This is a genomic window from Streptomyces sp. NPDC087215 (assembly GCF_044744885.1).
Taxonomy (GTDB): domain Bacteria; phylum Actinomycetota; class Actinomycetes; order Streptomycetales; family Streptomycetaceae; genus Streptomyces.
This window is the reverse complement of sequence record NZ_JBIUZD010000006.1, coordinates 402,059-458,612: the sequence shown is the minus strand read 5'-3', so window position 1 is coordinate 458,612 and position 56,554 is coordinate 402,059. Positions and strand designations below refer to the sequence as shown.

Sequence of the window (56,554 nt, the reverse complement as noted above, 5' to 3'; positions counted from 1 at the left end):
GTCAGCGGCAGACTGATCGGGCTCCTCATGACACAGATCTCCCAGAACCCGCGGCTGGCCCCGGTCTTCCGGGAACTGCTCGGCGAGGGCGGAAACGGGCTCCACGTCCGTCCGGCGGACGCCTATGTCGTCACCGGCCGGGAGTTCTCCTTCGCGGCCGTCGCCGAGGCGGCCGCCCGCCGGGGGGAGTGCGCCCTCGGCTACCGCACCCGGGGCCTCGCCCACGGCGTGTGCGTCAATCCGCCGAAGTCCCTGGTCCGCCACTGGTACCCGGACGACCAGATCGTGGTCCTCGGACCGGAGGAGTGAGCGTCACCGGCCGGGAACGGACCCGGCCGACGACACCCACCCCACCGCCGTACGCCTCCGGGGGCGGCGCCCCGGGACCGTCAGCCCAGCAGGACCGGCAGGTCGAACAGGTCGTTCTGGGTGACGACCGGCTTGTTCCGCAGCTCCTCGCGCGGCACGGCGAGCCGCAGACCGGGGAAACGCGCGTAGAGCGCGGGCAGCGCCACCGACGCCTCCAGACGGGACAGCGCCGCACCGGGGCAGACGTGCGGGCCGTGCCCGAAGGAGATGTGCCGGTTGGGCGTCCGGGTGACGTCGAAGTCGCCCGCCGTCGGGCCGTGCTGCAGCTCGTCCCGGCCGATCGCGCCGTGCGACACGATGATCGCCTCGCCCTTCGGCAGCACCCGGTCGCCCACCTCGATGTCCTCGGCGGCGAACCGGATCAGCACGTGCGAGGTCGGCGTCGCCCAGCGCAGCGTCTCCTCGATGACGTTCTCCCACGGCACCTCGCCGGCGAGCACCCGCTCCCGCTGCTCGGGATGCGTCTCCAGGGCGACCACCGCGTTCACGATCAGACTGATGGTCGTCTCGTGACCGGCCGCCACCATCAGCTGGAGGGTGTTGGTGATCTCCTCCGTGGTGAGCCGGTCGCCGTCCTCCGACGCCTCGATCAGCGCGCTCGTCAGATCGTCGCCCGGCCGCTCCTTCTTGCCCGCCACGATCCCGGCGAAGAGCGTGCCGAGGTCCGCCATCATCCCCGGCACCTCCTCCGGCGGCGTCTGCGTCGAGAAGAACTTCTCGAACAGCGCCTTCATCCGGGGGTGGTCGGCCGCGTCCACGCCCATCAGCTCGCCGACCACGTTCATCGGCAGCGGGTACGCGAACTCCGCCTTCAGGTCCACGACCTCGCCCGCCGGACGCTCCGCGAGCCGGTCCAGCATCCCGGTCGTCAGCGCCTCGATCCCGGCGCGCAGCCGCTCCACCCGGCGCGCGGTCAGAGCCTGCGCCACCAGGCTCCGCAGCCGCCGGTGCTCCTCGCCGTCCACCGTCAGCATGGACCGGCCCGGGTTGGCCAGGCCGATCAGCGGCCAGTCCAGCGGGATCTCACCGCGCTGCCAGGCACCCCAGACCTCGATGTCCTTGACCAGCCGGGAGTCCGTGAGCAGCTTGCGCGCCTCGGCGTGGTGGGTGACGGCCCAGCAGGGCACCCCGCCCGGCAGCACCACCCGGGCCAGCGGACCGGCCGCGCGCAGCCGGGCGCTCTCGCCGTCCAGGTCGGTGACGAACGGGTCCAGGGCGATGGCCTCGGTGCCGGGCACGGCGGTGGGATCGTACGGGCAGCTCATCCGATGGCTCCAAGCGCGGGGGTCGGGGTGTACGTCACGGGGAGCGCGGTCAGACCGCGCAGCCAGGGGGAGGGGCGACGGGACAGGGCGCCCGCCGGGACGGCGAGGTCCACGTCCGGCAGCCGGTCGAGCAGCACCTCGATCCCCGTCCGGGCGATGGTCTCGGCCACCTCCTGGGCGGGGAACGGGCAGCGGTGCTCGCCGTGCCCGAAGGAGAGGTAGGCGTTGTTGCCGCCGGTGAGCGCCCCGGCGTCGGCGCGCACGTGCGGGTCGGAGTTGGCGGCTGCCAGGCCCAGGAGCAGCAGGTCGCCGCGGCCGATCCTGCGCCCGCCGAGGTGGGTGTCGCGGGAGGCCCAGCGGCCCGCCACGTTCTGGGTGGGGGTGTCCTCCCACAGGACCTCGTTCATCGCCTCGCCGACGCTGTGCCGGCCGCCGGAGAGCGAGGCGGCGAACCGGTCGTCGGTGAGCATCAGGCGCAGCGAGTTGCCGATCCAGTCGGCGGTCGGCTGGTGCCCGGCGGCCATCATCACCATGAGGTCCTGGGCGACCTCCTCGGTGTCGAACCCGGCGGTGTTGCCGATCATCCGGGAGGCCACGTCGTCGCTCGGCTCCGCCGCCTTGGCGGCGAGCAGCGCGAACATCGACTCGCCCAGGTGGCGCTGGCCCTCCAGGGCCCCCTCCTGGCCGTTGATCATGTCGTTGAGGGCGGTGACGAGTCCGGGGCCCTGCTCGTCGGCGAAGCCGTAGACGCTGGCGAGGACACGGACCGGGAGGAGCATCGCGTACTCGGCGACGATGTCGCACGAGCCCTTCCCGCAGAACCCGTCGATCAGTTCGTCGGCGAACCGCTCGGCGCGCTCGCGCAGCACGAACGGGTCGATCGCCTCCAGCGCGCCGGAGATGACGGCGGCCCGCTCGCGGTGCCGCTCGCCCACGGTGTAGAGGATGGACCGCTGCTTGCGGCCGATCATCGGGAGCAGCGGCCAGTCCGCCGGGATGGCGTCCCACTGGTTCCACAGGTCGGAGTCGCGGGAGAAGAGCACCGGGTCGCTGGTGACCTGGTGCAGCTCGCGGTAGCCGAGGACCAGCCAGGCGGGCACGTCGCCGTCCAGGACGACCGGGGCGACCGCTCCGTGGTCACGCCGGATCTGCCGGTACAGCTCGGCGGGGTCGGTCTGGAACCGGGGTCCGCCCAGCGGGACGGGCGGGGGTTCGGGGTGGGTCACGGGGTGGGCTCCGGTATCGGCGGGGACGTCGGCCGGGGGGTCGAGGCGACGACGGTGCGCAGGTGCTCGACGAGCGCGATGAGGACCTGCTTGCTGGACTCGCGGGAGCGGGCGTCGCAGAAGACCAGGGGGACCTCGTCGGCGAGGTCGAGGGCCTCGCGGATCTGGTCGGGCGAGTGGGCGCTCCCGCCGAAGTCGTTGCAGGCGACGACGAACGGTGTCCCGTGGTGTTCCAGGCGGTCGATCGCGTACCAGGAGTCCGCGAGGCGCCGGGTGTCGACGAGGACGACCGCGCCGAGGGTGCCGGAGAACAGCCGGTCCCACAGGAACCAGAACCGTTCCTGTCCCGGCGCGCCGAACAGGTAGAGGATGTTGCGGACGTCCAGCGAGATCCGGCCGAAGTCGAAGGCGACGGTGGTGGCCGTCTTCGCGGCGACGCCGACGGTGTCGTCGACTGCCTCGCCCGCCTGGGTCATGGTCTCCTCGGTGTTCAGCGGACGGATCTCGCTGACCGAGCGGACCAGGGTGGTCTTGCCGACGCCGAATCCACCGACGACGACGATCTTCAGTCCGTTGTCGGCGGTGCTGTGCAGGGTCTGGCGCTGTTCAGAGGTTACGGAGTCCAACGAGCACCTGCTCCAGGATGTCGTGATCGGGAAGGCGGTACGACGAGCGGGGATGCCGCACGTGGATACGGCCGGTGTCGTGCAGGTCGGCCAGGAGGATCCGGGTGATCGACACGGGCAGTCCGAGTTCGGCGGCGACTTCCACCACGGCGGTGGGGAAGCGGCACATACGGAGGATCGCGGCGTGCTCGGACTGCATACCGGGCACCGGATCGCTCTCGGAGACCACCAGGGTCACCAGGTCGAAGGAGTCCGAACCGGTCCGGCTCCGGCCGCCGGTGAGGGTGTAGAGCCGGTCGGGGGAGTCGTCCCTTCCCGGCCTGCCGCGGCTCATCCCCGGGGCCTTGCCACCAGGTGCTCGCCGAGCTGTTCGACGAGTTCCGACATGTTGTGGCCGACGAGTCCGGCGTCGGCGTCCTCGTCGGCGACCAGTGCGAGATGGGCGCCCTCGCCCGCCTCGACGATGAACAGGATGCCGCCGTAGAACTCGGCCATCGCGGAGCGGACCCCGCCGGTGCCGTCGCCGAACTCCACGGAGGCACCGTGCGACAGGCTCTGGATGCCCGCCGCGATGGCGGCGAGCTGGTCCGCCTGGTCGACGGAGAGCTCGGCGGTACGGCAGAGCTTCAGGCCGTCGCGGGAGAGCACCAGGGCGTGACGGGTGCCCGGGGTGCGTTCCAGCAGGCCCTCCAGGAGCCAGCTGAGCTTCTCGTCGGTGGTGGTGCCGGTCATCGGGAAGTGCCTTCCGGGTGCGGGGAGTTCGGGGTGTCGTGCGCGGCCGGGGCTTCGTCGCCTTCGGCCGGTTGGGCGGCTCCGGCCGGGGAGGCGCCGTCGCTCCCGGGGCCCTCACCGGGGGCGTGGGCGCCTGGGGTCTCCGGACGGTCGCCGGTCTCCGTCGCGCCGTCCCGCTCGCCCCCGGTGGGGGCGTCCGGCTGGGCGGCGGCGCGGACCGCCTGACGGAAGCTGCCGAAACGGGTGGCCGCCCCGGCCGCCGCGCCGGTGCGGGGCGCCGCTGCCTTGCGCGGCTTCGGGGCGGCGTCCGGCCCCTCGGGGTGGGCGGCGGCGAGGGCCCGGCCGCGGCGGCGCTGCGGCAGTCCGCTCTCGCCGAAGCTCGGGTGCTCGCCGGTGCTCTCGGCGGGGGCGTCGGGCGTGCTTCCGGGCTCGGTGCGCGGCGCGGGGATCCGGACGGCGGGCGCGGCCGGGGCCGGGGCGGTGCCGCCCGGGGCCGGGCTTTCCTGGGGCTCCGCGGCGACGGCCGGGTTCCCCGCGGCCTCCGGCGCGGTCCGCGTCTCGGCGGAGGCGCGGCTGATCAGTTCCTGGGGGAGCATCAGCAGGGCGCCGGTGCCGCCGCGCGCGGAGGGACGGAACGACACGGTCAGGCCGTGCTTGCGGGCCAGCCGACCGACGACGGCGAGGCCGAGCCGGGTACCGGAGAGACCGGCCAGGTCCTGGGTGACCGCTCCGACGGCCGACTCGGCGCGGCGGAGCTGGACGTCGCTCATGACGAGGCCGCTGTCCTCGACGGCGATCATGACACCGGCCGGGACCTCCTCCACGTACACGTGGACCTCGGCGTTCGGCGGCGAGAAGTTCGCCGCGTTGTCCATGAGTTCGGCCAGGGCGTGCATGACGCCCTCGGCGGCGTGTCCGGCGACGGCCGCGTCGCTGCTGGAGTGGAGACGGACGCGCTGGTAGCCGCCGATCCGGCCCATGGCACCGCGCAGGATCGACTCCATGACGATGGGACGGGCCCAGCGGCGGCCGGACCGGGCGCCGGTGAGGACGGCGACGGAGTCGGCGAGACGACCGGCCTGGGCGGTGCGGTGGTCGAGGTGGAGCAGGTCGGTGAGGACGTCCTCGTCCGCGTGACGGTGCTCCATCTCGCGCAGGTCGGCGAGCATACTGGTGGCGAGGGCCTGCATACGCCCGGCCGCGTTGGCGGACGCGGCCATGGCGGCGGAGCGGCCGGACTCGGCGCGGCGCAGCCGGAGCCGGGCGCCTTCGGCGTCGGCGGCCCGTGCGCGGGCGAGCGCGGTGGTCTCGGCGGTGTGGGTCCGGACGAGTTCCTCGACGTGGGCCGCCTGGGCGGCCGACGCCGAGGCGGTCTCGGACCGGTGGCGCTGTTCGAGCCGCGCGGTCTCCGCCTCGAACCGCTGCTTGAGGGCGGCGGTCTCGCGTTCGGCGGAGGCCTTGGACTGGGCCGCGTACGTCTCCCAGGAGGAGAGTTCGGCGGCGAGCCCGTCGGCGCGGCGGCCGAGCGCGCGTGCGGTCCGCGCGTACCAGGTGACGGCGAACGCCGCCGCCGACAGCAGCAGGACGCCACAGACGGCGGCCCAGGCGAGGGCGGTGCGGACATTCGGTGGCGCGGCGGTGACCGCGGCGGCTGCGATGGCACCGCCCGCGGCGGCCGTCAGCGACGAGGTGATCAGGGCGGGGCGAAGGGGGGTGGGTGACGCCGACATCAACCAGACTCTCGGGAGCGGGCACACGGGGAAGGGAGTCGCAATGTCGGCACTATAGATGCGTTGTTGATCAATACGGAACTCGATCGACCGGATCGACATCCTTTGCTTGGCCTATGTTCCCCCTATGCGTCCAAGAAGGTCCGTACTTGTTCATTCCATGGCGAAGTTCCTGCTCAGGAAGGGTTCCTGAGCTCTCGTCCGGTCCATTGGTACGGACCATGGGAAGGCTCGGCCGGTGCTGGGCGCGGTCCCGCCCGCGTACGAGACGGCCCCGACCCATGTGCGGCACGGCCCTGCCGGGCGTACGGCGCGGTCCCGCGACCCAAGGGCACGGTTCCGGCCCGCGCGCGACATGGTTCCGCCCGGCGCACGGCGTTCGTCCCGCCCGCGCACGCGGGGGTGCGCGGGCGGGACCCGGGGAACGGCCGGGACCGGGTACGCGAGGGAACGGCCGGTACCAGGCGCGGAGAACGGCCGGGATCAGGCCCCGGGGGCCTCGGCCTCCTCGTCCAGTGTGATCGCCTGCACCGGACAGGCGCGGACCGCCTCGTCGAGCAGGGCGTCGTCGCCGTCCGGCCCGCCGCCCTCCCGCTCCGGCAGGACCGTGCCGAACCCGTCGTCGTCCTGGGTGAAGAACTGGGGCGACGTCAGGGCGCACTGCCCGGCGCCGATGCAGAGGTCGCCGTCGATCGAGACGCGCATCGGAGAACTCCTCTCACCAGGTGACGGGGAGCGCGAGCATCCCCTGGATCGTGTCCCCCGGTTTGAAGGGGATCTCCTCGGCGGGCGCGTCGAGCCGCAGCCCCGGCAGCCGCCGCAGCAGCGTCCCCAGCGCGATCTCCAGCTCCGCCCGCGCCAGGTTCTGCCCCAGGCACTGATGGATGCCGAAGCCGAACGCCACGTGATGGCGGGCCGAGCGCTCCCAGTCGAGGGCGTCGGGATCGGCGTAGGCCGCGGCGTCCCGGTTGATGACCGAGGTCGAGAACACCACGCCCTCGCCCGCGCGGACGACCGTTCCCTCCACCTCCACGTCCTCGCGGGCCACCCTCAGCAGACCGTCGGCGATCGACAGGAAGCGCAGCAACTCCTCCACGGCGGTGGGCAGCAGCGAGGGATCGGCCCGGAGCTCGGCCATCCGCCCGGGATGCCGCAGCAGGGTGTACGTGCCCAGCGAGATCATGTTCGCCGTGGTCTCGTGCCCGGCCACCAGCAGGATCGAGGCGAGCTGCACCAGCTCGTCGCGGTCGGGCCCGCCGTCCGCGCCGCCCAGCGAGACGAGGTCGTCGAGGACGCCGTCGCCGGGCTTCGCCCGCTTCTGGTCGATCAGATCGCCCAGATACCCCTCCAGCCGGGCGAGGGCGTCGGTGGTGTCCTCGCCCGTGGGCCCGCGCAGCAGCCGCCGGGACTGCTCCTCGAAGAACTCGTGGTCCTCGTACGGGACGCCGAGCAGCTCGCAGATGACGATCGACGGCACCGGCAGCGCGAAGGCGCTCACCAGCTCGGCGGGCGGGCCCTGCGCCTCGACGGCGTCGAGCAGCCGGTCCACGGTCTGCTGGATGCGGGGCCGCATGTTCTCGGCGCGACGCAGCGAGAAGCTCGGGATCAGCATCCGGCGCTGGGCGTTGTGCTCGGGGTCGTCCCAGCCGAGCAGGGCCGCGCGACGGCGGCGGCGCACCGTCTCGGCGCGCTCGGTCGGCAGCGGGAAGCCGGGCCGGGTGGAGTCGCTGGAGAGCCGGGGGTCCGCCAGGAGGGCGCGGGCGGCGCTGTGACCGGTGACCAGCCACACGGACCGGCCGTCCCAGAGCGTCACTCGGGACAGCGGGCGCTCCTCGTCGGCACGGGGGTAGGCGGTCGGGGGGTGGTAGGGGCAGGTGCGGTTCTGCGGGAACGCGACGGCTTTCGTCATGGGAGGCCTCGCTCGGTGCGCATCGGTGACTCTGACGTGGTGCCACCTCCAATTACATGCCTCAGGCATCTAATGGGCTACGGCAAGTTCGGCCAATCCGCCGGACGTCCGGCAGTGAGCGAAGGCGCGAGGAGGGCGGCGATTCTCCGCCATTGATTGGCCGGATGGTGGTTTTCGCGGCCTGGGTGCCACCCCGCGCATCTGGAAGCCCGCGCTCCGGAGTGCGGATCCGTGCGCCCCCGCAGAAGTGGTCGTGCGTTCGGGCGGTCGGGTTTGAGATCCCTCTCCGTCGCTATGTGATCGGTTCATTGCATTTTCAGAGCGGCAGTTGGTCGCTTTCGGGACCTCAAATGACCGGTGCGGGGAGCCATTCCCGCTCGGTCACATGGTGAACCCGAACTGACTATGCTCCCCAATGTGTTGCGAAGCGATCACAGCGAGTCATGACCGCTGTGGTGCTCGCGGACGGAACGCGCCCGCGCAAGGACGCCCGCACGGCGTGATACCGACGGGCCCGCCCTCGCACCACGTCACCCCAGTCCGCTCATTCCAGTCTGCTGAGGGACCCCTCGATGGTTCGTGCAGGATCGACCTCCAGAGCCCGGCCGCCCGCGCCCGGCAGGGCTTGGCTCCTCCCCCCGGGAGTCCTGGCCGGCGCCCTGGCCGTGGCGCTGCTCCTCGCCCCGCCGGACATACGGGCACCACTGGCCTGGTACGGCTCCGGTGCCCTCGCGCTGGTGCTCCTCACCTCCCTGGAGACCGCCCGCAGACTCCGCGCGGCCGACGTCGTGCGCACCGCGCGGGCCGAGGCGGAGGCCCGGGAGCGCTTCGCCCAGCGCGAGGCGGCGCTGCTCGACCGGCTGGCCGACCAGCGGACCAGTACCGTCTGGCTCGCCGAGAAACTGCTCCCGGCGGCCGTCGCCCGGCTCCGCAGGGGCGACCAGGCCTCCGACATCCTGCACTCCGTCTCCTTCGGGACCCACCTGGACCCGGAGTTCGCCGACGCGCTCAAGCGCGCGCTGGGGACCATCCTGGAAGCGGTGGAGACCGAGGAGAACACCCGGGACGCCTCCCAGCGGGCCCTCGTCGCCATCGCCCGAAGGGTGCAGGCGATCGTCCACCAGCTCGCCAAGGACCTGCACACCATGCAGATCGTCCACGGCACCGACCTGGTGGTCTCCCGGGGCCTCCAGGACATCGACCACCGCAACGCCCTGATCGGACGCCTCGCGGCCAGCATCGCCGTCCTCGGCGACGCCCGCCCCGGACGCCAGTGGTCCAAGGCGATCCCGCTCTACGACGTCCTGCGCGGCGCCATGTCCCGGATCGTCGACTACCCGCGCGTGAAGCTGACCTCGGTGACCGAGGTGGCCGTGGTCGGCCCCGGCGCCGAGCCGCTGATCCACCTCCTCGCCGAACTCCTCGACAACGCCACGACGTTCTCGCCGCCGCACACCCCCGTCGAGGTGACCGCGAGCGAGGTGCCCTCCGGCATCGCGATCGAGATCGAGGACCGGGGCGTCGGACTCACCGAGGAGGTCCGGGAGCGCGTCGAGCGCGTCATGCGCCAGTCCATGTCCGGAATCCAGCTCGCCAGCCTCGGCGAGGTCACCCAGCTCGGCCTGCCCGTGGTCAGCCGACTGGCCCGCGAACACGGCTGCGACGTCGATCTGCGCACCTCCGCCTACGGCGGCGTACGGGCCGTGGTGCTCGTACCCCGGCGCCTGATCACGACGGTCCCGCAGTCCGTCCTCAGGTTCCCCGAACCGCCCCGCAAGCGCCCCGTCGGGGGAGGTCCGGTGCTGCCCAGGGCCGTACCGCCGGTCACGGCGTCGAACGACACCGGAGAGATCAGGAAGACCCCCAACGGGCTCCCGCAGCGCCGGCGCGAGTCGCCCGTCCCCATCCCGGTCGTCGTGGCGACCACGACACCGCCCACCCCGCTCCCGTCCAGGGGTTCCTCCGGCCCCGCGCGCCAGCCGGGTCTCATGTGGGAGGCGTTCAACGGGGACAAGCACAACACCCCCCAGCCCACCACTCCCCACCACGAGCCGTCAGATGAGGTCGAGTAACATGCAGCCACTGCCCAACATGGACTGGATGCTCAAGGAGCTCGTGGGCGGCGTCCCGTACGTGCGCCACGTGGTCGTCCTGTCGTCCGACGGGCTGTGCATCGGTCAGGCCAACACCGAGCCCGACGCGGCCGACGCGATCGCCGCCGCCTGCTCCGGTATCCAGAGCCTGGCACGGGCCATCGCGCAGATGTTCCCGCACGGGGACGGCTCGACGCACATGGTCGGCATCGAGGCCGACGGCGGTTACTTCTCCCTGATGGCCGCCGGTCCCGGTGCCTATCTCGCGGTGCTCGCCGACGAGGAGGTGGACGCCGGGCTCCTGGGCGCCCGGATGCGGACGCTCGTGGTGCGGATCGGTCAGCACATGACCAGTCCGCCCCGCGATGACGTCGGGCAGGCGATGTGACATCAGAGCACCCGAACCCCTGGGACGAGGGCACCCCCGTCCCCCTCTATGTCATCACCGGTGATCCGGGCTCCACGGCCGGGACCTTCAACCTGGTCACGCTCATCGTCACCCGGGCCACGCCCGACCCGGCGATGCAGCCCGAGCAGGCGGCCATCCTCTCGCTGTGCACGTACCCGCTGTCGGTGGCCGAGCTCTCGGCGTACCTCAGTCTCCCTTTCAGCGTCGTCACCGTGCTCCTGTCCCAGTTCGTCGACGACGGGAAGATCGAGGCCATCGCGCCCGTCCCCGTCGCGGCGTATCCCGAACGCGGCCTACTCGAGGCGGTGATCCATGGACTACGTAAGCTCTGACGCCCCCGGCGTCGGACCCCGCGGCACCGACATGCTGCTGCCCCACGGTGCCAGAGGAGTCAAGGTCGTCGTCGTCGGAGGCTTCGGCGTCGGCAAGACCACGATGGTCGGCACGGTGAGCGAGATCCCGCCGCTCACCACCGAGGAGACCATGACGCAGGCGGGCGTCGGGATCGACCACAATCCCGGCGCCCAGGGCAAGAGCACCACCACCGTCGCCATGGACTTCGGACGGATCAGCATCGACGAGGAGCTGATCCTCTATCTGTTCGGCACCCCCGGACAGGAGCGCTTCTGGTTCCTGTGGAACGGCATCTTCGAGGGCGCGCTCGGCGCCGTGGTGCTCGTGGACACCCGACGGGTCGAGGTCTGCTTCGAGGTCGTCACCCGGCTGGAGGACCGCCGGGTCCCGTTCGTCGTGGCCGTCAACACCTTCCCGGAAGCCCCGCAGTACCCCCTAGAAGAACTGCGCACTGCCCTGGCCCTCAGCGATTCCGTGCCCATCGTCACCTGTGACGCACGGGACCGGGCGTCCTGCCGGGACGCCCTGCTCTCGCTGATGGTCTACCTGTGCACCCTCGCCGCCGCCCAGGAGACCGCATGACCCTCCCACCCGCCGACCGCGCCACCGGGCTGCCCGGACAGGCCACCGCCCCGCCAGGACCGACCCCGCCGCCCGGCTGCCCGGCGCACGCCGTCGGCGCCGGACCCGGCGGAGCGACCCGGCTCTACGGCCCCGCCGCCGCGACCGACCCGATGGGCCTGTACGAGGAACTCCGGGCCACCCACGGCCCGGTGGCGCCCGTCCTGCTCGACGGCGACGTCCGCGCCTGGCTCGTCCTCGGCTACCTGGAGAACCGGGACGTGGCCAGCCGCCCCACCCAGTTCTCCCGCGACCCGCGCGTCTGGCACGGCTGGACCAGCGGGGAGATCGACCCCGCCACCTCACCGCTCATGCCGATGATCGGCTGGCGGCCCGACTGCGTCTGCGCGGACGGGGAGGAGCACCAGCGGCTGCGCGGAGCGGTCACCACCAGTCTCAACCAGTTCGACCACCGGGGACTGCGCCGTCACATCACCCGCTTCGCCCACGAGCTGATCGACACCTTCTGCGAGGACGGCGACGCCGAACTCGTCGAGCGGTTCGCCGAGCACCTGCCCATGCTCACCCTCACCCACCTCCTCGGCATGTCGGAGGAGTCCGCCCCGGAGCTCGTGCACGCGGCCCGTGACCTCTTCAAGGCCACCGAGACCTCGCTCGCCAGCAACGACTACGTCCTGGAGAGCCTCGCCAGGCTCGTCACCGAGAAGCGCTCCCGGCCGGGACACGACATCGCCTCCGCGCTGATGGCCCACCCCGCCGGACTCACCGACGAGGAGGTCCAGCACCACCTGCGGCTCATCCTGCTCGCCGGGTACGAGACCACCGCCAACCTGATGTCCAACGTGCTGCGCATGGTGGTCACCGACCTCCGGTTCAGGGGCTCGCTCGCGGGCGGTCAGATGACCCTGCCGGAAGCGGTGGAGCAGGTCCTGTGGGACGAGCCGCCGCTGATGGTCTGCCCGGGGCGCTGGGCCAACGGCGACACCTCGGTCGGCGGGCAGCAGATCAAGGCGGGGGACATGCTCCTGCTCGGTCTGGCAGCGGGCAACGTCGACAAGACGATCCGCCCCGACCCCTCCACCCCGGTGCACCACAACCGCGCACACCTGTCCTTCAGCGCGGGCACCCACGAGTGCCCGGGGCAGGACGTCGGCCGCATCATCGCCGACACCGGCATCGACATCCTGCTCACCCGGCTCCCGGACATCGCGCTGTCCGTTCCCGAGCACACGCTCAGCTGGCGCTCCTCCACCTGGGCCCGGCACCTCACGGCGCTGCCCGTGCACTTCGTCCCCCGCCCCCCGCAGTCGTTCGACCAGCCCGCGCCGCTTCCGCCCCCGCCGCCGAGGGCCAGCACGGAGCCGTCGCCGCGACCGTGGCCGGAGACGGTGACCGAGCCGTCCCGGGCGTCCGCGTCCCGCGCCCCCTGGCGGGCGCGCCTGCGGAGGCTGCTGGGGAAGCGGTAGTCGGCCGCCCCCCCCGGTGACGAAGGACCGGCCCCTCCCGGGGCCGGTCCTTCGTCGTCACTCGGGGAACGGGATGTCGGAGGGGGCGTACCGGGGGGCGCCGGTGTACCAGGCGTGGATCCCGGAGAGGAATCCGCAGGCCCCCCGGAGCCAGGTGTCGAGCTCGGCGCGCTCGGCGGGGTCGAGCCCCGCGGCCTCCACGATGAGGGGGAGGTCGGCGAGACGGAGGTGCTCGAAGTCCCGCAGTCGGCTGTTGACCAGGTTCAGCGCGGCGATCACGGCGTCGTGCAGCGAGATGCCCAGGGAACTGCCGAGCACCACCACGAGGTTGTTGACATCGTTCTCCTCGTGGACCTCGCGCTCGTAGGAGGCGATGTCGTTGGCCAGCCCCATGAAGTCCATGAAGGCGTCGAGGAGGGCGCGCACGGTCCGGGTGCGGAGGATCTGTTCGGGTATTCGCGCGCCGGTGGCCAGCTCCACGGAGTACGGGGCGGTGTGCGCGGCGAAGCTGTCCCGCCGGAACGGCGCGTACTCGATCAGATGGGGGACCCGTCCGTCGAGGCTGTTGGACAGTTCCTCGACGCCCGCGTCGACGTACCGCACCAGGGCCCGGTTGAACTCGACGCGCCAGTGGGCGAGCCGGGGCGGGAAGAGATGCCGCTGGAGGTCGGCGATGCCCCGCTCGACGGGGTTCGCCGGTTCCGGGAGCCGGTCGGGCTCCGGCCCCAGGAAGCGGTGCAGCCGGGTGGTGAACGCCCGTGCGCCGGGCAGGTCGCCGGTCTGCTTGAAGGCGGTGGCGAAGTAGTCGTCCCAGGCCAACGCCCATATGTTGAAACGGTGGTTGAGCCGGAGGGCGGCCGGTGAGGCGTCGGGCAGGGTCCACGCGGTCAGCTGGTCGACGGTCATGGCGTGGAACTGGGACCGGGTCCAGACCGGGCCGTCCGCTGTGGGTCCTCTCTCGCCGCCCAACATGCCCATGTCGCGCGCCCAGGTCTCGCTCTCCTGGCGGAGGGCGGACAGGGAGGGGTTCACCCGCAGGGGGTGGGGCATCCACAGTTCGGGGAGCTCGACGGCGTGTACGGTCATGGGGACCGACCCCCTCCTCTTCGGCCCGCCCGGACACGTCCTGCCACCCGGGCGGTGCACGATCGCTAAACCACCGACGCCGAGGACGGCCGATTCCCGCCCCACGGCTCTGCAAACCTGCCCGCGTTGGCCGACCGGCAACCCCTCAAAACAAGCCGATCGATGATCAGAAACCGGTTTCCGCGGAAGGGAAGGCGAAAGAAACGGTCCTTCTCCCTTCAGGGGCCAGCCGTCGCTCCTGAAACAGGGGTATCGGGGTCTCGCGTGTTACTCGCTGGTACGTCATGCTGGCCGTCCACCATCCACGAGGCCGGGGGACTGAGACAGCCGTGTCGACATCCGAGGAACCGACCAGGGTGCACGCCTTCCGGGACGACGCCCTGGGCGAGCACGACGCCGTGGGGCTCGCCCGGTCGATACGGAAGGGCGAGGTGAGCGCCGCCGAAGCCGCCAGGGACGCCGCCGCGCGCGTACGGGCCGTGGAAGGACGCCTGCACGCCGTCCAGGCACACATCGACGTCCCCGAACCCGCCCCCGGCGGCGGTGCGCTCGCCGGGGTGCCGACCTTCGTCAAGGACAACACCGAACTGCGCGGACTGCCCACGGGCCACGGCAGCGCCGCCTTCGTCCCGCGCGCCGCCCGCCACCACGCGCCCTTCACCCGGCAGTTCCTGAGCAGTGGCGTCACCGTGCTCGGCAAGACGCGCCTCCCCGAGTTCGGGTTCAGCCCCTCCACGGAGTACGAGGACGCCGAACCCGTCCGCAACCCGTGGGACACCGGCCGCTCGGCGGGCGGTTCGTCCGGCGGCAGCGCCGCCCTGGTCGCCGCCGGGGCCGTGCCGATCGCCCACGCCAACGACGGCGGCGGCTCCATCCGCATCCCCGCCGCCTGCTGCGGACTCGTCGGACTCAAACCGACCCGGGGCAGGGTCGTCGGCAACGCCCAGAGCCGCCGACTGCCCCTGGACCTCGTCTCCGACGGCGTCGTGAGCCGCTCGGTCCGGGACACCGCCGCGTTCCTTGCCGCCGCGGAGACGCACTGGCGCAACCCGAAGCTGCCGCCCGTCGGCCTCGTCGAGGGCCCCTCCGGACGACGGCTGCGCGTCGGCTTCCTCCTGGACTCGCCGAACGGGGTCCCCACCGACCCCGCCACCCGCGCGGCCGTCACGGAGACCGTGGCCACCCTCGAACGCCTCGGCCACACCGTCAGCCCCGTGGAACTCGCCCTCGACCCCCGGTTCACCGACGACTTCCTCACCTACTGGGGCATGTTGTCCTATCTGCTCGGCGCCACCGGCCGCACTCTCGGCACCGGCTTCGACCGGCACCGCATGGACGGCCTCAGCAGAGGACTGCGCGAGCAGTACCTGCGGAACTGGCGCGGCACCCCCGGCGTCGTGCGGCGCCTCAAGGGCACCGGCACGGCGTACGCGGCGGCCTTCCGGGGGCTCGACCTCGTCCTCTCGCCGGTCCTCGCCCACACCACACCCCCGCTGGGACACCTCAGCCCGGCCGTCCCCTACGGGACCCTCATCGACCGCATCCTCGCGTACGTCGCCTTCACTCCCGTCAACAACGTCGTCGGCACCCCCTCGCTCTCCCTGCCCGCGGCCCGCCCGACCGCCGGGGGACTGCCCGTCGGCATCATGTTCTCCGGCCGTCCCGGCGCCGAACGGACCCTCCTGGAACTCGCCTACGAACTGGAGGCCGACCAGCCGTTCCGGCGCGTGCAGGACCTCTGACCAGGAGGCCTGAGCAGGACGCCTGAGCAGGAGAAGACCTGGGCAGGAGAAGACCTGGGCAGGAGAAGACCTGGGCAGGACCTCCGGTCAGGACGCGGTACGGCCCCGGGACCACAGCCCGGTGGCCGTACCCGGCTCCCGGCTCGTTGCTTCCGTCACTCCTCCGGCTTCACCGTGTGCCTGGTACGGGCCCACAGCGGCAGCGCGAACCAGCACAGCACGTACCAGGCCGGCACCCCGGCCACCAGCCACGGGACGAGCGGGCCCGCCGTGGCCACCCGCAGGATCAGGACGAGCGCGCTGGTCAGCGTGGCGAGCAGCAGCAGGATTCCGGTGAAGACCAGCCGGGAGGCCCAGGCGACCGCCTGCGGTTTGATCCGGCGCCCGTGGACCAGCCGGTGGAAGGAGACCGGGCCGACGAGTGCTCCGGTGGCCAGCGAACCCAGGACCACCGTGAGGACGTAGATCCCCCGGTCGGTCGCGCCCAGGGACGCGTACCGGGGGGTGAAGACGACGGTCAGCAGGAAGCCCAGCAGGATCTGCACCCCCGTCTGGACCACCCGGGTCTCCTGGAGGAGCTCCTGCCACTGCCGGTCGGCGCGCTGCTCGGCGGTCTCCGCCCGGCCCCGGTCCACCGCACCCGCTTCGCCGTCCCCGCGCTCGCCCATCCTCCGCACCTCCAGGCCCGCACCGTCCCCGGTGCCCTCGCAGCATCACACGGAAACGCCCCGGTCCGCCCGATTCGGTCCGGTCCGTGCCGTGTACGCCGGGCAGGGCGGGGAACCGGCCCAGGGAGGGGTCGTGAAACGGAGGTCCGGAGCCGGTGACCAGTGAACACACGGAGTACGGGGAACGAGCCGGGCGGCTCGTCCTCGGCGACCGGTGCGCGGTGGCCGCGCGCTGCCGGGACTTCTGCCGCACCGTCCTCGCCGAGTGGGACTGGCCGGGCCCGCCCCGGCCCGGAGGACCCACCCGGGAGGAGCGTGACCTCGTCGTCGAAGACGTCCTGCTCGTGGTCTCCGAGGCGGTCACCAACGCCTGTCTGCACGCCGGAGGGCCGACGGACCTCGTCGTCCGCCCGGCCCCGGCGGGCGGGGTGCGGATCGAGGTGGGCGACCGGAGCGACCGGGTCCCGCGCGCCCGGCCGCGCGGCGCCCCCGGCAGGCCCGGCGGCAACGGCCTCGTCGTCATCGACCGGCTCACGCGCGCGTGGGGCGCGATTCCCCGGGAGGGCGGCAAATACGTCTGGATGGAGATCGCGGCCCCATGACCGCGGGAGCCCCGGTGCCGGGCTGCCCACCTCTCCGGCACCCCGGTGCCGGGCTCCCTGACTCGGCGCCGCGCCCGGAGCCCCGGGACCCCACCGTTCGGGCCGATCTCACCGGTATGGACCTGGCTGGTATGGACCGGTGGAAACCGGACACCGGTGAGACGGGTCCGGACGGAGAACAGCCCGGACCGGGCCCTGCGGGGCTTCGGACCGATCCCATCACGAGGGCTGCCGGGAAGCCCCGCGCGTACGGGGGGTGAGGGGAGGAATGCGAGTGGTGCGCCGGGGGAAGGCGCACCGGGAGCGAGGAGAAAGGACGCGGTGGGGACGGTGACCACAGGGAACGGCATACGGCGGGAGTTCCGGCCGAGGGTGCCGCGCGACGCGGCCGAGGCACGGGCGCGGGTGGCGGCGGTGCTGACGGGGCGCACCACGGGCGCGGGTGGCGCGGGGGATGGGGGCGTGCCGTCGTCCAGCGCCGTGGGCGACGCGCTGCTGGTGACGTCCGAGCTGGTGACGAACGCGTTCCGGCACGGTGGCGGGCTCACCGGCTTCGACGTGGCGCTCGGTCGGGCGGCGGTGACGATCTCGGTCGCCGACGCCAGTGACGAACTGCCGCGCCGCGCGGAGCACTGGAGTCCGGAAAGAGCCGTCGAACTGGCCGAGGGCGGCTTCGGCTGGCCCCTGGTCAGACTTCTCGCCCTGGAGGTCCGGCTGCGCCTGCCACCGGAGGGCGGCAAGACCATAGAGGTCCGGCTCCCCCTGCGCTGACCGGCGAACACCGGGGTCGGGCCGGGCCGGGGGCCGGGTGCTCGTACGGATGCGGGCGGGGCGTCTCCCGTGCTCGGGTGCGGTGCCGGGTAGGTACGTCCCCGGGGACGGGGTCTCCGGAGGTCTCCGGGCGGTCCCCGGTCTCCGGGTCGCCGTCACCGAGACAGGGCGGGTACGGACAGGGCGCTGTCACCGTGAGCGGCGGATCCCCTCGGACCCGTACGGCTGTCGCTGGACCCGTGTGGGGCGCCTCTGGCCCAGGGCGGGTCGTGGACAGTCCCCGAGGGGCTTCCTCCGGGCTAGGCCGTTTTCGAAGTCCCGCCTGCCTGGCGACGCCTGGCACGCACGCTCGCCGCGTTGTCGGGTCGCCCCGATACAACCGGTATCGGGGCGACCCTCCGCCTTGCGATCGCACGCACCGGACGCCGCCGGGCCTGCCCTCCGGGCAGACGGCGCTCCTTTCGAAACACGCCCCAGGGCGAGATCGTCTCCGGGGCGGGCGCGGGCCCCGGAGACGGCCGATGAGGGGGTCTCCGGACTTCGGCCGGGCTCTCGGACCGGTGCGGGCCCTTCCGGCCGGGCGGACCCCTCCGGTCCTGGGCCGTTCCTTCCCGTAGGGGCGCGGGCTCCCGGGCCGGGCCCTTCTCTCCGCACGGGCACGGGCCTCTCCGGCCCCCGGTCGTACCTGCCGACAGGCGCGGGTCCCCGGCCCCGTCACCGGTGTCCCCGGGCGCCGTCTGTCCCTCCCGCCCGCGTGGGCGCCCCGGCTCAGCCGTTCAGGAATTCCGCGCACCGGTAGGGGCCGAACGACGGGCCCTCGTCGGGGCGGAGGGTGACCTCGACGTCCTCCGCCCTGACCCGGGCGTCGAGGACGGACTGGGCGCGGGCGAGCGTGCACACCAGCTGGCCGGTGCCCTGGTCGCGTCCCGTCGCCCGGTAGGGATCGCTCAGCCACAGGGTGACCTCGGTGCCCCGGCCGCTCACCGTGTAGCCGCCGATCTCCACGAGGTTGGTGAGTCCGTCGCGCTGCTCGGCGGGCGGCAGACCGGCCGCGAGCATCTTCAGGACCGAGGCGAGGTCCTTGATCTTCCGGTCGACTGCGGGCACGGCCCGCAGCCCGCTGCCGGACGCGTAGTACAGCCGGATGCCCCGGGTCAGTCCGGTGGCCGGTTCGCCCGCGTCTATCACTCCGGTCGGCTGGACACCGCACCCCACCAGGGCGATGCCGAGGGCCGCGACGGCTCCCCGTCTCCGTAGGCTCACTCCGTCTCCCCTTCCGCGCGCCGCAGGGGCAGCCGCAGGGTGAACACGGCGCCGCCCCCGGGGCCCTCGGTGACCTCGATCGTGCCGCCGTGCAGCCGTGCGTTCTCCAGTGCGATGGCCGTGCCCAGTCCGCTGCCCTGGCCGCCGCCGTCGGCCGCGCCTCTGGTGCGTGCCGCGTCGGCCTTGTAGAACCGGTCGAAGACCCGTTCCCGTACCTCGGGCGGCAGTCCGGGGCCGTGGTCGGCGACCTCCACCGTCACCCACGGGCCGTCCGGCCCGGGGCCGGTGCCGAGCGTCACGACGACCGGTGGGGCACCGTGCCGCAGCGCGTTGCCCACCAGGTTCGCCACGATCACGTCGATCCGGCGCCGGTCGACGACCGCCCGCAGTCCTTCGTCGAGCCGGGTCTCCACCCGGTCGGTCCAGCCGCGCAGCGCGAGGGAGGCCCGTACCGTCTCGGCGAGGTCGGTCTCGGCGGCGTTCAGCCGGACCGCGTGGGCGTCGAAGCGGGAGATCTCCATCAGGTCCTCGACGAGCCGGGAGAGCCGGGCGGTCTCCGCGCCCACGGTGCGGGCCGCCCGCGCCGCGTCCGGCGGCAACTGGTCGGCGTCCTCGTCGAGGACGGTCGCGACCATCGTCATCGCCGCGAGGGGCGTGCGCAGTTCGTGCGACACGTCCGCGACGAAGCGCCTGGCCTTCGCCTCCTGCTCGCGCAGCCGCGCGTCCGAGGACTGCAGGGCGTCCGCCGTCTCGTTGAACGTCCGTGCGAGCTCGGCGAGTTCGTCGTGCCCCTTCACCGCGACCCGGCTGCCGAGGTCCCCGGCGGCGAGCCCCCGGGTGGCCCGCCCCAGGTTCCGCACCGGACGCAGGACCGTCCCGGCCGCCAGGAGCGCCAGCAGGGCGGCGAGGACCACCACGGGCAGGAGGCCGGTCCGGACGGACGCGAGGAGCGAGGCGGTGTCGTCGCGTTCGGCCCGCAGATCGGTGATCACGAAGACCTCCAGGCCGGATTCGCGCCGGTCGCCGTCCGCGTAGGTCACCGGCGTCCCGACGACCAGGTACGGCTCGCCCCGCCACTCGACGCGCTGGAACCGGGCCCCGTCCCCGGACCGTACGGCGGCGCGCAGCTCCGTCGTGACACGGCCCTCGACATCGGCGTACGCGTCGGAGACCGCCGTCAGGTCCCGGTGGCGGGCGACCACGATCCGGGCGCCGAGCCCGTCCGAGACACGGGCCGCGAAGCGGGCGAGCGTCCGCTGGTCGGGCGGCAGGTCGAAGTCGGCGGCGACCGACGCGACCCGGTCCCGTACGTCGCTCACGGCGGCGTCCTGGGTGCGCTGGAGGACGGCGGTGCGGGCCTCCCGGTAGGCGAGCGCGGTCGCCGTGACCGCGCTGACCAGCGCGACCAGCACGAAAGTGACGACGAGCCGGGTCCTGAGGCCGACGACGAGCCGCCACGGGCGCCGCTTCGGCTGCCGCCGCTCGCGCTCGCGCTCGCGCTCGGGACCGGCACCGGGATGGGGACCGGGACCGGTGTCGGCGCCGGAGCGGCCCGCCCGGCGGCTCACAGCGGTCCGAAGCGGTAGCCGAAGCCCCGCACGGTCTGCACGTACAGGGGTTTCGCCGGTACGTCCTCCAGTTTGGCCCGCAGCCGTCCCACGGCCGCGTCCACCAGCCGTGAGTCCCCGAGGAAGGTGTGGTCCCAGACCGAGGCCAGGAGCTGTTCGCGGCTGAAGACCCGCCCGGGGGAGGCCGAGAGCTCCAGGAGCAGCCGCAGTTCGGTGGGGGGCAGCGGGACCGGGGCGCCGTTCTTGGTCACGGTGAGCCCGGCGCGGTCGATGACCAGGCCCGACAGGTCGGTGTCCTCGGGCCTGTTCCTGGCCGCCGGTTCCGCGCGGCGCAGGGCGGCCCGGATACGGGCTTCCAGGACCGGCGCCGTGACCGGTTTGACCACGTAGTCGTCGGCGCCCGCCTCCAGACCGGTCACGATGTCGTGGTCGTCGCCGCGCGCGGTCAGCATGATGACCGGCAGGGTGGCCGTCCGGGCGCGGATGCGGCGGCACACCTCGAAGCCGTCCATGCCGGGCAGCATCAGGTCGAGGACGGCCAGCTCGATCCTCGCGCCCTCGGGACCGGCGAGCAGCGCGAGCGCCTCCTCGCCGGTGGCGGCCGTGTCGACGCCGTACCCGTGCCTGCGCAGCACGAGCTCCATCCCGTCCCGTACGGACGCGTCGTCCTCGATCAGCAGTACATGCGGCATGGGCTCGATTATGGGTGCCGCGCGCACCCGCCCGAAGCCCTGCCGGCGGGTCGATGCGCAGGTCGGGGGCATTGTTACGTTCTCATCATGTCGTCATGGACCCGCCATCACCTGCTCTGGCGAGGGTGGCGGCATGACCACGAAGACGCCCTCCCGCGTTCCCGCCCGGCTCCGGCTCGCCGCCCTCGCCGTACTGCCCGTCCTCGCCCTCACCGTCGCGTGCGGCGGAGGTGACGGCGTCCGCGCCGAGAGTGCCGACGCCATCGCCACCGCCCCCGGGACGACCGCGCCGTCCAAGGCCCCGAGCACTCCGGACGGTGCCTCCGCGAAGCCCGAGGGGAAGAGCGCCTTCTACGACGCCCAGCTCGCGTACGTCCGCTGTATGCGGGTCAAGGGCGGCTACAAGGACTTCCCCGACCCCAAGCTGAGCGGCCACCTCGACTGGGGGAAGGTCGAGGAGATCTCTTCCAAGCCCGGCCAGATGGAGGCCGCCAAGGGCGGGAAGAACGGCGTCTGCGTCCCCGAACTGCGCACCGTCATGGACGCCGAGCCCCAGCGGGACCAGCAGAAGTCCTACGAATCGATGCTCGCGCACGCCAAGTGCATGAGGGACAACGGCGTCTCCCGCTTCGCCAACCCGACGATGAGCGGCGGAAACGCGCAGCCGGGCGGCGATCCGAGCCCGGCCTCCCCGGTCATCGACCAGAACTCCCCCACGTACAAGCAGGCCCGCGAGGCGTGCAGGACGAAGCTGCTCGACGGTCTGGACGGAATGCAGTGAGGCGCCGCACAGCCCGCGCGGTCGGCGCGGCCGTGGTCGTCGCCGCCGTCACCGGCGGAGCCGCCCTCCTCGGCGGCTTCGGCCCGATCGGCGGCCGGGACGGCGACGGTTCGGGCGGCTCGGGGAAGGACGGCCTGCCGCCCGCCACCGCCACCGTCGTCCGCACCGACCTCGTCCGGTCCAAGACCGTCGACGGCAAGATCGACTACGCGCAGCGCCGTGTCGTGAAGTCCGCCGTCGACGGGACCGTCACCGTCGCCGCCCCCGAGGGGAAGACCCTGACCCGGGGCGATGCCCTCTACGAGCTGGACGACAAGCCCGTCACCCTCCTCTACGGACCGGTCCCGATGTTCCGCGAGATGAAGAAGGGCGACCGGGGCAGCGACGTCCTCCAGCTGGAACGCAATCTGCGCGATCTGGGATACGGCGCGGGGGTCCACGTGGACCCCCGGTACGACGAGGACACCGAGCGCGCCGTCGAACGGTGGCAGAAGTCCCTGAACCGGGAAGCCACCGGCCGGGTCGGCAAGGGCGATGTCGTCTTCCAGCCCGGCCGGCTGAAGGTGGTCACCGCCGACGCGTCCCTCGCCGACCGGGTCGGCTCCGACACGGCCGTCCTGACCGTCGCCTCCACCCACCCCGTGGTCCGTGCCGCCCTCGACCAGTCCGACGGCGCTCTCACCTCGCGGAACACCCGGGTCGAGGTCACCCTGCCCAGCGGGAGGACCGTGCCGGGCCGGGTCGCCGGGACCGTACGCCCCGAGGACGACGGCGCTTCCGGCGGGGCCCCCGTCTCCCAGGAGGGCATCGTCGTCGAGGTCGTCCTCGACGGCGGCGCGGGGGCCGCGTCCGGCGAGGACGCCAGGGCGACGGCCAGCGTGAGGTTCGTCAGCGAGGCCCGCAAGGGCGTCCTCGCCGTCCCCGTCGAAGCGGTCATCGCGCTGCGCGGCGAGAACGGGGGATACGGCCTCCAGGTCGTCCGGGGCACGACCACCTCCGTGATCCGTGTGGAGACCGGGATGACCGCCGACGGACAGATCGAGATCAGCGGTCCGGACGTCCGCGAGGGCCTCAAGGTCGGAGTGGCCGCCTCATGACCGCCACCGCGACCGGGAATCCCGGCACCCTCACCGGGACGCCCGCCACCGTGATCGAACTGCGGGACGCCACCAAGACGTACCCCGGCGGCGTCCACGCCCTGCGCGGGGTGAACCTCACCGTCCACGCGGGCGAACTGCTGGCCGTCGTCGGCCCGTCCGGCTCCGGCAAGTCCACGATGCTCCATGTCATGGGCACCCTGGACAAGCCCACCGGCGGCACCGTCCGCATCGCGGGCCACGACGTGTCCGCGCTCTCCGACGCGCGCCTGTCCGCACTGCGCGCCCGTCACATCGGCTTCGTCTTCCAGCACTTCCACCTCGCGGCCGGCCGCGACGCCGTCGACAACGTCGCCGACGGACTCCTCTACGCGGGCGTCCCGGCCCGGCAGCGCCGGGCACGGGCCCGCGAGGCACTGGCCAGGGTCCGGCTCGACCACCGGGCGACCCACACTCCCGACGAGCTGTCCGGCGGCGAGAAACAGCGGGTCGCCATCGCCCGCGCGCTCGTCGGGGAACCGAGCCTGCTGCTCGCCGACGAGCCCACCGGGGCCCTCGACACCGCCTCGGGCGGGATCGTGATGGAACTGCTCCACGAACTGCACGCGTCCGGCACCACGATCTGTGTCATCACCCACGACCAGGCGATCGCCGACTCGCTGCCGCGCCGCGTCCGCTTCAGGGACGGCGAGATCGTCTCCGACGAGCGGGGCGTCCGGACGGCGGAAGGGGCCGCCGGGTGAAGGGCGTCCACGCGGCGGGCGGCGGCCTCCGCCCGGCCCGGCTCGCCGCCCTCGACGTGCTCCGGGTCGGCGCGGTGGGACTGCGCGCGCGCCGCGCACGGGTGGTGCTCTCCGCGCTCGGCATCGCCATCGGCATCGCGACCATGGTCGCGGTCGTCGGTCTCTCCGAGTCGAGCCGCGCGGACCTGATGGCCCGGCTCGACCGGCTCGGCACCAACCTCCTCACGGCGGAGGCGGGCAAGGACCCCCTGGGCCAGGAGATCAGACTCCCCAAGAACGTGGTCGCGATGGTCGAACGCATCGGACCCGTGCAGCACGCCACCGCCACCGGGGACGTCGACACCCGCATCCGGCGCAGTGACCTCGTCCCCGAGGAACGTACGGCGGGGGTCACCACCCAGGCCGTCCGCATCGATCTGCTGGGCGCGCTCGGCGGCGAGGTCGCCCGGGGGAAGTGGCTGGACCGGGCGGGCGAGCGCCTGCCGGTCACCGTGCTCGGCGCGGTGGCCGCCGACCGTCTCGGCATCACCCGCCCCGGCGAGACGATCATGATGAGCGACACCCGGGTGGTCGTCGTCGGTATCCTCCGGCCGATCGAACTGGTGCCCAACCTGGACCGGGTCGCCATGGTCGGATTCCCCGCCGCCGAACGCCACTTCGGCTTCGACGGACACCCGACCATGGTGTTCGAGCGCTCCACGGACGCCTCCGTGGAGGAGGTGCGGGCCGTCCTCGCCCGCACGATCAGCCCGGGGAACGAGGGACACGTCAAGGTCTCCCGTCCCTCGGACGCGCTGGCAGCCAAGGCGGCGACCGACGAGGGTTTGACCGCACTGATGCTGGGCCTCGGCGCGGTGGCCCTGCTGGTCGGCGGCGTCGGCGTCGCCAACACCATGGTCATCTCCGTCCTGGAACGCCGCCAGGAGATCGGGCTCCGCCGCTCCCTGGGCGCGACCCGGGGCGCGATCCGGCTCCAGTTCCTCACCGAGTCGCTGCTCCTGTCGGCGCTGGGGGGTGCGGCGGGCGCGGTCCTCGGCACGGCGGCGACGTACGGCTTCGCACGGGTGCAGCAGTGGACACCGGTGGTCCCGCCGTGGGCCCTGGCGGGAGGTCTGGGCGCGACCCTGGTGATCGGGGTGATCGCGGGTCTCTACCCGGCGGTCCGCGCCTCACGCCTGCACCCGACGGTGGCTCTGAACACCGCCTGAGCCACCGGCGGCCCTCGTGGCCCTCGCCTCAGGGGCGTTCGGCGTACGGGAGGAACTTCGCGGACTTGTCGGCGAGCACGGAGGCGAAGTACTCCGGGGCGTCCTCCGGCCGCATCCGGGCCAGGGTGACCATGCCGGTGATCACCACGTCGGCGACCTCCTCGGCCACCTGGTCCCAGCTGTGGCTGCGGCCCTTGCGCGGATTGGTCCCCCGGACGCCGACGACCGCCTGAGCGGCCTCCCCGACCTCCTCGGCGAGCTTGAGCACCTGAAGCGTCCACTGTTCCTCGGCCGAGATCCCCCGCCCGCTGTCGAACCCGGAGAACAGCGCGGCGAGCGCGCCGACGGTCTCCCAGGAGGCGCCCCCGCTCACCGGCCGGTGAGCGGGGGCGCCCGGGGCGATGGCCGCGGGGCCGGGACCGGTGCCGGTCGTGTTGATGGGCTCGCTCATGGGTCCTCCGAAAACGTCTGGATGCGTCGCGCTGCTCAACGACGGACGGACGCGTGAGGACCCACGGCTTTTCGGACGGGAAGGGCAACTTCTTTACGGGAGAGGGGAATTCCTTGCGGGGGAGCCGAATTCCTCATGGGACTCCCGTCCCGTGAGGGATGGGGTGGGCGCCCTCACGGGAAGGGGCTTGCGGGGTCGCCGGAATTCGCCCGGGACAGGGGCCGTTACGGGGGCCGAAACCCCTCCGGGTGAAGCGTCCCCTACGGGCCCGGAACTCCCTTGAGGGATGTCCGGGCCTTTGAGGACTCCCAGACCCCTACGGGGCTCGGTAACCCGTGAGGGTTCCGGGGCCCCTACGGGTCCGAGGAGGTCCCGGCGCTTCTCCTCCGGGCCCGGGGGACTCCCCGAGGGGCACCAGAGCCCCACGGCCCAGGACTCGCCGGGGCGAGACGTAGCCGCCCGGCGGACCACCGGATGCCCGCCTGGGCACCCGGTGGTCCGCGCAGGGCCCCGGCGGCGACCCGGTGGCTCAGTTGCCCCGGCGGACCCTCGCGGCCCTGCGGGCCTCGGCTGCCTGGCGGGCTTCGGTCGCCTTGCGGGACTCGTTCTTCGCGCGGCCGGGGCGGCCCGGGACGGTGCCCACGCCACGGAAGGCCGCGCCGCCGCGCCGCGCGCCCTCCGTGCTCGGCGCGGCGCCGTCGACGGGGACGCCCGACGGGGCGCGGGCACCGGTGATCCGGCTGAGTTCGGCCTCGCCGGAACGGACCCGGGTCTCCTGGGGGCGGATGCCCGCGTCGGCCATCAGACGGGCCACCTCGCGCCGCTCCTCGGGGGTGACCAGGGTGACGACGAGCCCGGACTCCCCGGCGCGGGCGGTGCGCCCGCCCCGGTGGAGGTAGTCCTTGTGGTCGGCGGGCGGATCGACGTTGACGACGAGGTCGAGCTCCTCGATGTGCAGGCCGCGCGCGGCCACGTTCGTCGCCACCAGGACCGGCACCTCGCCGTTCCGGAAGCGCTCCAGGGTGCGGGTCCGCAGCGGCTGGGACTTGCCGCCGTGCAGCGCGGCGGCGCGGACACCGCTGCCGAGGAGGTGCTTGGTGAAGCGGTCGACGGTCGCCTTCGTGGCCAGGAACATGAGGACGCGCCCGTCGCGGGCGGCGATCTCCGTGGCCGTGGCGAACTTGTCGGGGCCGTGCACGAGGAGCACATGGTGGTCCATCGTGGAGACGGCGGCGGCCGAGGGGTCCACCGAGTGGTCCGCCGGGTCGTTCAGGTACCGCTCGACCAGCAGATCGACATCGCGGTCCAGGGTGGCGGAGAACAGCAGCCGCTGGCCGCCGGGCGGCGTCAGGTCGAGCAGTTCGGTGACCTGGGGCAGGAAGCCGAGGTCGGCCATCTGGTCGGCCTCGTCCAGGACGGTCACGGCCACCCGGTCGAGACGGCAGTCCTTGCGCTCGACGAGGTCCATGAGACGGCCGGGGGTGGCGATCAGGACCTCGGCGCCCTCGCGGAGCGCGGCGGCCTGGCGGCCGATCGACATCCCGCCGACGACGCTGGCCGTGCGCAGCTTCAGGGCCCGTGCGATCGGCTCGAGCGCCTCGGTGACCTGCTGGGCGAGTTCACGCGTGGGTACGAGGACCAGCGCGAGGGGCCGTCGGGAGTCGGCGCGGCGGCCGGCGGTGCGGACGAGCAGGGGGAGACCGAAGGCGAGGGTCTTGCCGGAGCCGGTCCGGCCGCGTCCCAGGACGTCACGGCCCGCGAGGGCGTCGGGAAGGGTCGCGGACTGGATGGGGAACGGCTCGTCGACCCCGAGCCGGGCGAGGACCGCGAGGACCTCCGGCGGCAGGCCGAAGGCGGCGAACCCGGTCGCGCCGCCCTTGTCGTCCGTGCTGCTCGTGCTGTTCATGGGGACCTTCCTGGAAAACGCGACGAGCCGGAGCTCTCACCACATGGGTGAGGGCTCCGGCTGCGTCGGACGTGTGAACGTCAGGCGGGGAGGATGTTCTCCGCCTGCGGGCCCTTCTGGCCCTGCGTGACGTCGAAGGTCACCTTCTGGCCTTCCTGGAGCTCACGGAAGCCAGAGGTGGCGATGTTGGAGTAGTGGGCGAACACGTCCGGGCCGCCACCCTCCTGCTCGATGAAGCCGAAGCCCTTTTCCGCGTTGAACCACTTCACGGTGCCGTTGGCCATGTCTAAATCTCCTTCGGGGCGTAGCCCAGGGGGACGCACTGTGCGCCACCCGGAGTCGCCGTGATGATTGCCCCGTCCGGAAAACTGCACCGAAAACACAGAAAGCGCCCGACGATGTCGAATCGTCAAAGGCACTGTAAGTTTCTTTGGGAACCACGACTGCAACTTCTGATGACTATAGCAGGTTCCGTTTCGATGTGCCGGAGGGGCCGGAACGACGGCGCGCCGCACCCCCGGGGAGGTGCGGCGCGCCGTCGTCGGGCCGGGCCGGTCAGACCGCCGGGGACGGGAAGGTCGGGTACTCCACGCCGGAGACGTGCTGGACGACCCGGATGACCTGGCACGAGTAGCCGAACTCGTTGTCGTACCAGAGGTAGAGGATCGCGTTGTCGCCGTCGACCTTGGTCGCGCCCGCGTCGACGGTGGACGCGTGGCGCGAGCCGACGAAGTCCATCGAGACGGCGTCGGGGGCGGTGGTGAAGTCGATCTGGCGCTTCAGCGGCGAGTGCAGCGAGACGTCGCGGAGGTACTCCAGGACCTCCGCGCGGGTGGTCTCGCGGCCCAGCCGCAGACTCAGGATCGCGATCGAGACGTCCGGGACGGGGACGCGGATCGAGCTGCCGGTGATCGGCGCCTTCAGCTCCGGCAGCGCCTTGGCGACGGCCGAGGCCGCACCGGTCTCGGTGATCACCATGTTGAGCGGCGCGGAACGGCCTCGGCGGTCGGCCTTGTGGTAGTTGTCCAGGAGGTTCTGGTCGTTCGTGAACGAGTGGACCGTCTCCACGTGGCCGCGCAGCACGCCGTACTCGTCGGCCATCGCCTTCAGCGGCGGCACGATCGCGTTCGTGGTGCAGGAGGCGCAGGACAGGATCCGCTCGTCCGGCTTGATCGTGTCGTGGTTGACGCCGTGCACGATGTTCGGCACGTCGCCCTTGCCGGGCGCGGTCAGGACGACCTTGTCGATGCCGGGGCGCAGGTGCTTCGACAGGCCCGCGCGGTCACGCCACTTGCCGGTGTTGTCGATCAGGATGGCGTTCTCGATGCCGTACGCCGTGTAGTCGACCTCGGAGGGGTCGCTCGCGTAGATCACCTTGATCGTGTTGCCGTTGGCGACGATGGTGCTGTTCGCCTCGTCGACGGTGATCGTGCCCTGGAACTGGCCGTGGATCGAGTCCCGGCGCAGCAGCGAGGCGCGCTTGACCAGGTCCTGGTCGCCACCGCCCCGGACGACGATCGCGCGCAGGCGCAGGCCGTTGCCCGAACCGGCCTTCTCGATGAGGAGGCGGGCGACGAGGCGGCCGATGCGGCCGAAGCCGTACAGCACCACGTCACGCCCGTCGCGGCGCTCGGTCTTGTTCTCGCCCGTGGCCCCGGCGACGGCCTCGGCGGTGAACTCCTCCACGGTGAGGCCGCGTCCGTCGTTCTTGTACTCGGCGGCCAACATGCCTATGTCGATCTGGGACGGGCCCAGGTCGAGCGTGGTGAGCGTGCGCAGGAAAGGGAGCGTCTCGGTGACCGAGAGCTCCTCGCCGTCGATCTGCCGGGCGAAGCGGTGGGTCTTGAGGATGCTGACCACCGACTTGTTCACCAGGGAGCGGCTGTGGACCAGGACGGTGACGTCCCGCTCCCGGTGCAGCTTCCCGATGATCGGGATCATCGACTCCGCGATCTCCTCGCGGTTCTTCCAACTGGTGAACGAGTCGTCATTGACAGTCACAAGAGTATCTTTCGAGCTAGGCGGCGCTCATATGGTAACCCCCAGGTGGTTTGATCAATCAAGGGGTGCCGAACCGTACGATGGGGCCCGTCGGGAACCGCCGCGGGCCGGCGGGCCCGCCTACCTTGGCGCAGGGGGCATCGTGGTGAAGTTCGGGCTGCTCGGGTCGCTCGTCGTCCACGACGGGACGGAGCTGCGTCCGGTGACCGGCCCCAAGGTCCGGGTCCTCCTTGCCGCACTCCTCCTCCAGGCCAACCGCGCGGTCTCCCGCGACGCCCTCAAGGAAGCCCTCTGGGGCGCCTCCGTGCCCGCCAGCGCCGACGCCTCCCTCGCCAACCACCTCACCCGGCTGCGCCGCACCCTCACCACCGTCGACGACGGCCCCGAGGAACGCCTGCGGACCGTCGCCCCCGGCTACCAGCTCGTCGTCCACGAGGGCGAACTCGACTCCGACGCCTTCGAGACCCGCGTCCGGGCCGTCCAGCAGGCACACCGCCTGGAGGACTGGGAAGGCGTCCGCCGGGAGGCGGCGCTCGCCGTACGCCTGTGGCGCGGCACGCCGTTGGCCGACCTCGCCCCCTTCTCCGAGACCGAGGGGCCCGCGCTCCGCGTCCACCAGCTCGCCGAGGCCCGTCTCCAGGCCCTGGAGTGGAGCTTCGACGCGGAACTCTGCCTGGGACAACACCACGAGGCCGTCGCCCCGCTCAGCACCCTCGCCGCCGAACACCCCCTCAGGGAGGGCTTCCACCGGCGGCTGATGCTCGCCCTCCACCGGTCCGGCCGCCAGGCCGAGGCCTTCGCCGTCTACCACCGGCTGCGCCGCAGCCTCGTCGACGAACTCGGCACCGAACCGAGCGCCGCCGTCCAGCGCGCCCACCAGGACGTGCTCACCGGCGAACCGGGCCCCCGGACACGGGACCGGGCCCGTACCGCGGTCTCACGCCCGCCCTTCCAGCTCCCCTGGGAGGCCGGCTCCTTCACCGGCCGCGCGGCCGAGGTGGCCGCGGTCCGCGCCCTGCTCGGCGCCCCCGGGCCGCCCGAAGGGCACCCGCGCGCGGGCACGCCGGACGTCTTCCCGCCCCCCGTCGTCCCGGGCCCGCCCGCGCACATACGTCCCGTCGTCATCTCCGGCATGGGCGGCATCGGCAAGACCGCGCTCGCCGTCCACGTCGCCCACCGGGTCCGCGAGGCGTTCCCCGACGGCGCCCTCTACGCCGACCTGCGCGGCTACTGCGTCGGCGGCGCCCGGTCGGCCCACGAACTGCTCGCCCGCTTCCTCTCCGACCTCGGCGTCCAGCGGGACTCCCTGCCCGAGGACACCGACGACCGCGCCCTGCTCTTCCGCACCGCCCTCGCCGACCGCCGCGTCCTGCTGCTCCTCGACAACGCGCGCAACGCCGCCCACGTGGCACCCCTGCTGCCCGCCGGAGGCCGCAGCGCCGCCCTGATCACCAGCCGGCAACTGCTCGCCGACCTGCCCGACGCCGTCAAGGTGCCGCTGTCCCCGCTGCCCGCGCCCGACCAGCACGCGCTGCTCGCCAGGCTCGCGGGCGCCGAACGCGTCCGCGACGAGCCGGAGGCGCTCGCCGACATCATGGACGCCTGCGGCGGCCTGCCGCTCGCCCTCCACATCGTCGGCGGCCGTCTCGCCTCCCGCCCGTCCTGGCCGCTCGCCCTGCTCGCCAAACGCCTCACCCCGCACCAGGGACGCCTGGAGACCCTCGCCATGGGCGACTTCGACGTCCAGCGGACCTTCGCCATGAGTTACGTGGCCATGCGTGACAGCGACCAGCCGCTGGAGCGCGAAGGCGCCCGCGCCTTCCGGCTCCTCGGCCGGATCTGGTCCGGTCACCAGGTCACCCCGCAGTCCGCCGCCGCCCTGCTCGACGTCACCGAGGCCCGCGCGGCCGCCGTCCTCGACGTCCTCGCCGACGCCCACCTCGTCCTCACCCCGGAACCCGACAGGTACGTGCTCCACGACCTCCTCGGCGAGTACGCCTGGCAGCGCGGCGAGGAGGAGGACACCGAGGCCGAACGCACCGCGGCCGTCCTCCGGTTGCTCTCCTGGTACGTCACGGCCCTGCTCCGCGCCTCCCGGGCCGCCACCCACGAGACACAGTCCCCGCCACCCCTCGATCCGCCCACCGGAACGCCCCCGGCGCTGCCCGAGTTCGCCGATGACGACCAGGCCATCCGCTGGACGGCCAAGGAACTCCCCGCCATCCGGGAGGCGCTGACCCGCGCCGGGGAACTGGGCCGCTCCGACATGGCGTGGCGGCTCGCCGTGGGACTCTTCGGATACGCCGGTACGCACTGGTGGACCGCCGAGTGGGACGCCTGCCTCGGGCAGGCCATGGAGATCGCCCGCGCCCACCACGACACCCTCGGACAGGCCTGGCTGCACCGGCGCATGGCCGTCGCCCACGGCATGGCCTTCCGCAACGAGGCCTGCCTCGCCCACCTCAGGATCGCCTTGGAACTCTTCACCGGCCGCGGTGACGTCCTGGCCCAGGCATCGATCCTCGGCAACATGTCGTCCCTCTACTCCCAGATCGAGGACGCCGAACGGGCGCTCACGCACGCCGAACTCTCCCGCGACCTGTACCGCGAGGCGGGCAACACCCGGGGCGAGACGCTCGTCCTCAGCCGGATCGCCGACGCCCGGCAGCTGCTCGGCGACCTCGACCAGGCGGCGGCGGACGCCCGTCGCGTGATCGAGCTGCTGCGCACCGACGGACAACGCCTGTTCCTCGCCACTTCTCTCACCAAGTACGGCGACATCCTCCGTGCTCTCGGGCGCCGCGACGAGGCCTTCGCCTCCCTCGCGGAGGCGCTGGGCATCCGGCACCGGATGAACGACGTCGGTGGTACGGCCGACTGTCTGGTCTTCACCGCGCGTGCCCATCACCACTTCGAGGAGTGGGACGCCGCCCGCGCGACCTGGGAAACCTGTCTGGAACTGGCCCGCGAGCACAATCTGGGCAAGCGGATCGACGAATGTCTGGAAGGCCTGGACGCGCTGCCCGCGAGGACACCGCCCGCCGGGTAGCAAACTAGCAACGGGAGCCGGTACGGACACCGCGCCCCGCCCCGTCCCAGACCGTCCGGGACCCCTGCGGGACGCCGTCGGCGCAGCTCTCCGGGGTGCGCGGGCCCCCTTCCCGGATCGTGTCCCGAGGTGTCCCGGACCGCCGGCCCCACCGCGCGGGCGCCGGGCGGACCCGAAAGAGACCTCCCGGGTCCTGACCCCGCCGGTCAGGCCCGCACCGGGCGGCGCGGGCCGGGCCCGAAGGAGACGGCCTAGCGTCGGCCGCTGGTCTCGACCCGCAGGGCGGCCCGGGTGGCGGAGCCGTACACGCCCGGCGCGTCCGGGAGGTTCCGGGCGAGCTGGAAGCGGCCCAGGGCCTGTGCCACGTCCTGGCTGAACACTCCGTCGGCCGAGCCGAGATAGAGGGACAACTCCTGGAGCCGTACCTGGAGCTCGGCGACGTCGGAGCCGGTGCTGCCCACCATGAGGTCCCGGGGCGATGAGTGTCCGCCCTGGTCGGGGCTGAACGAGGACGGCGGGTGGGTCGTCCCGGGGCCGAACGCGGGTGAGGCGGTGGCCGGTGCGGCCGTGGCGGGCACCACCGTGGCAGGGCCCTTCGGCGGCGCGGTGGTGGCGGAGGGCGTCGGCGCGGGGGTGCGGGCCGGGGTGGCCGGGGTCCGGGCGGGCGGTGTCGCCGGTGCCGTGGCGGGGGAGTGCTCGGGGGAGAGCCAGACCGACAGGGCCATGCCGAGACCCGCCGAGAGGGCTCCCGCGAGGGTCAGGGGGAGCGCCATGGACCTGCGGGCCGGGGACGCCGTCCGGGCGTGCCGGGACCGGCGCGCCACCGGCGGGTGAGCGGCCGGGGCGTGGGCCGGGACCGGCGGCAACCGGAGCGTGGCGTCGAAGAGTTCGACGTCCTGTCCGCGCGCGCCCGCGCCGTCGTGGCCCGGTCCGGCGAGCCGCCCGAAGACGTGGTCGCCGGGGGGCGGCTCGGGAGGCGCGGTCCCATGGGCGACGGAGGTGGCCGCTGTGGTCGGGGCAGCCCTGTTGCGCATCGAGTGCTCCGGATGAGGGGTGGCCGAGGGGTGCGACGAAGCTGTGGAGATGTTGACCGGCGTTCGGAGCGAGCGTCAACTCACCGTAATGCGGGCGATAGCGGAAGCTTCGCGGCCTTGCTCCTTAAAGGACCTTTAATGCGTGACGCACGTCACAGTGGCTTCTTCCGGGGGAGCGCCGACGAAGGGTCACGGGAAGGCGAGGGCCCGGAAGCCGTCCCGGACACGGGCCAGCGGCCCCGGATCGCGGGTGAGCCGCAGCCGGTTGGTGAGGAGCACCGCCCAACGGCCCCTGGCCGGGGACACCCAGACGCCCGTGCCCGTGAAGCCGAAATGCGCCCAGACGCCCCGCGCCGCATCCGTCTCCGGCGCCGGATGCCAGAACAGCCCGCGCGGCGGCGAGAGTTCACCGGTGCGGACGCGCAGTGACGCGGCCGTCCAGTCGGGCGAGAACGGGCCGGGTCCCGGGTCGAGCAGCTGACGCAGGAACCGTCCGGTGTCGGCGGTGGTGGTGAACACCCCCGCGATCCCGCAGGCCCCGCCGAGCAGCCGGGCCGAGAAGTCGTGGACGGTGCCCCGGAGCGGACCGCCGGACTCCTCGTCGTACTCCGTCGGCGCGCACCGCTCCCACAGCCGGGGCGGCAGCGGACCGAACCGGGTCTCCGTCATGGCCAGCGGGACCCAGACCCGCTTCTCGGCCAGCCGGGGGAGCGGCTCGCGGGTGAGGTGCTCGGCGAGATAGCCGAGGATCAGGGCCGCCCGGTCGGTGTAGGTGACGGCGTCCCCCGGCGGGTGCCGCAGCCGCTCCGCGAGGACACCGTCCCTGACGTCCTGCGGATCGGAGCCGTACAGGTGCCGGAGGTTGGCGCGCGGCGGGAGGCCCGCGGTGTGCGTGAGGAGGTGGTGGGCCGTGGCCCCGGCGAGGGGCCGCCCCGCGGTCTCGGGCCAGTAGGTGCCCAGCGGCGCCGTCAGGTCCAGCTTCCCCGCGTCGACGAGGGTGCCGATCACCGCCCACACCGCCAGGATCTTGGTGAGGCTCGCGACGTCGAACAGCGTGTCCGGCCGCACCGGCTCCCCGGGGTGCGACGGGTCGAGAACGCCGACGGCACCCTCCGTCAGGACGCCGTCCGCGTCCCCCACGGCCCACGCCGCGCCCGGGTACACACCCGCGCGCGCCGCGTCGCCGAGGAGCCGCTCGAAAGGATCGCTGCGCACGGCCAAGGCGGGCCTCCGACGGGTCGGTGTGACGGGCCCCGGAGCCTGGCGGGCCGCGCTCCGGAGTCATGCCCCTGCCGTACGGGAAGACACCCTTCCGGCAGGGGAAGACCCCCGTACGGCCCGGGGTGACGTCCTGCGGCGAGGGCCGTACGGGCGGCGGTCGCCCCGGGGCCGCCCGTCGGTCGTCCGGTGGACACCCCGCGGACTCCCGCCGCCGCTTCCCTTCGTCCCAGCCCGCGCCCACGCCTGCGGAGTCGGCTTCGCCGTCCCCGCTCAGCCGTCGGTCACTCGCGGGTCACTTGCAGATCACTTCGTCACGCGGGGTGTAGTGCGTCTTGAACGTCTCGCGCTTCACCTCGGCGCCGCCGTCCTTGAACACCCGGTCCACCGAGATGTCGAAGCCTTCGAGCGGCTGCTGCGGCACACACGCCTCGCCGGTGCCCTCGCGCTTCGCGGGCTCCGTGAGGTTGGTGCGCGGACCGGCGACCGCCTCCACGGAGTCGTACTTCTTCGTCCCGAGGAAGCTCACCGTGACCGACGAGTCCGTCGCGCCCGCCTTGATGTAGATCGGCTTGCCCGTGTCGTTGCGGAACTTCAGGTCCAGCGAACCCCAGGCCACGGTCGCCTCACGGCCGGCCGGATAGCGCTCGATGTAGAAGGAGTGGGCGCCGTACTCGACGGGCTTCACCCCGGCGAAGAACATGGCGTTGAAGACGGTGGTCGCCATCGCCGACACACCGCCGCCCGGCGCGGACCGGTACTGGCCGTCCAGGATCATCGTGCCGTCGACGAAACCGTTGTCCGCGGTCCGCTCGCCGACCGTCTGGTTGAAGCTCCAGACCTCGCCCGGCCGCACCAGCGAGCCGTTGATCAGCTCGGCCGCCCGGCCGATGTTCGTCGTCCGGTACGGCGCGACCGGGAAGTCCACCGTGAAGGACGACATCTGCTCGGTGATGCCGAGCCGGGCCAGGGAGTCGCCGGTCAGCTCGGGCTGGGTGACCTCGGTGGCCACCGCCGCGGTCCGCGCCTCCGCGCCGGTCTTCGTGAGCAGCGGCTCTACGGCGGCACCGAGGGCCTTCGCGGTGACCTCGCGGCCCGGCCTGCCCTCCTGCTCCACCACGACCTTGCCGTTCTGGACGCCGAGGCGCGCCTCGACCGGCGCACCCGTCATCGAGGCCAGCGGACGGGACACGTCCGGGTCGCGCAGCAGCGCCTCCGCGTCCAGCGCGGCCGTCAGCCCGCCGTCCTGAGGCTTCACGGTGAGGTGGTCGCCGAGCGTCGCGGCGGAGATCCGCAGCCGCTCCTGACCCGCCGTGAGCGTCACCGGACCGGAGACGGCGGGCTTCGCGTACGCGTCGAGGAAACGGTTCAGTTCCGTGGCGGGCAGCTTCGGCTCGGTCATCGCCACGGGCAGCACCACGGGCGCGGCGCCGGTGGCGGCCGGGTAGGCGGCGCGCAGGGTCTCCACGGCCCGCCCGGTGTCCAGCTTCTGGCCGGTGACGGGCTGCGTCGAGACGGCCTTGCCGTCGCGGAAGGCGACGGAGCCCTCGCGGACCGCGCGGTCGTTCTTCTTCGCGATGTCGGCCACGGTGGCCTTCGCCTTGGCGTCGTCATACGCCAGGACGGGCTGTATCTCGCGCTCGCCCGAGGAGAAGAGCCGCCCGATCACGGTGAAGGGGTCGCGGGACGGGTCGGCCGCCAGCTCGGCGGTTCTCGCCGTGTCCACGGTGAGGCCCGCGGTGGCGGGCGGCACGGTCATCGCGCGGTCGCCGACCCGTACGGGTATCGGGGCGCTCCACGCGGCCGGAGCCTCGGCCGACAGCTTGGTCTCGGCCGCCGCGCGGCTCATCCCGCCTATGTCCACGCCGCCGACACGGGTGCCGGCGGATATGTCGTCACCGGCGGCGAGGAGCCCGGCCGCGTACAGCCCGCCCGCGGCGACGGCGACCACACCCGTCGCGATCGCCGCCGTCCGGAGACGTGGACGGCGCCCCCGGTGGGGCGTCGGGACATGATCGGTACTGGAGCGGGGCACACGCTCTCCCGTGGCGTCGAGGGTGGGAACCACTCGACGGTACGCCGAAAGAGTGTCTTGTGCACATAAAGACGGTTTGACCTGCGGGGATACGGAGGGCGGCGCGGGCTGCACGGAGTGTCGCGGGCTCCGGCGGGGCGTCCGGGTGACGTGGGTCCCGAGCGTTCTGCCCCCCGGCGTCCCGGGGCCCCGTCCCTCCTCGTCCCTCCTCGACCGGCTGGTCTTCCGGCCTCGGCCCGCCGCTGCCGGAGCGGTGCCCGACGTACGCAGGGACGGTCGTCCGGGGCCTGAAGCCGGGTAGCGCGCGGGCGCCGGTCCGGCAGCGATGAGCCGCGCGCCGGGGGAGGCCTTGGGCGGGGCGGCCGTGGGCCGGGGGCCTCCGGATGTCCGGGGCGGACCCGAGGGCGGCTCGGGGTCCGGGTCCGGGTCGCCATGCGAGGGCATCGGGAGGAGACGAGCCTCAGAGGGGCGGGTCTCGGGACCGTCCCCTACGGGCAGATCCGAATCCCTGCAAGTCGTTCCGAGAGTCCCTACGGGCCGCCCCTGGGCCTCCCGGACTCCTTTCGGGCTGCAGGGGGAACGGGGAGCCCGACCCCCGGCCGGGTCGCCAGGGGCTCGACCCGGCGGCCCGTAAGGCCCGTAAGGCCCGTAAGGCCCGTAAGGCCCGTAAGGCCCGTAAGGCCCGTAAGGCCCGTAAGGCCCGTAAGGGGCCTGAGGACCCCGAGGACCCCGAGGACCCCGAGGACCCCGAGGACCCCGAGGACCCCGAGGACCCCGAGGGCCGCCCCGGCCCGTCCCGGCGCCCTGAGGCCGACCGGCACATGGGGGTGGCGGCGTCGCGGGGCTGGGGCCGGGCACGCGCATCTGCCGGGTTGTCGTCGATCACCATGGCTCCGCCGTGCCTCGGTCCTCCGCCTCGCAGCCGCACGCACCCGGCCCCGCTCCTTCTCCCACCCCCCCCGATATGCCGGTCGGTCTAAGCTGGAGCGGTGTCCGTCGCCTCCCCGAGCCCGGGGCCCCAGTCCGTCGACCGGGCCCTCGCGGTCCTCGACGCCGTGGCCGACGCCGACCGGCCCGTCGGGGCGAAGGCGCTGGCCCGGCGGCTCGGCTGCGCGCTCTCGACCGTCTACCACCTCACCGGCCCGCTGCTCGCGCGCGGCTACCTCGTCCGTACCGCCGAGGGGTACGCGCCCGGCCCCCGCGTCCCGGCCCTGCACCGCTCCCACCAGCGGCACCACGGACTCGGCGCCGGGACCGGTGAACTCCTCGGCCGACTGCGCCGGGCGACCGGCGCGGAGGCGTACCACACCGCCTACCGCGACGGACTGATCACCGTCGTCGACACCACCGCCCCGGTCACCGGCACCGCCCACCCCTTCACGCCGGGCCCGGAGGTCCGCGCCCACGCCACCGCCCACGGCAAGGCGCTGCTCGCCGCCCTCCCGCGCCCGCTGCGCCGCCGCTATCTGACGGAGCACGGAATGGCCCGGTTCACCGAGCGGACGATCACCAGCGCCGAGCGCTTCGAGGCCGAGACCGACCGGGTGCGCGCCCAGGGCTTCGCCGTGTCCGTGGGCGAGGCGGACCTCGCGTACACCTGTCTCGCCGTGGCCCTTCCCGAGCGAGGCGACGGCATCCTGCACGCACTGTCCGTCTCCCTGCCGACCGCCGGCTTCGGACGGCGGCAGGGAGAGATCAGGGCCGCCCTCGTCCGTGCCGTACCGGACTTTCCGGCGCTGCCGGAATCCTGACCGCGCCGCCTTGCGGCCTCCGGCGGGCCCCCGCACGCTGGACGCATGATCTTCATCGCCGTCCGTTTCACCGTCCGCCCCGACCATGCCGACCGCTGGCTCGACCTGGTCGCGGACTTCACCCGTGACACCCGCGCCGAGCCCGGCAACCTCTTCTTCGACTGGTCCCGCAGCGTCGACGACCCGAACGTCTTCGTCCTCCTGGAGGCCTTCGCCGACGCCGACGCGGGCGCCGTCCATGTCGCCTCCGACCACTTCAAGGCCGGTCTCGCGGCCATGGCCGGATCCGTCGCCACCACACCGGAGATCATCAACGTCGAGGTCCCCCAGCAGGGCTGGGGCGCCATGGCCGAACTCGCTCCGACCGAGGGCTGACCGGACCCGGCCGAAGGCTCGTCCGGCGACCGGCCGAGGGCGGCCGGGGAGCGGACCGAGGGCCGGTCGGACGGTGTGACACGGGGCTCGCCCGGGGCCCGTGACGGGTCCGCGGGGAGGCGCGCCGCTCCTGCGGACCCGTCCGCCGCACCCCGGGCGCCCGCAGCCCTGCCTGGTAGGTTCGCACGCACACGCAGGCGGGGCGCGGCGGCCCGAGGGGAGGAGCGGCAGCATGGCGGCGAACGGGCGGCAGACCGGCAGGCCCACCCTGGAGGAGGTCGCGGCCAGGGCCGGGGTCGGCCGGGGCACGGTCTCCCGGGTGATCAACGGCTCCCCCCGGGTGAGCGAACAGGCCAAGGCGGCCGTGGAGCGGGCCGTCGCCGAACTCGGCTACGTCCCCAACCGGGCCGCCCGCGCGCTGGCCGGAAGCCGTACGGACGCCGTCGCGCTGGTCATCCCCGAGACCGAGGCCCGGCTCTTCGCGGAGCCGTACTTCCTCGACATCATCCGAGGCGTCAGCAGTGAACTCGCCGAGGCCGACAAGCAGTTGCTGCTCACCCTGATCCGCAGCGAGCAGGAGCGGCAGCGGTTCGAGCAGTACCTCGCCTCGCAGCGCGTCGACGGCGTCCTCCTCGTCTCCGTGCACGGACGGGACCCGCTGCCCGACCAGGTCAGGGCCCTCGGGCTGCCCGCCGTCCTGAACGGGCGCCGCACCGAGGACGAGCGCGTCGCCTTCGTCGACTCCGACAACACCGGCGCCGGGCGCGCCGCCGTCGCCCACCTCGCGGGCCGTGGCCGACGCGGGATCGCCACCGTCACCGGCCCCCTCGACATGTACGTGGCCCGCTGCCGCCTGGACGGCTACCGGGAGGGCCTGGCCGAGGCGGGTCTCGCGCCCGACGAGGGGCTGGTCGCGGTGGGTGACTTCACGGAGGAGGGCGGGCGGCGGGCGATGCGGGAACTCCTGGAGCGCAGGCCGGATCTGGACGCCGTGTTCGCCGCGTCCGACGTGATGGCGGCCGGGGCGCGCGGGGTGCTGCGGGAGGCGGGGCGCCGGGTGCCGGAGGACGTGGCCCTGGTAGGTGTCGACGACTCCCCGGTCGCCCGGCTGATGGACCCGCCGCTGACCAGCGTCCGGCAGCCCATCGAGGAGATGGGCCGCACGATGGCCCGGATCCTGCTCCGGGAGATCGCCGACCCCAGCGATCCGGACGACCAGCCGCGCCGGATGCTTCCGACGGAACTCGTGGTCCGCGCGTCCTCCTGAGCGCCCCGATCCGGCCACGAAGACCCGGTCCGGGGTCGCCGTCCCCTCCTGCCCGTGTCCCGTTCCCTCCCGGGCGTCCCGCACTTCTCCCGGAAGCTCGTTCCGGACACTTCTCCATGGCATGATCGCGTCCAAACTTCCGGCGGTGAGCCGGACGACACGGGGGTGGATCATGTCCTGGTACCTCGCGGTGCCGAGCGCCCTGCTCGCGGTGCTGCTCGCCGCCGCCGGAACGGCCGCGCTCCGCTCCGGCTGGGTGCCGCCGTGGCAGCGCCGACACGTCCACCGCCCCGCGCTCTTCGGCCAGGCCCTGCTGGTCCTCGCCGTCGCCTTCGCGATCCAGGCGTGCGGCCCGCTCCTTGACGACCCGGGGACCGACTCCGCGATCGGAGTCGTGAAAATCCTCGTGATGCTCGGCGGATTCGTCCTGGTCGTCGTCTCCCAGCGCCCCCACCCGGACCGCTGAGCCGAGGACGGTGGGACCTGTGGGATCTGTGAGACCTGTGAGATCTGCGTGACTTGTGGGACTGCCGGGTGCGTCAGGACACCCGGGACCCGAGACCTGTGGGACTGTCTGTGGGACTGCCGAGCCGGATGAGCCCACCGGGCCGATCCTCACCGGGTCCAGGCTCACCAGGCCCAGGGCCAGCAGGACACCCTCGCCCACCGGGCCGGAAAGCGCGCGGACCCCGTAGCGCGCACCCGCCCCCTCCGGCCGGTCCCCGCCCCGGTGTGCCGTTCGGGTGAGTCCAGCGGGCAGGCCCGCCGCTCGTGGGTTCGAATCAGGGCATGGCTTCCTACGACAGGCCCCGCGCGGGCGGCTTCCCCAAGCCGCTGGAGTCCGGAAACACCTGGTGGTACGCCGCGGTGGCGGGTGAGGCCGCCGGATCGTTCAGCACCCGGGTCCGCACCCGCGCCCGGCGCGCCTGTCTCGGGGCCGTCCTCCTCCTCACCGTCGTCTACGCGGGCCTGGTGCTCACCGCGACCGGCCGTCGCTGGGGCGACGCCGCCCTGACCGGCCGCCGTGCCGACGGCACCGTCGTCGCCCTGCTCCGCGACCACCCCTCGACAGCCGGGCTCACCACCCTCTCCCTCGTCACCGGCGGTGCGCTCCTGCTCGCCATGGGCCTGATACGCAAGCGGTACGCCCTCACCGGGCTCGCCGCCGGTGGGGTGGTCACCGCCCTCGCCGTCACCGGACTCCTCCAGTGGTACGCGCCCCGCCCCCGGCTCCTCGACACCGGCGGCGCCCTCGTCCCCAGCGGCTTCCCCAGCGCCCAGACCACCCTCACCCTCGGCCTGGCCTTCGGCCTGGCCCTGGTGGCCCCGTACCGGCTGCGCGCCCTCGCGGTCGGCGGCGGGACCCTCTGGGCCGTGGCCGTCGGCGCGTACACCCTCGCGGACGGGCGGCACCGCCCCGGCGACGTCATCGCCGCCGCCCTCGTCGTCCTCGCCGTCTTCAGCGGCCTCCTCGCGGTCCGCGCCCGCAAGGGCAAGGTGCGGCCCGCCTCCCGCCGGGGCACCGTCCTGCCGGGGCTCCCGGTGACCGTACCGCTCGTCCTGCTCGCCGTCGCCGGACTCGGCAGCGGCCTCTGGCTCCTCGGCGACACCCTCGCCCTGCCCGCCACCGCCCCCTACGACCCGGCCGGACTCCGGCTCGCCCACCGCTGCGGCCAGGCCCTCGCCGCCGGGGTGACCGCCGCCGCGGGCCTGCTCCCGCTCCTCCTGCTCCGCCGCGTCGACATCGACGGCGCCCCCACCCCGTACCGCCTCGGCGGCCCCTTCGTGGAAGCCGCCGGAGCCCCGGGTGACGGAGAGCTGGTGGGCCCCTTTACCGATGACCACGGTCACGAGATATCTTGATGTCGAGCAATCTCGCATACGCAGACGTGGAGCGGAGCACCCGGTGACTGACTCGACCATCATCTACACCCACACTGACGAGGCGCCTGCCCTGGCGACGTACTCGTTCCTGCCTGTGGTCCAGGCGTACGCCTCGCAGGCCGGCGTCACGGTCGAGACGCGGGACATCTCCCTCGCGGGCCGTATCATCGCCGTCTTCCCCGAGTACCTGGAGGAGGGCCAGCGCATCGCCGACGCCCTCTCCGAGCTCGGTGACCTCGCCAAGACGCCCGGCGCCAACATCATCAAGCTGCCGAACGTCTCGGCGTCCATCCCGCAGCTCAAGGCCGCCGTCGCCGAGCTCCAGGCGCAGGGCTACGCCCTCCCGGACTACCCGGACGACCCGAAGACGGACCAGGACAAGGACGTCCGCGCCCGTTACGACAAGATCAAGGGCTCGGCCGTCAACCCGGTCCTGCGCGAGGGCAACTCCGACCGCCGCGCGCCCGGCTCGGTGAAGAACTACGCCAAGAACCACCCGCACCGCATGGGCGCCTGGACCTCCGAGTCCCGGACCAACGTCGCCACCATGGACGACAACGACTTCGCCGCCACGGAGAAGTCCGCCGTCATCGCCCAGGACGACACCCTCCGCTTCGAGTTCACCGCCGCCGACGGCACCGTCAGCGAGCTCCGCGAGCCGCTGAAGGTCATCGCCGGTGAGGTCGTCGACGCCGCCGTCATGCGCGCCGCCGCCCTCCGCACCTTCCTCGGCGAGCAGGTCGCCCGCGCCAAGGCCGAGGACGTGCTCTTCTCCGTGCACCTCAAGGCCACCATGATGAAGGTCTCCGACCCGATCGTCTTCGGCCATGTCGTCCGCGCCTTCTTCCCGGCGACCTTCGCCAAGTACGGCGAGGTGCTCGCCGGTGCCGGTCTGTCCCCCAACGACGGCCTCGGCACCGTCCTCAAGGGCCTGGAGTCCCTCCCGCACGGCCTCGGCGAGGAGATCAAGGCGTCCTTCGACGCCGAGCTCGCCGACGGTCCGGCGCTCGCCATGGTCGACTCCGACAAGGGCATCACCAACCTGCACGTGCCGTCCGACGTCATCGTCGACGCCTCGATGCCCGCCATGATCCGCACCTCCGGCCACATGTGGGGTCCGGACGGCAAGGAGGCCGACACCCTCGCCGTCCTCCCGGACCACAGCTACTCCGGCGTGTACCAGGCCGTCATCGAGGACTGCCGCGCGCACGGCGCCTTCGACCCGTCGACCATGGGCTCCGTCCCGAACGTCGGCCTCATGGCGCAGAAGGCCGAGGAGTACGGCTCCCACGACAAGACCTTCGAGATCGCCCAGGCCGGTACGGTCCGCCTGGTCGACTCCCAGGGCACCGTCGTCCTGGAGCAGGAGGTCTCCGAGGGCGACATCTTCCGCGCCTGCCAGACCAAGGACCTGCCCATCCAGGACTGGGTCAAGCTCGCCGTCACCCGCGCCCGCGCCACCGGCGACCCGGCCGTCTTCTGGCTGGACGCCGCCCGCGCCCACGACGCCCAGCTGATCGCCAAGGTCGAGAAGTACCTGGCGGACCACGACACCGAGGGCCTGGACATCCAGATCCTTTCCCCGGTCGAGGCCACCGAGTTCTCCCTGGAGCGCATCCGCCGCGGCGAGAACACCATCTCCGTCACCGGCAACGTCCTCCGCGACTACCTGACCGACCTCTTCCCCATCCTGGAGCTGGGCACCAGCGCCAAGATGCTGTCGGTCGTCCCGCTGATGGCGGGCGGCGGACTCTTCGAGACCGGCGCCGGCGGCTCCGCCCCGAAGCACGTCCAGCAGCTCGTCAAGGAGAACTACCTCCGCTGGGACAGCCTCGGCGAGTTCTTCGCCCTGGCCGCCAGCTTCGAGCACCTGGCCACGTCCACGGGCAACACCCGCGCCCAGGTCCTCGCCGACACCCTCGACCGCGCCACCGGCACCTTCCTCAACGAGGACAAGTCGCCGACCCGTCGCCTCGGCGGCATCGACAACCGCGGCAGCCACTTCTACCTGGCCCTCTACTGGGCCCAGGAGCTCGCGGCGCAGACCGAGGACATCGAGCTGGCGAAGGCCTTCGGGCCGCTGGCCGAGACCCTCGCGGCCGACGAGCGGAAGATCGTCGACGAGCTGGTCGCCGTCCAGGGCTCCCCGGCCGAGATCGGCGGCTACTACCAGCCCGACCCGGCCAGGGCCGCGGCCGTGATGCGTCCGTCCGCCACCTTCAACGAGGCCGTCGCCTCCCTCGGCTGACCGACGCGCCCGCCCCGTACCGCCCCGGCCGGAACTCCTCCGGCCGGGGCGGTCCCGTCGGTGGCGCATCCGCCGTTCGGGTGTGAACCTGGATGGATGAGCTGGGCATCTTGGACGACCGCCGGTGTCTACACCGGGCGAGGTGGGGTGCTGACCGACGAGGCGGGAGTGGTCACGGGCGATCTGACCGTGCACACGACCTGGGTCGAGCGGGAAGCACGCGTGGCCGTGCAGTACAGCGGCGCATCCGACTGGTTCACCATGTCGGGCAGTCCCGTCCCCTGCGATTCGGAGAGGGAGAGCCGAGACCTGCACGACGCCGTCGTGGCCGCCGTCCGGGAGGGCGCCGGAGCCACCGTTCCCCGTCTGCCCGCCCCCTGACCGCGACGGCCGCCGACTCGCGGGGCGGCCGGATAAGTGTTATCCCTCCCGCTCCCACGGATCTCCCACCGACGGGGACCCGGACCAGGGACGAGGGAGCAGACCCATGCACAGCGACGAGCGCCGCACCACCACACTGGTGGAGGCGGCGAGGGCCGGTGACGCGCAGGCCAAGGACGCACTGGTACGCGCGTACCTGCCCCTCGTCCACAACATCGTCGGACGCGCCCTCGACGGGCACGCCGACACCGACGACATCGTCCAGGAGGCGATGGTCCGCGCCCTCGACGGACTGCCCGCCCTCCGCGACCCGGCCCGCTTCAGGTCCTGGCTCGTCGCCATCGCCATGAACGGGATACGGCGCCGCTGGCGCGAGCGACGGCACGCCCCCGTGCCCGGTCTCGACCGGGCCGCCGACCTCGCCGACCCGGCGGGCGACTTCACCGGACTGACCATCCTCAGGCTCGGTCTGTCGGGGCAGCGCCGTGACGTGGCCCGCGCCACCCGGTGGCTCGACGAGGACGACCGGGAACTCCTCGCCCTGTGGTGGCTGGAGACCACGGGCGAACTGACCCGGGCCGACCTCGCCGAGGGCCTCGGCGTCTCCCCGCAGCACGCGGCCGTCCGCGTCCAGCGCATGAAGGAACGGCTGGAGACGGGCCGGGCCGTCGTCCGCGCCCTGGACGCCCTGCCCCGGTGCCCGGACCTCGACGGGACCGTCGCCGCCTGGGACGGCCACCCGTCCCCGCTGTGGCGCAAACGCGTCGCCCGCCATCTGCGCGACTGTGCCTCCTGCACGGCCAGGGTGACCGGCCGCCGGGGCCTGGCCCCCGTCGAGGGCCTCCTCGTCGGCCTCGCCCTCGTCCCTCCGCTGACGGCCGGAACCAGCCAGGGCAGCCCCGCGCAGTCCGTCGCGCTCGCCCCCGCCGCCCACACGACGGCGGTCGGCACGGGCCCGACCGGCACAGGACCGTCCGGCTCCGGCGTGTCCGGTCCCGTCCCGGCAGGGCCGGACCCGTCCGAGTCCGTCCCGCCGGGGCCGACCCCGGCGGGCCCCGGTCCGGCCGGTGGCTGGCGGGTGCCGCCGCGCCGGGCCGTCGTCGCCGGTGCCGTGGCCGCCGCCGTCCTCGGGGCCGTAGCCCTGCTCGTGCCCGCCGAGCCGCACGCGCGCGTGGAGCCCGCCGCCGCGCCGCCGCCCCCGGCGACCCGGCCGCCCGTGCCGACGAGCCCGGCACCGACCCCCACCCCCACCGCCACCCCGACGCCCACGGTGTCGGCCACCGTCACCGGGGCCGTACGGGAAACGCCCGGCGCCCGGCGGGCCACGCCCCCGGTGCCGAGCCCCGAGGAGCGCCTGACGGCCCTCGTCAACCGGCTGCGGACGGCGGCGGGCTGTGCGCCGCTGCGCGTCGACCCCCGCCTCGCCGGGGCGGCCCGCGCCCACGCGCGGGACATGGCCGGGCGCGGCTACTACGGTCACGCCGGTCCCGAGGGCGAGTACGCGGACTCGCGGATCTCCGCCGCCGGGTACGACTGGAGCGCCTGGGCCGAGAACCTGGACCGGGGACCGGCCGACCCGGCGTCCGTCGTCGCCGACTGGACGGACGGGTCGGTCCACGAGGAGAACATGCTCGACTGCCGCTACCGGGACACCGGGGTGGCGCGGGTCCCCGGTCCCGGCGGCCCGGTCTGGGTGCAGAAGCTGGCGGCCCCCGCTCCCTGAGGCGTACGGGGAACGAGGAGCGGGGAGACCGGGTGCGGGGCCGCCGGGGGCTTCAGGACCTGGCGCCGAAGTTCTGCACCCACCAGGGGCCGTTGGCGGTGAGGGTGACGCCCACGCCGATGTCCTTGAAGGAGCAGTTGAGGATGTTCGCCCGGTGGCCGGGGCTGTCCATCCAGTCCTCCATCGTGAGGGCCGGGGTCTTCGGGCCCCGGTGGATGTTCTCCCCCCACGTCGACCACGAGTACCCGGCGCCGCTCATCCGGTCACCGGCGTCCCGGCCCTCCGGGCTGTCGTGCTCGTAGTAGTCCCGGGCCGCCATGTCGTCGGCGTGGCCCTGGGCGGCGGACCGCAGGCGCTCCTCGGTCCGCAGCGGACCGCAACCCGCCTTCGCGCGCTCGGTGTTGGCGAGGGCGACGACCTCCTGGACGAAACGCTTGGTCTTCCCCGCCGTCGGTGCCTCCGGCGCCGCGCCCTGCTGGGGGGCCTTCTCGCGCGGCTGCGCGGGCCGCCGTTCCGACTCGGCCTTCGGCGCCGCCGTCGTCGTCGAGGGGCGTACGGGCGCGGTCGTGGCGGCGCGGGGGGACGGGGTGGCGGCGGTCGCGGGAGTGACCGGCGGCAAGGGGGAGGGCGTGCGCACGGCCCCCCGTACGGCCACCGGAGCGGCGGACGCCGTCCCGGCACCCTCCGGGGCGTCCGGGGGAGCGGCCGGAAGCCCGGCCGTCGGGGCGGCGGTCACCGCCTCGGAGCCGGAGGAGGCCAGGTGGACGCCCGTCGCCACCGTCAGGATCGCCGCCGTCGCCCCCGCCACGGTGACGCCGGTGCGGAAGGACGGGCGGCGCGGCGGGCGGCGCCGCGAGCCGCCGCCCCCGCGATGCCGTCCGCCCGCCCGTGCCGGGGCCTCCTGCGGCGCGGTCTCCCGCAGGGGGCCGTCGGGCCGGGTGCGGTCGGGTTCGTGGGAGTGGCCGGATTGGTGGGAGTGGCCGGGGTGGCCGGGGTGGTCGTGGTGCCGCATGGGGTTCCGCTCTCTCGCCGGGGTCGCCGGACGGTCCGGCGCTGGGAGAGCCACCGGGGCGACGGCGATAACACTTTCCTGCCCCGGCTCCCCCGACACTCCTCGTCAACCCGACGCGTCAACCGGGTACTCACGTCCTTCCGGCACCCTTTCAGCCCTGCGGCACCACCGCCACCGGACACGGCGCGAGGTGCAGCACCGCGTGCGCCACAGAACCGATGCGCGGTCCGGCCGCCCCGCGCTTCGCCCGCCGCCCGACCACCAGGAGCTGCGCGGTCCCGGAGGCGGAGAGCAGCACCTGCCCGGCGCTGCCCAGCTCGACGTGCTCGCTGACGGACACGTCCGGGTACCGCTCCCGCCAGGGCGCGAGGGCTTCCCGCAGTGCCTTCTCCTCGTACGGGACGAGTCCCCCGGCCTCGTCCGCGAGCCGCATCGACGCGGGACTGTACGCGTACAGCGGGGGCAGGCTCCAGGCCCGTACGGCCCGCACGGCGGCCCCCCGCGCGGCGGCGGTCTCGAACGCGAAGCCGAGGGCCGCGGCGCTGTCCTCCGGGCTGCCGAGCTGGCCGACGAGGACGTGCCCGGCGGGCGGCTCGGCGGGTTCGCCGTCGCGGGACCTGACGGCCACCACGGGCCGGGTGGACCCGGCGATGATCTGCTGCCCGTACGAGCCCAGGAGGAAGCCGAGGACCGGGCCGTGGCCGCGCGAGCCGATGACGAGCAGCTCGGTCCGCCCCTCGGCGCCGAGCAGCGCCGCGACCGGCGTGTCGGGGAGCACCTCGGAGGTGACCGTGAGCCCGGGGTGGCGCGCGGCGACGGCGGTCTCCGCGTCCCGGAGGAGGTCCCGCGCCGCCTTCTCCTGGGTCGAGCGGTCCTGGACCAGGGGGAGGTCGAGCGGTTCCCAGCGCCAGGCGTGCGCGAGCCGTAGCGGGAGTCCCCGGTGGAGGGCCTCGCGCGCCGCCCAGTCGGCCGCGGCGAGGCTCTCCGGGGAACCGTCCACTCCTGCGACGATCTCACGACTCATCAGACTGCCTCCGTCGGTGCGATGACGGGCCCGCCCGGTGGTCGGACCCCGCTGCTCCCAGCTTGGGCCCAACAGCCGTGCCGCGAGAGGGCCGGACGTCCCGACATGCCGGTCCTTCCGGCCTTTCCGCCCCTCGCGGCGGTGGTGTCAGGCCAACAGGGTGAGCCGGGCGTGGGTGGAGTTGAGGTAGTGGTCGCCGATGTCCCGCAGCCGGTGCGCCGCCTGGGTGGGGACGGTGAGCGCACGGGCGTTGCGCCAGAAGCGGTCGAAGCCGGGACCGCCGCCCCCGACGCCCGTGCCCGGCGCGCCGTCGACGAGTTCCAGGACGCGGGTCGTGATCTGGACGGCCGCCTGCCCGGCGACGGCCTCGGCGGCGGACACCAGGACGGCGACGTCGGCGCGCTCCTCCGCGCCGAGCGTCCACCCGGCGAGCAGTCCGCGCGTCAGGGCGTCCGTGGCCCGCTCCACCACCGCGGCCGCCGTGTGCGCGGCGGTCGCCAACTCCCCGTAGGCCAGCAGGAGGTAGGGATCGTCCCCGGCGCCTTCCGTGGCGGGGAGCCGTGCGGGGTGCCCGGCGGGCGCGGGGCCCGCGTGCCCGGCGCGGCTGATGTCCCTGGCCTCGGCGAGCGCCCCCTCGGCGATCCCGAGTCCGACGTGGACCAGGAGCAGCCGCAGGGCGATCGGGGCGAGGGTGGCGAAGGGGGCGACGGCGTGCTCGTCGTGGGGGAGGGCGCCGAGGACCTGCCCGGGTGCGACGGGCACCCGTTCGAAGGTGACGGTGCCCGCCCCCGCGAGCCGCTGTCCGACGCGGTCCGTCCCCGCCTCGGTGAACACTCCCGGCGCGCCGGGGTCCACGAGGACGACGAGCTGGTCGCCGGTGCCGCCGGGGCGGGCCCCGACGACCAGCCGGTCGGCCACCGTGACGGCGGAGGCGAAGGCGCGGGTCCCGTCGAGGAACCAGCCGCCGCCGTCGGTGTCCGACGGTGTCAGGACGAGCCCGTGGCCGGACTCGGCGCGCGGCGGCTCCACTTCCCCGGCCAGCAGCCAGTTCTCCTCGGCGGCCCGCGCGAGCGGGTCCCGCGCCGCGCGGAGCGGGTCGAGGAAGCGGCCGGTCCAGGACAGGGCGTAGTGGTGGGCGAGGAGTTCGCCCACGGAACTGTCGGCGGCGGAGATCTCCCGGACGACCGCGCAGGCGCTGCGCCAGTCGACGCCCCGCCGGTCCGGCCCCGGCGGGGTGAGCAGGGCGGGCAGTCCCGCCTCCTGGAGGCGGGCGACCTCGTCGAACGGGACCTTGCCCGCACGGTCCCTGGCCAGGGCGTCGACGGCGAGGTCGTCGGCGAGTTCGCGGGTGACACGGGGCCAGAAGTCGTCCTCGACGGGCCGGTCGGCCACCGGGACCGCCGGGCGGTCGCCGTTCGGGCCGGATGGTGCGGGGGCGGTGCGGGTCGCTGGTCTCTTCGGCGATTTCCTCGGCGTACTCACGTCACCTCACCTGATTCCTCATCCCTAGTGGAACAGTAGGGATAGTGGCAGAGGAGGCTCCCCCGCCCCAAGGGGCGTCCGATGCGCGGACAAGGGCGTCCTGAAGGGTGAGACCTGGGCTAGTAGTCCCAGGTCAGAGGCGATTGGGTGCGATGGTCATGGTGTGGCTCGTGTTCCGTTCACGGATTGGTCCACGCCTCCGGGTCCTTCGCGCGCTCGACGATCCCGTCCGGCAGCCGGGCCGCCGCCACCTCCGCCAGCGAGACCCCCAGCACCTCCCGGACCCCGGACCGCAGCGCGATCCACAGGGTCAGCAGCGACTCGGCGGGCCCCGTGTACGCCAGGTCCGGCGGACGCTCCCCGCGCACCGAGACCAGCGGACCGTCCACACACCGGATGACCTCCGCGACGGAGATCGTCTCGGCGGGACGGGCCAGCCAGTAACCGCCGTTGCCGCCGCGCTGGCTCAGCACCAGACCGCCCCTGCGCATGTCGCCGAGGATGCTCTCCAGGAACTTGTGCGAGATGCCCTGGTCCTCCGCGATGGCCTCGGCCTTCAGTGGCCCCGTGTCCTGGGCGGCGGCGAGCTGGAGGGCGGCCCGCACCGCGTAGTCGGCCCTGGCTGAAATGCGCATGTGCGCATTATTCCGTACGGGAGGCGAGGGGCCGGTGTGCCGTGGTCGACACCGGAGCGGGGCCTTCGCGGGCCGCGCGCACCACGGGAGCGGAGGCCCCGCGGGCTCTGCTCCCCGCGCGGAGGTCCGGGGAGTCCGGGAGGTCCAGGGAGCATGAGGTCCGTCCGCCGCGCGGCGGACGGACCGGGCGGCGGCGGCCCGGCGCGGCGGCGGCCCCGCGCGGCCCTTCCCTCCGGCTCTCTCCGGGCGGAGGCGGGCAGTCCGTGGGACGCTCTTTGAGACAGTCCGTGAGACGGCCGTACCGCACCCTTGACGCCGCTCCGGGCCGGTCGGACACTCAGGACGGGGAAACCGAGCGGACAGGTAGGGAATCATGGGACGCACCGACGGGTGGGGCACCGCGGTCGACGCACCCCTCCCGCGCTCCCTGCCCCTCACCTCGCGCCGCCACATCGATCTCCTGCGGGTCTGCAGCGCGGCGAGTCGCTCCGCGTGAGGCGCCCTCCGGCGCGCCGCTCCGCCACGAGCCGCCGCCCGTCCGGCCGCCCCGCATCTGGGTGACCTCCGCCGGGACGCGCCCCCGTGGCGCCGCCGTCGCCGGGTCCGTCTCCCCGGAGCGCCGCTCCGCGCGGCACCGTTCCCGGCCGGGTGGCCGTCCCGCCCGCTGAGACGACCGTCCACCGGCAACGGCCCCGCGATCCGCGTCCGCCTCCTCCTTCCCGTACCCCTGCTGCCCTCGGGCCCCGAGCCGCCACCGGCGCCACGGCACGCCGCCCGACCCAGCACCGAGCACCCTCAAGGGAGAAGCATGTCCGTCGTCCCGTCCTCGCTGCTGCCCGTCTCCGCCGTGCCCGCCTTCCGGGGCCGCATCGGCCGCGACGTGGGCAGCGGCCACTACGCCGCACCGCACCGCTACCGCCTCCATGTCGCGCCCTCCGACCCCGACTGTCTGAGGATCGCCCTCACCCACGCGATCCTCGGCCTCGACGACACGCTCCCCCTCACCGTCCTCCCCGAGGAGGCCGACACGCCCGACGGCGGATACGCCCTCCTCCGCCCGCTGTACGAGGCCAGCGCCCATCTCTACGCCGGTCCCGCCGCAGCCCCCGTCCTCAGCGACGACTGGACCGGACGGATCGTCAGCACCCATGTCCCCGACATCCTCCGCGACCTCGCCCTCCGCTTCCGGGGCGACGGCCCCGACCTGCTGCCGGAGGAGCACCGGAGCGACATCGAGGCACTCTCCGACCTGTGCGAACGGAGCATCAACCGGGCCGCCCAGCGCGCCGGGGAACTCGGCATCGACGGCGAGTCCGCCCACCGCGAACCCCTCACCGTCCTCTTCGCGGCCCTCGACTCGCTCGAACGCGGGCTGGCCCGCGATCCGTACGTCCTCGGCGACGCGCCGACCGCAGCCGACATCCACGTCTGGGTCACCCTGGTCCAGCTCGACACCATCCACCGCTGGCACCTGGACGCCACCGCCATGGACCGGGTCGCCGGGTACACCTCGCTCTGGGCGTACGCCCGACGGCTCGCCGCCCGCCCCGAGTTCGGCCGCTGCCTCGACATCGACGCGCTCCTGCGCCGCCACCGCGCCCACTGCCGGGGCCGCGAGGCGGCGGGCGGCGGAATCCGCCTCGTCGACTGGCCGACCCCGACGACGACACCGACGACGACACCGACGACGACACCGGGGTCGGCGCCGATCGGCTGACGGACCGGCTCACGGCCGACGATCCGGGCGCGGGCCCACCACCGCCGGAGACGGCATCACGGGCCCGCGCCCCGGGGCCGGTCATGGGGGTGGGGTCCGGGCCTCCCTCCGATACGGAGTGCCGGGCTCCGTACGGGCCCGTACGGGTGCCTGACTCCCGTACGGGCCCGGTGACGGCTGACTGTCGTACGACCGGGTGGACGCCGGAGCCCGTACGGGCCCGGCCGGTGCCGAGTCGCCGCACCCGTAGGGCCGGTGGTCCGATCCCCGTACGGTCCCACCGGCCTCCGGAGCGGGCGTCCGAGCTCCCCGTACCGTCACCACGGGCCCCCGGCCCGCCCTCCCGCCCGGTACGTCCGGTCACCGGGCGGGGTCCCTCGTACCGCCCGGCGCGCCGAAACCCGCCGAACCACTCGGCGCGCCGGGCCCAGCCGGAGGACGCGGTGCCGGTCCGGTCCGTGCGGAGCCGCGAGTAGAGCACCGCGTGCCGGTGTCCGCCCTGCCGCGCGGCGGACCGCAGCAGCCCCTCGCCGAGGAATCCCGCCTTCTCCAGGGCGCGCCGCTCGGCGACGTTCTCGGGGTCGGTCCACGCCTGGACCCGTTCGGCCCGCGTGTGGTCGAAGAGGTATCCGCCACGAGCCCTCGGGCACGGGTGCCCACGCCCCGGCCGCGCGCGGCGGGCACCGGCCCGATCGCCGGGCTCCACCCACCCAGGGCGTCAGGACCCCGGCCGCCGGGGAACCGTTTCACCCGGCCGACCGTGATCCCGCCCTCGGCGACCGCGAGCGTCCCGCCGTCCGGGCCGGGCAGACCGTTCTCGGCGAAGCGGCGGCGCAGGTCGGTCGGCCGTCGAGCGGAGACCGGACCGCGCGTGGACGCCCCAGCCCTCGGGCCCGTTGAACTCCCTCTCGAACAGATCGAGATCGTCGGCGGTGACGGGACGCGGCGTGACCTCGGCGGGCACGGGCGGCTCCAGGCTCTCGGCCGCACGGTCGCCCCGTGCGGTGGCGGCGGGAGACACCGTCCGGCGCGTCCCACCCGCCTGCACGTGCGCCGTGGGGGCCCGGTTGCGAGAGCGGCCCGGGGCGCTCGCCCGGCCGAACCGCTGAGGTCGCGCGGACCTCAGCGGCGTCCGCCGCGCTGCCAGCGCCGGGCGGTGAGGGGTGTGGGACCGCCCGCGAGCAGGTCCGCCGACGCCTGGACCAGGCCGCGCGCCTCGTCGGGGAGGGACCGTACGACCGCGACCACGCCCGTCGTGCGGTCCTGGTCGTCGTCGGTCAGGACGGCCACGAAGCACAGCCGGTCGTCCGGCTCCGCGCCCAGGAGTCCCGGCCCGGCGTCGCCGGGGGTACGGACACGCGGCGGCCACCGGGCCGTGACGAGCGTGTACGGGACGCCCGGCGCCGGTTCGCGGTGCAGCAGCACCGTCGCCGGGGCGGCCGTGAACTCCCGGTAGAGACCGGCCCGCCAGTACGGCTCCTCCGTCGCGAACCGCTCCGCGGCGGCCCGGTCGGGAAGGTCCACGAGGTGCACGCTTCCCGTGTGCTCCTCCCCGTCGTCGGACAGGGTGGGACCCCGCAGTATCAGCCGGCCGTCGAAGCGGTCCATGTAGGACCAGTGCTCCTCGGCGAACCGGAACAACTGCTCGGCGACCCCCGGCCTGTCCTGCGCATGAATGAAGAACACCATGTGCGGACGGTACGCCACGGCTCCCGGGCATGACGGGGGACGGGGGACGGGGGACGGGCCCCGTCCGGTTCCGAGGCACGGGAGCCCGTGTTCGGCGCCGCGCCCTTCGCCCCCGGGGGCGAAGGGGACGTCCCCGGCGGCCACGAGCGGCCGGGGAACTCCTCGACGGGCCCTGCTGCCGGGCGGGCGGACGCGGCGTCCCCCGGCCGTGTCCGACCCGGGTGCCCCGGACCCCGGCGCGCCGCGTCTACTCGTCGGCGGCCAGCGCCCGCACCGCCCGCTCCACGGCGGTCCGGCGCCCCTCGGGGGTCCGCGCCTGGAGCAAGGGAAGGAGGACCAGGTACTTCGCGGTCTTCTCCAGCGCCTCGAAAGCCTTCGCCGCCCGGTCGTTCGCCGCCAGCGCCGCCGTCAGCTCGTCGGGCATCCCGGCGGTGGACTGCGGAGCGTACGCGGCGTCCCAACGCCCGTCCGCCTGCGCCTTGCGCACCTCCTCCAGACCCGGCTCACGCATCCGGCCCTCGGCCGCGAGGACGGCGACCTTGTCGACGTTGACCTGCGACCACAGGCTCTTGGGGCGCCGGGGAACGTACTTCTGGAGGTAGTACGTGGCATCGAGCGACCGGCGCTGACCCGAGATCCAGCCCCAGCACAGCCCGACGTCGACCATTCCGTCGGATGTCACGGACGCGATCCCGGAGCCCTTCTTGGCGACCTTGACCCACACGCCCGCGTGCCGCCCGTGGTGAGCCGTCAACCAGCCGTCGAACGCCTCCTCGTCAGAGAAGGCCACGACCTCGACACCATCGATCTCGTCCATGCGCCCATGCTATGCGGCCACGCACCCGCCCCGGTCCATCTGCCGTGCGAGGGACCGTACTTGGCCGGAACGCCTCGGCGTCGGCCGGTGTACGGATCGGGCCAGGCCGTCCGGCCCGCCGACCCCCACGGACACCGCGACGGGTCCGGGCCCGCGACCGCCCACCGGGGCCGGGGCGTGGCCCCGGGGCGGACCCCCGCACGCGGGGGGCCGCCCCGGTCGACGCGACTCCCCGCCGCCGTCCGGCCCGCACCCGACCTCGACCCCCGCCGGTCGTATCGGGGCACGGGTTCCCCCGGACCGCCCCCCCACCACGAGCGGGCGGTACGCGGGGGCCGGTCGGGGCTTCCGGCGGGGTGCCCGTAGGCTCGCGGCCGACGACAGGAGATCGGCATGTGGAAGCGGGCCCTCGACCGGGCCGGGGTCGGGGAGCGGCGGCTGCGGCGGGACTACACGGAACAGCGGCGGGCGGTGCGGAGGTTCGCGGCGGCCGAGTACGCCGCCGCGCGGCTCCTGCTCCCCGCGGATCTGCTGCCGCACGTCGTGGCCGCCGTCGCGTTCATGCACGACACCGACGACCGGATCGACCGGGGGACACCGGACGAACGGGCCGCCGCCCTCACGGAACGGGACGCGCTCGTACGGAAGGCCCTCGCCGGAGACGGCTCCGGACCGCCCGTGCTGCGCTGCCTGGCGCACACCGCCGAGCGGCACCCGGACGTGCGCGCCCACGCGGAGGAGTTCCTGCGGGGCTGTGCGCGCGAGGTCGCGTGGCGGACCCTCGCGGACGACGAGGAACTGGACAGGTACGTACGGGAGTACTCGCTGCCCGCGCTGATGCTGACGGCCTGTCTGCTGGCGCCCGTGGAGCCGTCGGCGCGGGCGGAGTTCACGGACGGCTGCCACCGGCTCATCCGTGCCATGCAGCGCATCGACTTCCTGGAGGACCTGGCCGAGGACGTGCGCGCCGGACGGCCCGGGGTCCCCGCCGACGCGGTGGCACGCCACGGCGCGGACCTCACCCGGCCCGGCCCGGCACTGGGCGGGCTGGTCGAGGAGCAGATGGACCGCGCCGCCGTCGACCTGTCGTCGGCCGCGCTCCTCGCGGACGTGGTGGACTCCTCGTACCTGCCCTTCGTACGGGCCCTCATCGGTGTCCAGCGGCTCCGTCTCGACGCGGTGCGCCGCGCGGGCGCGTCCCTGGCGACCCGGGGCTCCGGACCCCGGCCGTCGGCGGCCGTCCTCCTGCTGCTGCGCGAGACGGCGGCACGCCGAGGACCGGGAAGGGCGCGTCGAGGGGCGTAGACGGGTGGTGCGCCGCCGGGACTCGCCCGCTGCCCGAGTCCGATGCCTGAGCCTGATGCCGATGCCGATGCCGGTGCTCGCCGTTCGGTGAGAAGGTGAGGCCCGATCCGGGAACGCCCCCAGCTGCGCGGCGGCCTCACCGGCAGGCAGTGCCACAGGCCGTACCGGCAGGCCGTGTCCGGTACGGCAGGGGGCGGACGCGACGCCGGGGCGGCGGTCAGACGGGGAGGCCGAGCCGTGGACCGCCCGGGTCGCGCAGTCGTCTGAAGAAGGCCAGCACACCCGCCGAGCCCCCGGCCCAGGTGGCACTCGACCCGGTGAGACCGGTGTCCGGGAACACGGGCCGGGACCAGGTGCCGCCGCTGCGGCTCAGGATGAGCAGGGCGACGGTCTCGGCCGCGTCCCGGAACTCCTCGGACCCGGACGCCTCAGCGACGTCCACCATCAGATCGCCCACCCCGGCCAGCCCGCAGCACTGCGAGACCAGCGGCATCCGGGGTGCCAGCTCGGCGCAGGTCCGCGCGGCCCGCCGCGCCAGGTCGAGGTACCCCGGCTCGTCCAGGTGCTC

General features: G+C 73.8%; 52 protein-coding genes (2 of these 52 cut by a window edge). 25 read left to right on the top strand and 27 right to left on the bottom strand.

Annotated features, from left to right (window positions below; translation table 11 throughout):
- On the top strand, positions 1-309 hold the final stretch of the coding sequence (locus ACIO92_RS19500; protein ID WP_402281888.1) for an NAD-binding lipoprotein. 1,749 nt of this gene lie to the left of the window's left edge; the window shows 309 of its 2,058 coding nt (coding positions 1,750-2,058); its start codon lies off the left edge, out of view; it ends in the stop codon at positions 307-309.
- Between the two features lie 80 nt (positions 310-389).
- Here ACIO92_RS19500 and ACIO92_RS19495 read toward each other — a convergent pair whose 3' ends face one another.
- The 8 genes from ACIO92_RS19495 to ACIO92_RS19460 all read right to left on the bottom strand — a co-directional run bounded on the left by ACIO92_RS19495 (position 390) and on the right by ACIO92_RS19460 (position 7,857).
- Positions 390-1,634 carry a cytochrome P450 gene (locus ACIO92_RS19495; protein ID WP_366445822.1) on the bottom strand — a complete coding sequence of 415 codons (1,245 nt, stop codon included), beginning with the start codon at positions 1,632-1,634 and terminating at the stop codon, positions 390-392.
- Positions 1,631-2,860, bottom strand: coding sequence for a cytochrome P450 (locus ACIO92_RS19490; protein ID WP_366445821.1), 1,230 nt, complete (start codon positions 2,858-2,860; stop codon positions 1,631-1,633). The genes ACIO92_RS19495 and ACIO92_RS19490 overlap by 4 nt, the downstream gene beginning before the upstream one ends.
- On the bottom strand, positions 2,857-3,486 hold the full coding sequence (locus ACIO92_RS19485) for an ATP/GTP-binding protein (protein WP_366445820.1): 630 nt from the start codon (positions 3,484-3,486) through the stop codon (positions 2,857-2,859). The genes ACIO92_RS19490 and ACIO92_RS19485 overlap by 4 nt, the downstream gene beginning before the upstream one ends.
- Complete coding sequence (locus ACIO92_RS19480) at positions 3,467-3,820, bottom strand: DUF742 domain-containing protein (RefSeq protein WP_366445819.1); 354 nt, start codon at positions 3,818-3,820, stop codon at positions 3,467-3,469. Before ACIO92_RS19480 ends, ACIO92_RS19485 begins: the two co-directional genes overlap by 20 nt.
- Positions 3,817-4,218 carry a roadblock/LC7 domain-containing protein gene (locus tag ACIO92_RS19475; protein WP_351790508.1) on the bottom strand — a complete coding sequence of 134 codons (402 nt, stop codon included), beginning with the start codon at positions 4,216-4,218 and terminating at the stop codon, positions 3,817-3,819. The genes ACIO92_RS19480 and ACIO92_RS19475 overlap by 4 nt, the downstream gene beginning before the upstream one ends.
- Complete coding sequence (locus ACIO92_RS19470) at positions 4,215-5,948, bottom strand: ATP-binding protein (RefSeq protein ID WP_402281891.1); 1,734 nt, start codon at positions 5,946-5,948, stop codon at positions 4,215-4,217. Before ACIO92_RS19470 ends, ACIO92_RS19475 begins: the two co-directional genes overlap by 4 nt.
- A 483-nt stretch (positions 5,949-6,431) precedes the next feature.
- Complete coding sequence (locus ACIO92_RS19465; RefSeq protein ID WP_366445817.1) at positions 6,432-6,653, bottom strand: ferredoxin; 222 nt, start codon at positions 6,651-6,653, stop codon at positions 6,432-6,434.
- 13 nt (positions 6,654-6,666) lie between these two features.
- Positions 6,667-7,857 carry a cytochrome P450 gene (locus tag ACIO92_RS19460; RefSeq protein ID WP_366445816.1) on the bottom strand — a complete coding sequence of 397 codons (1,191 nt, stop codon included), beginning with the start codon at positions 7,855-7,857 and terminating at the stop codon, positions 6,667-6,669.
- A gap of 572 nt (positions 7,858-8,429) precedes the next feature.
- Here ACIO92_RS19460 and ACIO92_RS19455 point away from each other — a divergent pair.
- Genes ACIO92_RS19455 through ACIO92_RS19435 form a run of 5 tightly spaced genes read left to right on the top strand, consistent with a single transcriptional unit; the run spans position 8,430 to position 12,761 of the window.
- Positions 8,430-9,929 (top strand): ATP-binding protein, encoded by a 1,500-nt coding sequence (locus tag ACIO92_RS19455; RefSeq protein WP_366445815.1) that lies wholly within the window; start codon positions 8,430-8,432, stop codon positions 9,927-9,929.
- A 1-nt stretch (position 9,930) separates the two neighbouring features.
- Positions 9,931-10,338 (top strand): roadblock/LC7 domain-containing protein, encoded by a 408-nt coding sequence (locus ACIO92_RS19450; RefSeq protein ID WP_351790494.1) that lies wholly within the window; start codon positions 9,931-9,933, stop codon positions 10,336-10,338.
- Entirely contained in the window at positions 10,335-10,691 is a 357-nt protein-coding gene (locus ACIO92_RS19445; RefSeq protein ID WP_366445814.1) for a DUF742 domain-containing protein, read from the top strand. The genes ACIO92_RS19450 and ACIO92_RS19445 overlap by 4 nt, the downstream gene beginning before the upstream one ends.
- The gene (locus tag ACIO92_RS19440) at positions 10,672-11,295 is read left to right on the top strand and encodes an ATP/GTP-binding protein (protein WP_366445813.1); all 624 of its coding nucleotides are present in this window, start codon (positions 10,672-10,674) and stop codon (positions 11,293-11,295) included. Before ACIO92_RS19445 ends, ACIO92_RS19440 begins: the two co-directional genes overlap by 20 nt.
- On the top strand, positions 11,292-12,761 hold the full coding sequence (locus tag ACIO92_RS19435; protein ID WP_401237093.1) for a cytochrome P450: 1,470 nt from the start codon (positions 11,292-11,294) through the stop codon (positions 12,759-12,761). Before ACIO92_RS19440 ends, ACIO92_RS19435 begins: the two co-directional genes overlap by 4 nt.
- Positions 12,762-12,818: 57 nt before the next feature.
- Here the strand turns inward: ACIO92_RS19435 and ACIO92_RS19430 are convergent, their stop codons facing one another.
- Positions 12,819-13,847 carry a hypothetical protein gene (locus ACIO92_RS19430; protein ID WP_366445811.1) on the bottom strand — a complete coding sequence of 343 codons (1,029 nt, stop codon included), beginning with the start codon at positions 13,845-13,847 and terminating at the stop codon, positions 12,819-12,821.
- A 329-nt stretch (positions 13,848-14,176) separates the two neighbouring features.
- Between ACIO92_RS19430 and ACIO92_RS19425 the strand changes: the two genes are divergently transcribed.
- Complete coding sequence (locus ACIO92_RS19425; protein ID WP_402281896.1) at positions 14,177-15,589, top strand: amidase; 1,413 nt, start codon at positions 14,177-14,179, stop codon at positions 15,587-15,589.
- Between the two features lie 155 nt (positions 15,590-15,744).
- Here the strand turns inward: ACIO92_RS19425 and ACIO92_RS19420 are convergent, their stop codons facing one another.
- Entirely contained in the window at positions 15,745-16,257 is a 513-nt protein-coding gene (locus tag ACIO92_RS19420; RefSeq protein WP_402281898.1) for a DUF6328 family protein, read from the bottom strand.
- Positions 16,258-16,412: 155 nt separating this feature from the next.
- On the opposite strand from ACIO92_RS19420, the gene ACIO92_RS19415 reads away from it, so the two are divergent.
- Positions 16,413-16,859, top strand: a complete 447-nt coding sequence (locus ACIO92_RS19415) for an ATP-binding protein (RefSeq protein ID WP_402281900.1) — start codon at positions 16,413-16,415, stop codon at positions 16,857-16,859.
- A 330-nt stretch (positions 16,860-17,189) separates the two neighbouring features.
- On the top strand, positions 17,190-17,630 hold the full coding sequence (locus ACIO92_RS19410; RefSeq protein WP_366445807.1) for an ATP-binding protein: 441 nt from the start codon (positions 17,190-17,192) through the stop codon (positions 17,628-17,630).
- Positions 17,631-18,398: 768 nt separating this feature from the next.
- On the opposite strand, the gene ACIO92_RS19405 is transcribed toward ACIO92_RS19410, so the two are convergent.
- Genes ACIO92_RS19405 through ACIO92_RS19395 form a run of 3 tightly spaced genes read right to left on the bottom strand, consistent with a single transcriptional unit; the run spans position 18,399 to position 21,153 of the window.
- Entirely contained in the window at positions 18,399-18,893 is a 495-nt protein-coding gene (locus ACIO92_RS19405; RefSeq protein ID WP_366446421.1) for a hypothetical protein, read from the bottom strand.
- Entirely contained in the window at positions 18,890-20,461 is a 1,572-nt protein-coding gene (locus ACIO92_RS19400; protein WP_402281903.1) for an ATP-binding protein, read from the bottom strand. Before ACIO92_RS19400 ends, ACIO92_RS19405 begins: the two co-directional genes overlap by 4 nt.
- Positions 20,458-21,153 carry a response regulator transcription factor gene (locus ACIO92_RS19395; protein WP_366446423.1) on the bottom strand — a complete coding sequence of 232 codons (696 nt, stop codon included), beginning with the start codon at positions 21,151-21,153 and terminating at the stop codon, positions 20,458-20,460. The genes ACIO92_RS19400 and ACIO92_RS19395 overlap by 4 nt, the downstream gene beginning before the upstream one ends.
- A gap of 133 nt (positions 21,154-21,286) precedes the next feature.
- On the opposite strand from ACIO92_RS19395, the gene ACIO92_RS19390 reads away from it, so the two are divergent.
- The 4 genes from ACIO92_RS19390 to ACIO92_RS19375 are packed head-to-tail and all read left to right on the top strand — an operon-like array spanning position 21,287 to position 24,982.
- Positions 21,287-21,934: a hypothetical protein gene (locus tag ACIO92_RS19390; protein WP_401237096.1), complete on the top strand. Its 648-nt coding sequence runs from the start codon at positions 21,287-21,289 to the stop codon at positions 21,932-21,934.
- A complete protein-coding gene (locus ACIO92_RS19385) occupies positions 21,931-23,031 on the top strand; it encodes a peptidoglycan-binding protein (protein WP_401237097.1) in 1,101 nt (366 codons plus the stop codon). The genes ACIO92_RS19390 and ACIO92_RS19385 overlap by 4 nt, the downstream gene beginning before the upstream one ends.
- Positions 23,028-23,774, top strand: a complete 747-nt coding sequence (locus ACIO92_RS19380) for an ABC transporter ATP-binding protein (protein ID WP_402281906.1) — start codon at positions 23,028-23,030, stop codon at positions 23,772-23,774. Before ACIO92_RS19385 ends, ACIO92_RS19380 begins: the two co-directional genes overlap by 4 nt.
- A complete protein-coding gene (locus tag ACIO92_RS19375) occupies positions 23,771-24,982 on the top strand; it encodes an ABC transporter permease (protein WP_366446427.1) in 1,212 nt (403 codons plus the stop codon). The genes ACIO92_RS19380 and ACIO92_RS19375 overlap by 4 nt, the downstream gene beginning before the upstream one ends.
- A 28-nt stretch (positions 24,983-25,010) precedes the next feature.
- Here ACIO92_RS19375 and ACIO92_RS19370 read toward each other — a convergent pair whose 3' ends face one another.
- The 4 genes from ACIO92_RS19370 to ACIO92_RS19355 all read right to left on the bottom strand — a co-directional run bounded on the left by ACIO92_RS19370 (position 25,011) and on the right by ACIO92_RS19355 (position 29,340).
- The gene (locus tag ACIO92_RS19370) at positions 25,011-25,433 is read right to left on the bottom strand and encodes a MazG-like family protein (protein WP_402281908.1); all 423 of its coding nucleotides are present in this window, start codon (positions 25,431-25,433) and stop codon (positions 25,011-25,013) included.
- A gap of 529 nt (positions 25,434-25,962) precedes the next feature.
- Entirely contained in the window at positions 25,963-27,339 is a 1,377-nt protein-coding gene (locus ACIO92_RS19365; protein ID WP_402281910.1) for a DEAD/DEAH box helicase, read from the bottom strand.
- A gap of 80 nt (positions 27,340-27,419) precedes the next feature.
- The gene (locus ACIO92_RS19360) at positions 27,420-27,623 is read right to left on the bottom strand and encodes a cold-shock protein (protein WP_030218719.1); all 204 of its coding nucleotides are present in this window, start codon (positions 27,621-27,623) and stop codon (positions 27,420-27,422) included.
- A gap of 271 nt (positions 27,624-27,894) precedes the next feature.
- On the bottom strand, positions 27,895-29,340 hold the full coding sequence (locus tag ACIO92_RS19355) for a glyceraldehyde-3-phosphate dehydrogenase (protein WP_402057062.1): 1,446 nt from the start codon (positions 29,338-29,340) through the stop codon (positions 27,895-27,897).
- Positions 29,341-29,482: 142 nt separating this feature from the next.
- On the opposite strand from ACIO92_RS19355, the gene ACIO92_RS19350 reads away from it, so the two are divergent.
- A complete protein-coding gene (locus tag ACIO92_RS19350) occupies positions 29,483-32,389 on the top strand; it encodes an AfsR/SARP family transcriptional regulator (protein WP_402281912.1) in 2,907 nt (968 codons plus the stop codon).
- Positions 32,390-32,640: 251 nt separating this feature from the next.
- On the opposite strand, the gene ACIO92_RS19345 is transcribed toward ACIO92_RS19350, so the two are convergent.
- The 3 genes from ACIO92_RS19345 to ACIO92_RS19335 all read right to left on the bottom strand — a co-directional run bounded on the left by ACIO92_RS19345 (position 32,641) and on the right by ACIO92_RS19335 (position 36,676).
- Complete coding sequence (locus ACIO92_RS19345) at positions 32,641-33,423, bottom strand: peptidoglycan-binding protein (protein ID WP_402281914.1); 783 nt, start codon at positions 33,421-33,423, stop codon at positions 32,641-32,643.
- Between the two features lie 189 nt (positions 33,424-33,612).
- A complete protein-coding gene (locus ACIO92_RS19340) occupies positions 33,613-34,644 on the bottom strand; it encodes a serine hydrolase domain-containing protein (RefSeq protein ID WP_401237105.1) in 1,032 nt (343 codons plus the stop codon).
- A gap of 292 nt (positions 34,645-34,936) precedes the next feature.
- A complete protein-coding gene (locus ACIO92_RS19335; protein WP_401237106.1) occupies positions 34,937-36,676 on the bottom strand; it encodes a VanW family protein in 1,740 nt (579 codons plus the stop codon).
- Positions 36,677-37,665: 989 nt separating this feature from the next.
- Between ACIO92_RS19335 and ACIO92_RS19330 the strand changes: the two genes are divergently transcribed.
- The 8 genes from ACIO92_RS19330 (at position 37,666) to ACIO92_RS19295 (ending at position 46,305) form a co-directional block, all read left to right on the top strand.
- Positions 37,666-38,427, top strand: a complete 762-nt coding sequence (locus ACIO92_RS19330) for an IclR family transcriptional regulator (protein ID WP_402057075.1) — start codon at positions 37,666-37,668, stop codon at positions 38,425-38,427.
- A gap of 45 nt (positions 38,428-38,472) precedes the next feature.
- Complete coding sequence (locus ACIO92_RS19325; protein ID WP_366444442.1) at positions 38,473-38,802, top strand: putative quinol monooxygenase; 330 nt, start codon at positions 38,473-38,475, stop codon at positions 38,800-38,802.
- Positions 38,803-39,034: 232 nt separating this feature from the next.
- Positions 39,035-40,069, top strand: a complete 1,035-nt coding sequence (locus tag ACIO92_RS19320) for a LacI family DNA-binding transcriptional regulator (protein WP_366444443.1) — start codon at positions 39,035-39,037, stop codon at positions 40,067-40,069.
- A 145-nt stretch (positions 40,070-40,214) separates the two neighbouring features.
- A complete protein-coding gene (locus tag ACIO92_RS19315) occupies positions 40,215-40,535 on the top strand; it encodes a hypothetical protein (RefSeq protein WP_366444444.1) in 321 nt (106 codons plus the stop codon).
- Positions 40,536-40,858: 323 nt separating this feature from the next.
- Entirely contained in the window at positions 40,859-41,932 is a 1,074-nt protein-coding gene (locus ACIO92_RS19310; RefSeq protein WP_366444445.1) for a phosphatase PAP2 family protein, read from the top strand.
- 43 nt (positions 41,933-41,975) lie between these two features.
- The gene (locus tag ACIO92_RS19305; RefSeq protein ID WP_402281920.1) at positions 41,976-44,201 is read left to right on the top strand and encodes an NADP-dependent isocitrate dehydrogenase; all 2,226 of its coding nucleotides are present in this window, start codon (positions 41,976-41,978) and stop codon (positions 44,199-44,201) included.
- 96 nt (positions 44,202-44,297) lie between these two features.
- Positions 44,298-44,582 carry a hypothetical protein gene (locus ACIO92_RS19300; protein ID WP_366444448.1) on the top strand — a complete coding sequence of 95 codons (285 nt, stop codon included), beginning with the start codon at positions 44,298-44,300 and terminating at the stop codon, positions 44,580-44,582.
- A 106-nt stretch (positions 44,583-44,688) separates the two neighbouring features.
- Positions 44,689-46,305 carry a sigma-70 family RNA polymerase sigma factor gene (locus ACIO92_RS19295; RefSeq protein WP_402281922.1) on the top strand — a complete coding sequence of 539 codons (1,617 nt, stop codon included), beginning with the start codon at positions 44,689-44,691 and terminating at the stop codon, positions 46,303-46,305.
- A gap of 52 nt (positions 46,306-46,357) precedes the next feature.
- On the opposite strand, the gene ACIO92_RS19290 is transcribed toward ACIO92_RS19295, so the two are convergent.
- The 4 genes from ACIO92_RS19290 to ACIO92_RS19275 all read right to left on the bottom strand — a co-directional run bounded on the left by ACIO92_RS19290 (position 46,358) and on the right by ACIO92_RS19275 (position 50,458).
- Positions 46,358-47,317, bottom strand: a complete 960-nt coding sequence (locus ACIO92_RS19290; protein ID WP_401237110.1) for a CAP domain-containing protein — start codon at positions 47,315-47,317, stop codon at positions 46,358-46,360.
- A gap of 151 nt (positions 47,318-47,468) precedes the next feature.
- Positions 47,469-48,341, bottom strand: coding sequence for a universal stress protein (locus tag ACIO92_RS19285; RefSeq protein ID WP_402281924.1), 873 nt, complete (start codon positions 48,339-48,341; stop codon positions 47,469-47,471).
- A gap of 147 nt (positions 48,342-48,488) precedes the next feature.
- Complete coding sequence (locus tag ACIO92_RS19280; RefSeq protein WP_366444454.1) at positions 48,489-49,823, bottom strand: acyl-CoA dehydrogenase family protein; 1,335 nt, start codon at positions 49,821-49,823, stop codon at positions 48,489-48,491.
- A gap of 179 nt (positions 49,824-50,002) precedes the next feature.
- On the bottom strand, positions 50,003-50,458 hold the full coding sequence (locus ACIO92_RS19275; RefSeq protein ID WP_366444456.1) for an Rrf2 family transcriptional regulator: 456 nt from the start codon (positions 50,456-50,458) through the stop codon (positions 50,003-50,005).
- Positions 50,459-50,831: 373 nt separating this feature from the next.
- On the opposite strand from ACIO92_RS19275, the gene ACIO92_RS19270 reads away from it, so the two are divergent.
- A complete protein-coding gene (locus tag ACIO92_RS19270; protein ID WP_402281927.1) occupies positions 50,832-50,954 on the top strand; it encodes a hypothetical protein in 123 nt (40 codons plus the stop codon).
- 312 nt (positions 50,955-51,266) lie between these two features.
- The gene (locus tag ACIO92_RS19265; protein WP_402281929.1) at positions 51,267-52,175 is read left to right on the top strand and encodes a glutathione S-transferase C-terminal domain-containing protein; all 909 of its coding nucleotides are present in this window, start codon (positions 51,267-51,269) and stop codon (positions 52,173-52,175) included.
- Positions 52,176-53,297: 1,122 nt separating this feature from the next.
- Here the strand turns inward: ACIO92_RS19265 and ACIO92_RS19260 are convergent.
- Together ACIO92_RS19260 and ACIO92_RS19255 are read right to left on the bottom strand one after the other, a co-directional pair.
- Complete coding sequence (locus ACIO92_RS19260; protein WP_401237112.1) at positions 53,298-53,864, bottom strand: YciI family protein; 567 nt, start codon at positions 53,862-53,864, stop codon at positions 53,298-53,300.
- A 247-nt stretch (positions 53,865-54,111) separates the two neighbouring features.
- Positions 54,112-54,681, bottom strand: coding sequence for a YdeI/OmpD-associated family protein (locus tag ACIO92_RS19255; RefSeq protein ID WP_366444461.1), 570 nt, complete (start codon positions 54,679-54,681; stop codon positions 54,112-54,114).
- A 393-nt stretch (positions 54,682-55,074) separates the two neighbouring features.
- On the opposite strand from ACIO92_RS19255, the gene ACIO92_RS19250 reads away from it, so the two are divergent.
- A complete protein-coding gene (locus ACIO92_RS19250) occupies positions 55,075-55,986 on the top strand; it encodes a squalene/phytoene synthase family protein (protein WP_366444463.1) in 912 nt (303 codons plus the stop codon).
- Between the two features lie 217 nt (positions 55,987-56,203).
- Here ACIO92_RS19250 and lanL read toward each other — a convergent pair whose 3' ends face one another.
- Positions 56,204-56,554: the end of a class IV lanthionine synthetase LanL gene (gene lanL, locus ACIO92_RS19245; RefSeq protein ID WP_402281932.1), read on the bottom strand. 2,217 nt of this gene lie beyond the right edge of the window; the window shows 351 of its 2,568 coding nt (coding positions 2,218-2,568); its start codon lies off the right edge, out of view — the gene reads right to left on this strand; the stop codon is at positions 56,204-56,206.

Coding starts and splice junctions, on each gene's coding strand:
- ACIO92_RS19495 (WP_366445822.1), bottom strand. CDS start 1,634: ATGAGCTGCCCGTACGATCCCACCGCCGTGCCCGGCACCGAGGCCATC.
- ACIO92_RS19480 (WP_366445819.1), bottom strand. CDS start 3,820: ATGAGCCGCGGCAGGCCGGGAAGGGACGACTCCCCCGACCGGCTCTAC.
- ACIO92_RS19475 (WP_351790508.1), bottom strand. CDS start 4,218: ATGACCGGCACCACCACCGACGAGAAGCTCAGCTGGCTCCTGGAGGGC.
- ACIO92_RS19470 (WP_402281891.1), bottom strand. CDS start 5,948: ATGTCGGCGTCACCCACCCCCCTTCGCCCCGCCCTGATCACCTCGTCG.
- ACIO92_RS19465 (WP_366445817.1), bottom strand. CDS start 6,653: ATGCGCGTCTCGATCGACGGCGACCTCTGCATCGGCGCCGGGCAGTGC.
- ACIO92_RS19460 (WP_366445816.1), bottom strand. CDS start 7,857: ATGACGAAAGCCGTCGCGTTCCCGCAGAACCGCACCTGCCCCTACCAC.
- ACIO92_RS19455 (WP_366445815.1), top strand. CDS start 8,430: ATGGTTCGTGCAGGATCGACCTCCAGAGCCCGGCCGCCCGCGCCCGGC.
- ACIO92_RS19450 (WP_351790494.1), top strand. CDS start 9,931: ATGCAGCCACTGCCCAACATGGACTGGATGCTCAAGGAGCTCGTGGGC.
- ACIO92_RS19440 (WP_366445813.1), top strand. CDS start 10,672: ATGGACTACGTAAGCTCTGACGCCCCCGGCGTCGGACCCCGCGGCACC.
- ACIO92_RS19435 (WP_401237093.1), top strand. CDS start 11,292: ATGACCCTCCCACCCGCCGACCGCGCCACCGGGCTGCCCGGACAGGCC.
- ACIO92_RS19430 (WP_366445811.1), bottom strand. CDS start 13,847: ATGACCGTACACGCCGTCGAGCTCCCCGAACTGTGGATGCCCCACCCC.
- ACIO92_RS19420 (WP_402281898.1), bottom strand. CDS start 16,257: ATGGGCGAGCGCGGGGACGGCGAAGCGGGTGCGGTGGACCGGGGCCGG.
- ACIO92_RS19395 (WP_366446423.1), bottom strand. CDS start 21,153: ATGCCGCATGTACTGCTGATCGAGGACGACGCGTCCGTACGGGACGGG.
- ACIO92_RS19390 (WP_401237096.1), top strand. CDS start 21,287: ATGACCACGAAGACGCCCTCCCGCGTTCCCGCCCGGCTCCGGCTCGCC.
- ACIO92_RS19380 (WP_402281906.1), top strand. CDS start 23,028: ATGACCGCCACCGCGACCGGGAATCCCGGCACCCTCACCGGGACGCCC.
- ACIO92_RS19370 (WP_402281908.1), bottom strand. CDS start 25,433: ATGAGCGAGCCCATCAACACGACCGGCACCGGTCCCGGCCCCGCGGCC.
- ACIO92_RS19365 (WP_402281910.1), bottom strand. CDS start 27,339: ATGAACAGCACGAGCAGCACGGACGACAAGGGCGGCGCGACCGGGTTC.
- ACIO92_RS19360 (WP_030218719.1), bottom strand. CDS start 27,623: ATGGCCAACGGCACCGTGAAGTGGTTCAACGCGGAAAAGGGCTTCGGC.
- ACIO92_RS19345 (WP_402281914.1), bottom strand. CDS start 33,423: ATGCGCAACAGGGCTGCCCCGACCACAGCGGCCACCTCCGTCGCCCAT.
- ACIO92_RS19325 (WP_366444442.1), top strand. CDS start 38,473: ATGATCTTCATCGCCGTCCGTTTCACCGTCCGCCCCGACCATGCCGAC.
- ACIO92_RS19320 (WP_366444443.1), top strand. CDS start 39,035: ATGGCGGCGAACGGGCGGCAGACCGGCAGGCCCACCCTGGAGGAGGTC.
- ACIO92_RS19310 (WP_366444445.1), top strand. CDS start 40,859: ATGGCTTCCTACGACAGGCCCCGCGCGGGCGGCTTCCCCAAGCCGCTG.
- ACIO92_RS19300 (WP_366444448.1), top strand. CDS start 44,298: ATGAGCTGGGCATCTTGGACGACCGCCGGTGTCTACACCGGGCGAGGT.
- ACIO92_RS19295 (WP_402281922.1), top strand. CDS start 44,689: ATGCACAGCGACGAGCGCCGCACCACCACACTGGTGGAGGCGGCGAGG.
- ACIO92_RS19290 (WP_401237110.1), bottom strand. CDS start 47,317: ATGCGGCACCACGACCACCCCGGCCACCCCGGCCACTCCCACCAATCC.
- ACIO92_RS19285 (WP_402281924.1), bottom strand. CDS start 48,341: ATGAGTCGTGAGATCGTCGCAGGAGTGGACGGTTCCCCGGAGAGCCTC.
- ACIO92_RS19275 (WP_366444456.1), bottom strand. CDS start 50,458: ATGCGCATTTCAGCCAGGGCCGACTACGCGGTGCGGGCCGCCCTCCAG.
- ACIO92_RS19270 (WP_402281927.1), top strand. CDS start 50,832: ATGGGACGCACCGACGGGTGGGGCACCGCGGTCGACGCACCCCTCCCG.
- ACIO92_RS19265 (WP_402281929.1), top strand. CDS start 51,267: ATGTCCGTCGTCCCGTCCTCGCTGCTGCCCGTCTCCGCCGTGCCCGCC.
- ACIO92_RS19260 (WP_401237112.1), bottom strand. CDS start 53,864: ATGGTGTTCTTCATTCATGCGCAGGACAGGCCGGGGGTCGCCGAGCAG.
- ACIO92_RS19255 (WP_366444461.1), bottom strand. CDS start 54,681: ATGGACGAGATCGATGGTGTCGAGGTCGTGGCCTTCTCTGACGAGGAG.
- ACIO92_RS19250 (WP_366444463.1), top strand. CDS start 55,075: ATGTGGAAGCGGGCCCTCGACCGGGCCGGGGTCGGGGAGCGGCGGCTG.